Raw genomic sequence first — 57,671 nt, forward strand, 5'->3', positions numbered from 1 at the left:
GAGCAACAGAACATCGAAAACCGTAATAAATACGGCAATCACTAACGGAATGTGGAACAGAAGGTACAGCGCAATCGCCGCACCAATAACTTCGGCAATGTCCGTTGCCATGATGGCCAATTCCGTTAACAGCCATAACACGACCCCCAACGACTTGCTGGTCCGGGCACGAATTGCTTGGGCCAGATCCATCTGACTCACGATGCCAAGTTTAGCTGCCATGTATTGCAACAGCATCGCAATCAAACTTGACATCAAGATGACAGACATCAGCAGATACTGGAAATTTTGACCACCAGTAATTGACGTTGACCAATTGCCGGGATCCATGTACCCCACTGCGACCAATGCACCGGGCCCGGAGTAGGCGAATAAGGTTCGCCAGAACCCGATATTTTTGGGAACCTTGACCGTCCCGTTAATTTCTTCCAACGAACGACCGTTGGCATATTCAATCAATCGATGTTTCTTTTCCATGTTGCTCCCCTCCCTTTAGGATTAGGCCAAGTGTACGGCAAAAATCAGCGTTAGCGGCACATTTTTTAATCGTCCCTAAAAATAAATATGTAAGCGTTAACTTAAATGTAACAAAAAAGCCGGTAGTGTCGCATTAACGACATTACCGGCTTGGGAAAGTTTGTTTAACTATCTGACGACCATCACGGAAATTGGTGCATATTTCGCCATGTAGGCCGCTTGACTCCCGAAGTAGCGACTAACGCCCTTCTTGGCAATCGACCCGATGACTAACAGATCCGGTTGCACATGTGGAATCACATTCTTAACAATGGTCTCCCCTGGTTCGCCTTCTGCAATGACCATCCGCACGTTAGGCACACCAGCATCTTCAGCTTTCTGTTGATAGCCTTGAATATGCTGTTTCAGTTCATCACGTTCCCCGTGGACGTAATCACTATCTAACGCTTGGTAGATATTCATATCATCGTGTTCCAGAACGGAAACAATGATCAGCTCGGCGGCATCCCGCTTAGCTTGGTGAATGGCATAGTCAAATGCCAGTAAAGCATCCGCAGAATCATCGACCCCAACTAGAATTCGTTTGAACGTTTTAGCCATGGTCTACGCCTCCTCAGTTGACTCATCGTTGCCAGCAGCTAACGATGCTGCCAAACGCTTACTCCCACGATGAAGTTCCCAAATCGTCCAAACCAACAAGGCCAAAATTGCTGCATCCAGAATGTATGCAATCACATTAGCGGTTGCCGTTTGACTAGCTGTAATGGCACTGCCGTAGAAGCCTTGAATGGAAGCAGGCATGTTGATTAGGTTCAGATACGTCAAGGCTAAGACCGAGAACCAACCCAGAACTTTGATCCACAACGTGTTCTTAAACCGTTTCCCCATTTCAACTGCACTATCCGTCATCATCAGCAACGGCAGCATGGAGAATGGCAAAGCAAATGCCAGGAAGACTTGCGAATTGTTCATTAAGTCGTTCAACGCCTCGTGTTCTGCTAAGGCACTCTTCCCACTGGTTAACATGACACAGATCAACACTGGAATCACGGAAATCAACCGGGTAACCAGTCGCCGTAACCAAAGTGGCATCCGCATGTGCACGAAGCCTTCCATAATGACTTGACCCGTTAACGTCCCAGTAATCGTGGAGTTTTGGCCAGAAGCTAACAGGGCAACCGCAAAGAGTGTGGAAAGTACCCCGGTCCGAGCTACACCGGCCAACACCCCATTACTCATGGTGCTGGTATCGGATAAAGCTTGGAATAAGCCAAAGAATGATGGATCTTTAACAGAACCACTCTTGAAGACGGCAACCCCCATGATTAACAGTAAAGCGTTAACGAAGAACGCTAAGGTTAATTGGATGTTGGAGTCCCAACTGGTGAACTTCACCGTCCGGGCGACATCTTCCTCATCGTTGTGGTCAATTTCACGTGTTTGTGAAATTGCTGAATGCAGGTACAGGTTATGGGGCATGACCGTCGCCCCAATGATTCCTAAGGCTCCACTAATTGGTGTTTGACCACCGATCTTTGGCGTGGAAGCCACCGTCTTCATGCTTGGAATCAAGCCGCCAAAGACGCCGCCCCAATCAGGATTGGATAAGGCAACTTCATAGGCGAAGACGACCAAGATGACCAGAATCAGACAAACCACAATGGCTTCGATCTTCCGGAAACCAATCTTGGTCAGCAATAACAGTAACAGAACATCTAGCACCGTAATAAATACGGCAATGACCAATGGAATATGGAACAATAAGTATAACGCAATGGCTGCTCCAATAACTTCAGCAATATCCGTTGCCATAATAGCAAATTCCGTTAAAATCCATAACACGATGCCTAGTGACTTACTGGTCCGGGCACGAATTGCCTGGGCTAAGTCCATTTGGCTCACGATCCCAAGTTTAGCTGCCATGTATTGCAACAACATCGCAATCAAACTTGAAATCAAGATAATCGACATCAATAAGTATTGGAAGTTTTGACCACCGGTAATTGACGTTGACCAGTTACCAGGATCCATGTATCCCACTGCGACTAACGCACCAGGCCCGGAGTACATAAATAGTGTTTTCCAGAACCCTTTCCCCTTTGGCACTTTAACAGTACCGTTAATCTCTTCGAGCGACCGCCCATTGGCATATTCAATGAGCTTGTGCTTCTTTGGTGTATCACTCAAAATCAAGACCCCCTTCTGTTTCCTACAAGCCCAATTGTACCCTAAAATTTGATTAGTTCAATATCTTTTTTAGGGTCACTTAACTTTAGAATCTAAATTAGTTAATTAATTATTACTAGTTGTATGCGGTTACATCGGCGAAAATTCGGGATATGTTTTTATTGTTTTCCCACTCAGTTCCCGGTGAAAAATTTATTTTATTATTTTTAAAAATGCCTATAATTGGGCATTTTGGTCGTCATTTACCACCTGTTTTCCAATAACATTTGATAAAAATTTGCAAGATTCCTCGTTGTCAGTTAGAATTTTAGTCGTTGAATATTATTTTTAGGGGAACATAAATTTAAGTATCTTTTCTGGCTGATTGTTCACCAACAGCCAGATTTCACCCGGGGAGTGAGTCATGTGTTAAATCATCAGAATTCTTATCTTAAAATCATCGCGGAGTGCAGCTTTGCTCGCCCACGTGTCAGCAATAAACAAATCATTCATTTTGCCAACGTCTCACCAGCAACAGTCACCGAAACAACCCGCATCCTGCAGCAGAAAGGCCTCGTAGATCGTCACCGTTATACCGGCGTGACCCTCACCGCACTGGGAGAAAAACTGGCCTGTCAGTTACTCTACAACTACCGGCTCTGTGAGGTCTTCTTGGCTGAACACTTGCGGCTGCCCTTAAATGAGGTGCCCACCCAGGCCTGGGGCGTTGCTGCTAACTTGACGCCGACAACGGCCGCCGCCCTTAACGACTATCTGGATCATCCCCAACAAAGTCCCTTCGGTGGAACGCTCGATACAACTCAGATGCTCGCCGATACCCACGTCACGCGCTTAAGTGACGTCACCGCTCCTGCCACCATCACACTGAACAGCTACTTGGAAACGACTGGCCTCATTGATTACCTCCAGCACCTCCAACTGCCCCTCGGCGTCACCCTGAGCGTGCGCAAGCGTGACTCGGCCTTGAACCTTATCTACCTCGAAACCGCCCAGCAGCGCGAGATCACGGTCAATCTGAACGCCGCCGACTACATCTACACCACCCCGGCAGAAATACCAGCGTCCCAATCTCTGGTCGCCAATCAAGTTAGCACGAACTAAACCTCATCTCAGTATGAGTAAGCAGTCGCACCGTTAAATTGGCCTAAATTGGGGACACTCCGGCTGCCAGGGCTTTTTATCAAGACAACGGCTGTAGACCACAGCTACCTGAAATTTTCGAGTTCGATTGATAGCGACCGTTACGGTTATTCTCAGAGTCGTCTGAAAACACAGTGTAAGCCGAGAGGTCGGCAGATATGGGCTCAGGCGCGTCGTTCTACTTAGTCAGTAGGTGATCTGCTTGCTGGCTTAGTAGAAAACCAAGCTTGTAGACTCGGGGTTTGCGAGGCTTCAAGTTGTGTTCGCACCGATCCAGCCCATATCTACTGGCCGGCAAGGTACCCCCACCGCCATGTTGCCTAGTTTTAGTCCCACTGCTGTTGGTAAAACAGGCATGAGCCGTACTTTGGAACTTTCACCCTTTATAGCACGACCAACTAAATGACAGACAAAAAGTGCCAATAAACGTTCAATACCCTCCTAGCCCACACTAGTCAGTTGGTACAACGTTCATTGACACCTTTTGTTTCTATTCATTTTAGAAATTAGGACGCGATTTCATGGCCGGATGTGCGCACAGTGTCAGCCAAATTAGCACGGCAGTTTCACACTGTAAAAGCTGAACGGCGACACCATCGTTGCACGACCGAACGTTTTTTAACGCCCGTTAGCCGCCATCGTTGCGGAAGTAGCGCTATTGTCATTCGTAGATGGCAGGCGCTTCAACCCCACGCCAGTGAACCCACTGAGAATGGAGAAGACTGGTGAGAAGAGACTGAAGAAACAGAATGGCAGGTATGCCAGCGTGGCTACGCCCAACGTGTTGGCAGCGAAGACGGCCGCAACCCCCCAAGGAACCAAGTAGTTAATGACGGTCCCACCATCTTCAAGCACCCGGCTCAAGGCTAAGTTGTCGAGGCCTTTGTCATTAAAGGTTTGCTTGAACGCTTTCCCTGGTAGGATAACGGAGAGGTACTGTTCCCCAACAAAGATGTTGACACCGATTCCGGAAAGAATAGCCGCCGTGACCAAGGACCCGTTTCCCTTAAGCCGTTTAGCCAATGGCACCATGGCCGTTTGAATAATGTTAAATTTCATCAAGAGACCACCCAGCGTCAACGTTAGGATAATCAGGGAGACCGTTGACATCATGGCACTGATCCCACCACGACTCAGCAAGGCATCAACACTCCCGTTACCCGTCTTGGATACAAAGCCCGTTTCAATCATCGTGGCCACGCTGCTCAAAGACGTTGATGGCTTTTCGATGAAGAGCATCACGATCCCCAAACCGACGTTTAACAGCAACGTTTCAATGGCAGGAATCTTCCGCCAAGCACAGACGAACATCACGATGATGGGTAAGGCCGCCCACCAAGTAATGGAGAAGTTGGCGTTTAACGTCGCCACCGTTGCGTTGATTTTGCCCATGGCGTTGGCATCGGAAGAACCGGTCCCCAGGATGAAGTAAAGCACCAGGGAGACCACGAAGGCGGGAATCGTCGACCACATTAAGTTTTTAATATGCGCAAATAGTTCGGATTCAGCAATGGCAGAAGCCAGGTTCGTCGAGTCGGACAGTGGTGACGTCTTGTCCCCGAAAATAGCCCCGGAGATGATGGCCCCAGCAACTAAGGCGGGGTTGAAGCCCATCGTGGTTCCCATCCCAAACAACGCAATTCCAATCGTGGAGATGATGGTAAAGGCACTCCCGATAGAGGTGCCGACGATGGCACAGACCAGGAAGACGGATGGCACGAACCATTGGGCAGAGATTAAATGGAACCCAAAGACCATCATGGATGGAATGATTCCGGCGGCGATCCAGACACTGATCAGTGCCCCAATCAGCAGGAAGATGAAGATGGGAATGATTCCCGTCTTGATGCCATCGATAATGCCGTCATGAATCGTATCCCAGTCGGCCCCACGGACCTTCGCCCACAGAATAACCAAGGCAATGACTAATAACACGGGGGTAGTTGGGGATAAGCCAAACTTGATGACCCCAGTTCCCATGATGACTAACATCGCCAATAAAACAATAATTGCTTCGCCAAATTTAACTGGCTTGACCGCTTTCTCTTGATTTTTCATTTGAATCGCTCCTCTTTTATGCCAAAATTTATGTAGAAAAAAATCGTCCCCGTTGCATGTTCTGCAACAGGGACGATTTGATTTAAACCGTGGTACCACCCAGCTTGAGCCACTGGTTCTAGACCCAGTAACTCCACTCACTAGAAGGTAACGGCTCTAGTTATTCTCCGCCTGGCGTACCAGGACGTTCCACTGTATTTCGACGTAATCACCCTGATCGGTTCGCAGCAACCACCGACTTTCTGACACACAGATGACACGCTACTTGGTAATGGAATTTAGCGTTCGTTATTCGATTGACATTGATAATAGCACGATGAGAAAATACCGTCAACCTCTAATTTATTTTTTATTATTCCGTGGCTCTGTCAGCATTTTCGACAAATCACCGGTGCGACGGTCTTGCCAGCCGTTGTCCAAGCTACTCAATTAATCGTCAAAAAAATTAATTGGCATGAAAGGCGTTAGGATATTCGATCATCCCGCCAACATTAGCTAAGGCCCCCGCCGTCAAGGGTTTGATCAAGTTACTCCCCATTGGGATCGGCAGACTATTGTGAATGGCAAAATCTTCGGCCATCACGTAACCCCGGGCACCATAGAAGTTCATGTCACCAACGACACTGATGGCCGAGAAGCCAGCTAACCGGGCACGTGTCTCTAACTCACTCAGCAGTTCACTTCCCACCCCTTTGCCTTGCCAGTCCGGCGCAACGGCCAATGGCGCTAAAGCTAAAATCGTGGTGGTATGCCGGTTACCGCGAATCGTGACCGGCGTCAATAACCCGTGCCCCACGACTTCGGCTTCCGTATGCTTGGCAACGACTTCCAAACTGGGTTGGTAATCATAAGTCTTGCGGAGTTCATGAATCAAAGGAACCTCATCGCCACGACTCTCTTCGACAGGCGCAAAAGCTGCCGTTACCAGCGTGTCGACTTGGTAGTAATCTGGTCGCTGAATCGTTTCAAAACTTAAACTCACTTCATTACCTCTCATTTCTCAAACCGTTAACTGTCTTAACCTTCATTGACCGTCGAAACAGCCACTAATTGGCGATGACAACCTATCGAATAGTTACCTGATTGTCGGACAACCTGTTCGTCATTCAATAAATAACTGGTAATAACCATTTAGCCGGCAATCCGTATACCACAAATATGCATCGCCAATTGTCCATACCAATGATGTCCCATAGCTTTGCGTGACTGCCCACCGTGTCATCCATACTGAATACTGTGTAATTATACACGACTGAAATGAGATTGCGAGAAATTGCTAGACCATTTTAAGAAATCGCTTGAATTTACCCCTCGTCACCCCGTACACTAGTAACAACCTTACTACAGAATCGAGGGACTTCATTTGACGCATAAACAGCGTTGGGCTGCCATTTCAGTTGCAATTTACGTGGTCTTCGTCATTGCGGCCGTGGTCATCGGCTTCTTAAACCCGAGTCAAATTGGGCTAGAGTGGACGATCTTCTGGTACTTCGCCGTGGCCGGCCTGTGTTACTACTTTTACTTTAAGAACGTCAGCTACCGTGAAGTGGTCTATTACGCAAAACAACTAGGTCTTCATAAAGAAGACCTAGTTGCCTTAATCCCACATTTAAAAGAGACCCAGGACGTTCCCGACCCGGATCGACCGATCTTCTTCAGTCCCTTTGCGAAGGTGCCGATCTCCGTGGTCAATCAATTGACCGATCAGTTGGCACCACGCGCCAAGGAACAAGGAATCGAACCCTACCGTTAGTTTACTTTTTACGACTCGTGTAACTTTGGGATTGCTTTAACCAGGCGTCATCGTCTGGATTAGGACCCACACGTTTGCCGGCGTCGAGGGCAGCGATGGCCTTCATTTCGTCTTCATCCAAGCCAAACGCAAAGATGTCGCGGTTCTGTTGCACGCGAGCTTCGTGGATCGACTTTGGAATCACAATTTCTTCACGTTGCACGTGCCAACGTAAAATGATCTGCGCGGCACTCACGTCATGGGCCGCTGCCAATTCGCTGATGACGGGGTCGCTGATGGCATTGTTGTTTCCACCACCCAGTGGACTCCAGGCTTCATGCAAAATCCCCTTGCTTTCCAAGTAAGCGTGCATCTCGTCTTGTTGGAAGTAGGGGTGCGTTTCGATTTGGTCGACGACTGGTTTGACCGTTCCATGCGCCAAGACATCATCCATCTGTTGCTGATTAAAATTGGAAACACCGATGTTCTTGATTTTACCGGCCTTGTACAGGTCTTCCATGGCCCGCCAACTTTCCAGGTAACCAGGTGCTGGCCAGTGGATCAGGTACATGTCGAGGTAGTCAAAGCCGAGCTTGTCCAAAGTGGCTTGGAAGGCTGCCTTGGTTTCGTCATAGCCCCGCACGGCGTTCCAGAGTTTGGAGGTCACGAAGATGTCTTCACGCTTGACGTCGCTTTCGCGGATGGCCTCACCGACCCATTGTTCGTTGCCGTAATATGCGGCAGTGTCAATGTGGCGGTAACCCGCAGCTAACGCCCATTTGATTGAATTCTTGGTGTCTTCAGCGTTGTCGACTTGAAACACACCGAGACCTAACTGGGGAATCCGGTTGCCATTGTTTAATGGTAAATCGGGAATATCATTGTGCACTATAAAAACCACCTTTCAAACTTTGTTTCACCTTCTATCATACAATATCCCAGCGAATTTCGCGGTACGAATGATTGAAAAATGGTCGAAATCAGTGTTAAAATTTTCTTCTACTAGCGTTTTGCGGTACTATGAAGAGTGTGGTAGTTTGTCGTCTTGGCGGCAAACTTGTTTTTTCACACCGTTCTGGACATGGAGGTTTTTCAGTTGAACAACCAAGAACCAAAATCACGCGTACAACGGTATAACTTTAATCAGGGTGATCATCCCACGCGACGCAAGCCAAAGAAGCCCCGTCGCTGGTGGCCATGGATCATGACCTTATTAACGCTGGCCATCGCTATCTTGCTGGTCTTAGCCATTACGCATCACAACGATTCCGCTTCAAATACTGCCGCCTCATCGAGTACCAGCGCTTCCGTCGTCGCTAAATCATCATCGGCCTCGGAACAGGCTGCCTACGATAGTTTCAAGCAAAAAGTCAGTCAGTACAATGCTAACGGTATTACCGTCACGCAAAAACAAAAGCTCCAAAATATCATCAATGATGAATCCAACGACGCTGTACAGGACCGTGAGCAAAAACTGCTGGACAAGACGCAAGTGAAGAAGAGCGCCACCACTAGCAGTAGCTCATCCGCCGACAACACCCATGACGCGGCCAACAGCACGTTTGCCAGCACCCACACCTTCTCGTCGGTCAACGACGCGCAGAACTGGGCCCAGGCTTCTAAACAACAGTGGCTGGCTGCAGGATACACGACTTACACGATTACTTCGGACGGTCAGGGCAACTACACCCTGCAGTTCGTCCGGTAACACTTAGACGCTAACGTATGGCCCTCCGGCTGTACGTTGGCGTTTTTTGTTAGTTGTTAAGTAGTATTGGTAAGCAGTCGTGCCATTAAATTAGTCTAAATTGGGCGCACTCCGGCTGCCAGGGATTCCGCCTGCTGTGGGGACGCTTCAGACTGGCAGAACACCAGTCTTCTCGCTCGATTTGAAGCCACGAAAACCACGTGTCTCCAAAGTCGCCCGTGATGTAAGCTGGCTGAAAAAAAGCGCCAGCTAACACCACTTTCACGGCCGGCTCCATCCCTGGTCTCCTCCGGCGCTGATGGTGTTTTATCACACCAATATCTGTAGACCACGGTTACCTAAAATTTTTCGATCCCCTTAATAACGATAATTATGGTTAGTCTCAGTATCGTCCGAGAACACCACGTAAGCCGAGGTCACAGTTATTATTGTTAGAACCGACATGACCGAATCATTACCATAGCTCACGTTTAATAACCGAAGTTTCTGATGTTATTCATCGGAACTCTAACTTCAAGTTGTGCTATTTCTTATCCAATCGTTCGACCTGTTTCTGTAGCTGGTCGACCTTCCCCGTTAGCGTGTCGATTTTTGCTAACAGTTCGCGGATGTTGGCTTGTTCTGCTGTATCTTGCGTGGTGACTGCCTTTTCTGTGCGGTTGGTAATAAATCCGGTAATCGTACTGGTCAGTAACCCAATAAATCCAATGCCACCGAACATGAGGACACTGGCAATGATTTTTCCAAAAGCCGTCCGGGGCGTTTCATCCCCGTACCCGACGGTCGTTGCCGTCGTGACCGCCCACCACAGGGCGTTAGCGAGGCTTTGCTTCTCGGTTAGCGAAAATAGAAAGGCGCTGACTACAATAATCGCGACACTGATTGAGAACAGGTAGATGAACCCCGTTTGGTAAATGAAACGATGATAGGCCTGGGTCCATTTGCCATCCAATCCCAACCGCCAAAAGAGGTGGTGAAACCGTATCAAGCGGGCTAATCGCGCCAACCGGAAGAAGGCAAAGACTGGATGTAAGGGAATAATTCCCAGTAAGTCAAACGCCGACTGAATTAGAAAGGTTTTGCGATTCTTGGTGATCACCAAGCGTACGAAATAATCTAGCGCAAATACGGCGAGCAACCCGTTTGAAATCGCCACTTCAAGTGGGTGACTCCCCCAATGTAAGAACATAAAAATCACGTTTAAGACCGACCCTAGCGTCAGTAGCGTGACACCCCAATGATAGCCGATCAGCGTGCGTGGTACCCGGTCGTTACGCATGTTGCTGTCCCCCAATACTTAGCTTTTAAGTGGTTCCCGTAAATCAATTACTTCTTAATATAATCAAATTCGCCGATAATACCAGAACTATCGGCGAATTTTAGGCTTTAGTAAGATTTAGCAGCTAAATCTTTGTTTATGCCAAAAAGGTCATGAATGCTCTCACCGGTTCATGGCCTTTCCGATTGTTTAAATTTTCAAAACGAGCACGTCATCCTGATGAACATCAAACCAGTCCACACAGCCTGACGACCAGTGCAATCAGTTTGCGCCTAAGCTTTCACCAACTGCGCAAAGAACGCTGGGACCAAGGCTTCATAAAAATCGATGGCCTGCAAATATTCCTGAATAGAGATGTATTCGTCGACCTGATGCGATGTGTTGCTGCCGGGACCAATTTCAATACTAGTGAAATCAGCCTTGGCCCGCAGAAACTCGGCGCCATCATTCGCGCCGCCGGACCCCACGATTTTGGTGTCATGGCCACAGATTTTATCGCTGATCTGCTTGGCCAGTTGAACCAACGGTGCGTTCGGATCGCCCGGAATGGCTTCTTCTGGATAGCTGTAGGACAGCTCTAAGTCGACGGTCGGTTGCTGATTCAGCTTGGCAATCAGGGCTTCGAGTTCATCGTAAATGACCTGATTCGGGTAAGCCGGAATCGTCCGCATATTGGCCATCAGTTCAGCGTGGGCGGGAATCGAGTTGATCTGCTCACCCCCGGAAATCAGGTCGACGTTATGTAACAGGCCACCCAACACGGGATCGGTCTCAGTGTGTTGCGCCATCAGTGGTCCAACCGCGTTATAAAATTTCATCAAATTCGTAATCGCGTTGATACCCTTTTCGGGACTAGCACTGTGACTGCCCTTCCCGGTGGACACGACCTTGTAATCGATGACGCCTCGCGCCGTGTAGACCACGTTGTCGAGGCCACTGGGTTCAGCGATGACCAGACCCGCTAATTGATCAGCGTAGCCGGCATCGGTCAACATAGCCGCGCCATATTCCCCAGTCTCTTCACCGACCGTGGCTAGTAGCCGCACGCTTCCCTTCAATGGCGTCCCCTGTTCGAGAAATTCCAGCATCGTAATGACGATTGCCGCCAGACCGCTCTTCATGTCCGACGCCCCCCGACCAAAGAGGTGGTCACCGACGATTTCACCGCCAAATGGGTCGTGACTCCACGCGCTGTGATCCCCGGGATCGACAACGTCCATGTGACCGGACAAGCCAATCTGGGGGCCTTCGCCAATGGTGACGACTAGATTGTCGCGGTTCTCAGCAAACGGTACTTTTTCCACCTTGGCTTGAGGATAAGGGGCAAACAAGCTCGCAATATAATTGGCAACGGCGGTCTCATTTTCATTGACCGATGGAATCTGAATGAGATGCTGTAAAATTTCAACTTTAGTTTGGGGCGTCATGGGCGTCATCCTTTCTCTAATCACTTTCTAATGTTATTAGCATACGCCCTTTTAGATAAAAAGCAACCAGTATTTGCAAATATATAAACGATAATCAAATATATCGTATTTTTATACATTAATAATGAATATTCGCGAGAAGATCATCTCCTGCGGTATAATAAGAAGTGAACCAACTCGCACTGCGGCCAAACTGGAATTTATCGGTGAGCGACCTGCCAGTGCAGTTAATTTGAGGAGGGGTTTCTATGCGTATCTTCGTGCCATCCGAAAACGGCTATCTAGCCGATGAATTCAGCAAACACGCCACGGGTGACGACGTTTATGGCGGTCAACCCGTTAAGTCATTTCCGATTAGTTTATCCAAGATTCCCAAGAAGACCCAGACGATTGCGCTTAACTTGATTGACTTCGACGCTGTCCCTGTCAGCGGTTTCCCTTGGATTCACTGGGTTGCCGCTAACTTTCCGGGGACCACTAGAGAGATTACCGCGGACGTTTCCCGGACGAATGCCATTCCTCACGTCCACGGCCGTAACAGTAACGCCGGTTCTCTCGTGGGGAACACGGACCCTGCTATTTTCCAAAACTACACCGGCCCGTTTCCACCCGATCAAGATCACGACTATAGCCTGACCGTTTATGCCCTAAATACCAAGCTCGATTTGGCCGATGGGTTCTGGCTCAATGACCTGCTGCACCAAATCAACGGTCACGTCTTAGATACGGCCACCATCACCTTACGCGGCCGCGTTTAAATCAATAATTAGAGGCTGGCGTCCGCATCGCAGTCCCATTAAGAAGGGGTATTATGGAACAGAATTATGAACAGATTCTGGTACCCGTCGATGGCTCCGTCCAAGCAGAACTGGCGTTGAAAAAGGCTGTCACGGTTGCCCAACAGAACCACGCGCACATCGACTTGCTAAATGTGTTGCGCATTAACCATTATGGGTTTTATGCAAGTGGGTCGATGCCCGGTAGCGTTATTCACGACCTTGCCCAAGATGCCACGGCCTACCTCACCTCCCTGGTTGAAACGACCAAGGCGGCTACTGGTTTTGCTGACATGGACATTCACGTCCGCTTTGGCAATCCGAAAACGGTCATTGCCCACGAATTTGTCCGCGATCATAAAAACGACCTGATCATGCTGGGAGCCACTGGTCTCAGTGCAGTTGCGCGGATGGTCGAAGGTTCGGTCACGTCTTACGTGAGTCGCATGTCCGCCGTCGATGTCTTTGTGGTGCGGACCAATGAGGACGGCGAGCCGCTCGATACCACACAAACTGCCGAACAGAATCAGGAACAACCGAAACTTTCTAAGTAGAGCTAAAATGACTGCCGTGGCGCAATGCCATGGTAGTTTTTTTATGTCCGTTATTCCTATAATTGGCGTATACTGAGAAAAAAACTGGAGGCGATTGGGATGGCAGATTTTCCAACTAAATTACGCCAATTAGTCGCTGTGCCCGACCTAAGTTTTACAGACGACCAAGTCAACTTGTTGCTGGCTCACGTGGGTGATTTGGACCCCACGATTCGTGACGCCACGGTCTTCACCCTTTTTGCGCGCGGATTAGCTGAGGACGCGTTCACCCCCGACCAATGCCAAACCATCGCCAATAACCTTCTGAATAAACGAGGGCTCTTCACCGCCATCGACCAGCTGAACAACGACACCGTCTTTCAACGCACATTCACCGCGCTACTGACTGCGGCAGTTCTGGACAATGACGCCCACCATGCCTGGTTAGCAGCCGCTACCCGGACCCAATTTTTCAATGACGCCCTGACCTATCTCGTTCGCGAACACGATCAGCGCGGCTGGGTGCCAGCTAAGGGCCGGGCCCACGGGGTCGCCCACGGCAGCGACCTGCTGGCTTCTGCTTGGCAACATTCCCAGTTTCCCTTGGCGCAAACGCCGATGGCACTGGCAGCTATTGCAACGGTATTTACACGTCAAACGATGCCATTTCAATTTGACGAGGAACCCCGACTGGCCATGCCATTGATTCAAGCGTTACGCGTTGACCACTTAACCATACCTCAACTCAACGATTGGCTAACCGCTACCGATCACCGTTTGTGGATTGGTTTTTCATTTGACCGTGGTCCCGCAGCGCGATTACACAACTGGCTAAGTTTTTGCCATCACTTATACTTCTTGTTGCCGGAAGAAACCACCACCCAAGAAGTAATTGCCACATTAAGTCATCACTATTATCAAGTAAATGGCTACGTGAGCTAAAAAGGTGCCGACATCGTCTGATCGACCAGACTGTGTCAGCACCCTTAATTTACTCTTATTTTCGCCAGAACGTCGTCGTTTCAGCCTTATCCGCAATATTAAACGAAATAATTCGCTTCAGCAGGTCATAGTCCACATCCTGCGTCCACTTGATACGGCCAAACCTCTTCCCGGGATTATATTTGGCAGCCTGAATAGCATCGATGAATTGGTCCATCGCCTGACCTTCAGGGGCAAACGCCATGTGCGCCTTGGCCACGCTGAAACCAATAATGAACGTCCCATGGTCGGTAAACATCGGCTGATTCCAAGCATACCGTTGTTCGAGCTGGGGAAAGGTTGTCTGGACCCAATTTAATACGGTCCGAACGCGCGCTTGATGTTCTGGATCGTCAATCTTCGCTAAGTAATCTTCAAACTCTGCAATCGTCAATTACCTCCGAATAAATTCGGAGGCTTGTCGCTCACGTGTCTGGCGACACAGTAGTCCAACATCTCAATTGAGACTCCTACTCGTAGTGGCAACATCATCGGGTAATTGACAGCTACCCGTTTAACTACCAGGTTTACCCGGTAGCCGTTATTTTTTTTATTTGGGGATGCTTGACCCCACACAACCATTCTTCACCTAATAGCTTAATGTTCATGGCCCCTAGCCGATCATCGTTGGAGCGATATTGGCAGCGGCAACAGTGATATTCATGCGTCTCGTGATGCCGATTGTTTTTCTCAATCAGGCCACATTGCGGACAACGCTGAGAGGTGAAGGCTGGACTGACCTTCAAAACCTTACTTTGAACCGTTACCGCTTTATAGGTTAGGAATAATTCTAACTGGAAGAAAGCCCAGGAACGGTGGCTGCTACGCAAAGCTTTAGGTAAATCATCTGTGTTGAACGTCACATTAGTTAAATCTTCTAAAACAAAGAGCGCCCATGAGCCATAGATACTAACGAGTGTCTTAGCTAACCGATGATTCAAATCAGTCATCCAGCGGTTCTCTCGTTGTGCCAATTGCTGCAGTTTTTTCTTAGCAGATTTGGTCCCTTTGCTTTGTAACTGTCTTCGCGTCTCTAAGAACTTCTTGCGTTTACGTAAAGCTTTCTTGCCATCAAAGAATCGTGTTTTCCCCAGGTGATCATGAACCGTTGCTAAGAAACGCAACCCACGGTCAATGCCGACAATCTTGGACTGGCTTGTTGGCTCAAAATCAGCAACTTCTTTCGTAATCCCAATGTGTAAGTACCACTTGCCTTGAGAATGGACTAGCTTGGCCGTCCCAAACTTCCAGCCACTCTGAAAGTATTGTCCAAAGCCTTTGCTGTTAAAGCTCATCTTGGTTCTTTTACCCAAGGTCGTGAGTGAAATTTCAGTCATTCCATTGACAAAGGAATAATTACTTTGTCGAACTAAGTCTGCTTGGGGCTTCGAGAAATGGATAGGCTTGAACAACCATGTTAAGTCTATCGGAGTCTGAACCCACTTTTTATCAACATCTTGGTAACGGAAAGGATGTTGTCTCATCTGCTCTAAGACAGTCTTGTAACGCGCGACAACGGTCCGGAAGACTGACTGGATCATTTGACTGTTCAAAGGAGATTCTTGCCGGAGCTTTTTATACAGGGCATGATTGATTTTCAAATAGTTCATTGGGAAGTCGTGGTTAAAGACCCATTCACTAACAATGTTGGATAACCGCTGATACTCTCGACTTTCATCTGAGAGTTGAATCGCTTGAATTTCACTAGGGTAGAGTCTGACCTTTGCTGTTCGGCCTAATATCGTCATCATGCACCTCCCCTGAAGATTGGATTCAGTATAGCATATTTTAATCATCAATAGGGGAACGTATGTTTTAGAAATGATTAAGCTTTCGCATTCATCCTTTGATTGAAATCAAAGGTTTTCTGCTGAAGTTATATAAAGTCACCCCTAAATGGTTTAGTTACGGTCAAGCTTCCCGTCAAATTGGTTTTATTGTACCATGACTTTTCAGCTGCAGGTCGACAGACGACAGACGGGTCCCAGTCCAACAGCCGCCAGTCGGTGAGGCGCCCAAACCAGCAATTAGTTTTGGCTTCCCCGTTGTTAAAACGGGCATGACCACTACTTTGGAAATCCCACCCTTAGCTTCCACAAAAAACGCGGTCAACGAGTGAGTTATCCCCCTCATTAACCGCGCTAATTTTACTTTTGATTGATAAGATTACCAGGTATTAACAACGTGATCTTCCTGCCAGTAGAATTCAACTCCGAGTGCCAGATAAAAGTTCTTAGAATAAGGATCGTTAGACGCATTCTCTTGCAAACTTGCTCCCGGATCAGAGACGACACCAATCCCCAAGTTACGAACGTTATGATTCTGGGTAACGTATTGTAAGGAATGCGCGATCTTATCTGCCAGGCCATCCACCAGATAATTGCCGCCCTGCGTGTTAGCCGGTAGCGACCGCATCCAGCCCAAGTCCATATCTTCAATGGCTGTCAAACCGCCATCACCAATAAAGTGCTTATTGCCCTTAATGCCAAACTTCGCGGGTTGCCAAACCTTAGAACGGTCCTTCGTTTGGCCACTAACCCCGTCATCGGCATCCGTCATGTACTGCGCAAAGGCCATCATCTTCGGGTTAAAGGTGTATTGACTCGCCAGCTTCTTGGACACGGCTGCTTGAATCTGTTGATTCGTCATTTTTTGAAACGCGATATTTTGTTGTGTCTTGAGCGCCTGATTCTTGGCGATCTTAGCGCCCACAACTGCTGGCGTCTGCGTGGTCGTGGTTGGCTTCAAATAGCCGCGCCAGATCCAGCCTTTATGCATGCCCGCAGCGTTCTGGACGTGATAATAGATGGCCGATGTGCCCTTCGCCTTCCGGTACAACTTTTCGTGAGCATCAGTGAACCAGATTTCGTTCGGTTCTTCGTACCCCATCGCATACAGCAGGCCCAGATGCTTGGAGTAACGCCCACCTTGAGAACGCGTGAAAGCGTGCTGGCCCATGCTCTTGCGCCACACTAATTTTACTGATTGCGAACGACTCACTGAAGAATACATTTCGCTAGCGGCCTTCGCCGACGTTCCGGATAGTAAAAATAGTCCACCCGCAACGCCCAAAACGCTGGCCAGTTGAATTAATCTTTTCATGAAAACCCCTCCTCTATGTTAGCGTAGCACTCCCGCTTAATCAGTTCTAGCTAAAACTGATAACGAAGGGATTAATTAAGAAAGTCATCTTTAAACGTTGAAACTCATTTCGACAACTACATCATTCAACTTAACTAAGGAATGGCTGCCGTTAAACTCATGCCAATTTAAAAGGGACGCCGTGACCACTACGACGTCCCCGATGTTTCGCTTCAAATCAATCTGTCGCTAGTGGAACTGCATCCCACCATCGACTTCCAGCGTCTGTCCGGTAATGTAGTTGGAGTCTGGACCTGCCAAGAAGGCAACCCCCGCCGCAACGTCCTCTGGTTCGGACAGTCGACCCAGAGTAATGTCCTTCGCAAATGTCTGCATGCCCCATTCGTCGTCTTTGCCGGCATTTTGACCCACCTTGTGGGCGATGTCAAACATCATTGGCGTCTTCACGATGCCTGGTGCGTAAGCGTTAGCCGTGATACCTTCAGCAGCTAAGTCTCGTGCAACGACTTGGGTAATCCCCCGAATGGCAAACTTGGTGCCACTGTACAGGGCTAAGTTCGGGTTCCCGACAACGCCGGCTTGAGAAGTTGCGTTAATAATCTTTCCGCCGTGGCCGAGTTCCTTTAATTTCGCATGCGCTGCTTGGATGCCCCACAGGGTTCCGGCAACGTTGACGTGGTACACTAAATCAAACTGTTCTGGGGTAATCGTGTCGATAGGCGTCGTGGGGCCAAGACCGGCATTGTTGACGATAACGTCAAACCCGCCGAGCTCATCCGCAGTCGTATCAACGGCAGCAAACACACTGTCACGGTCGGCAACATCGACTTTAACCGCAACGGCTTTGCCACCATCAGCTTCGATAGCAGCAACGACTTTGTTGGCATTGTCCAAGTTCAAATCAGCAACTGAAACCGCAAAACCATCGTGCGCTAGGCGTTTGGAAATGGCTTCACCAATTCCTTGGCCGCCACCAGTAACCATTGCTACTTTACCATTTGATGCCATGGGCCATTCACTCCTTCAGAATAAGTAGATTTCCAGGTACACTCACATTCTACCGGAAACTATGCGGCATTGAAAGCGATTACGTAAAGAACCTTTTAAGCGTTTTAGTTGTTCAATTGAACTAATTAGTAGAAACGTTGTTACCCCAGCAATCATTTCATCGTAACCCGTTGAAGTGTCGTCCATGAAACTATTGGCAGAGTAGTGTATCATGGATATAAGTATTCGGCTTCAAAATATTTTAAAGTGAGGTAATGACATGGAAACGACTCAATTAAGCAACGGCGTTACCATCCCCATGCTTGGATTTGGAACTTATCTAATCGACAGCAAGGACGTTCCCGCAGCTATCAAGACGGCGTTAGATGCTGGCTATCGGCATCTCGATTGCGCCCACATTTACGGCAACGAACCCGCTGTTGGTACGGCTATCAAGAACTCCGGCATTGATCGTGCCGATCTGTTTATCACGTCTAAGGTTTGGAATGCTGACCAAGGGTACGACAAGACCTTAGCTGCTTTCGACCAAACGCTGGCTGACTTACAGTTGGATTACCTGGACCTCTACTTGATTCACTGGCCCAACGAAAAGAACTTCGACCTGACCTTGGATACTTGGCGCGCCTTAGAAACCCTGTACCAACAAAAGAAGGTCCGTGCTATCGGGGTATCTAACTTCTCTAAAGAACAACTCGAACAGGTCTTTGCGATGGCCACGGTTAAACCCATGGTCAACCAAATCGAACGGCACCCCTACAAGGTTCAAGCCGATTTAGGCCAATTCGATACGGAAAATGGTCTGGTCAACGAAGGGTACTCCCCAATTGGTCACGGCCACTTAATCCTTGAAGATCCGGTCATCACCAAGTTGGCCCAAAAGTATGGCAAGTCACCAGCCCAAATCGTTTTGCGGTGGCAAATCGACACGGGCTTCGTGGTCTTCCCGAAGTCCTCAAAACCAGCTCGGGTGAAGGAAAACTTTGAAATTTCTGGGTTTAACCTGACCGCTGCTGAAATTGAAGAAATCAACAGCTTAGACCAAGATAAGCATTTAAACTACGACTAAATTTGCGATAATAAAAAGGGAGATTGGGACATTTGTCCTGACCTCTCTTTTTTAACAACTTAAGTTTACTTTTGAACGGTACTCAGACCAGAAACTTCATCTTCACCGGCCTTTTCACGTAAGGTTGCTTCGATATCTTCCAGTGAACGGTTCCGCGTTTCGAAGACCATCTTGTGAACGAACCAGATGGAGAGGAAGCACAGGACACCGTAACCGATGAACAAGCTCCCCGTACCGAAGAAGTCCAGTAACGATGGGAACGTCAGGGAAACGATCATGTTTGCCGTCCAGTTGATGACACTGGCAAAGGAATTTCCTAAGCCCCGAATGTTCAACGGGAAGACTTCACCGATCATGACCCACATCACGGGACCCCAGGTTGCGGAGAAGAACGCAATGTAGACGGTCAAAGCAATGACGGAAATGATGGCTGCGACATGTGACCCACCGGAGAACTTCATCCCCATGCTCATCACGAACAAGGAAATACCCATCCCAATGGACCCAATGATCAGCATCTTTTTCCGATCAATTTTATCCATGATAGCCACGGCAACCGCGGTCACAATCACGTTGAATACCCCAATACCAATGTGGGCTAACAATGCGGCTGAGACTCCAAAACCAACATCCGTAAAGATGGTTGGCGCGTAATACAACACGGTGTTGCATCCCATAACCTGCTGGAAGATGGCCAACCCGACCCCAATGATCAGTGAGGGCCGAACCATCTTGCTGAAAAGTTCTGGCCAGCCGCCGCTAACAACGCCGGCTTGTTCCTTAATCTGACGAATTTCCCGGTTAACGACAGTGCTGTCGTGGCCGTTCATCGTATCAAGAACCTCACGCGCTTCATCAACGCGACCGGACTTGACCAAGAACCGGGGACTTTCTGGTAAGATCAACCCACCAAAGAAGAGTAAGGCAGCCGGAATCGCTGCGAAGCCTAACATCCAACGCCAACCGGTATATAACCCAGAGAAACTGTAATTGGTGATGTAGGCCAACAGAATCCCAGACATGACCATCAGTTGAAAGAGGCTGGCAACGGTTCCCCGTTTGTCAGCGGGCGCCAATTCAGCGAGGTACGTTGGGATCAATGCTGAAGCCGCCCCAACGGCCATCCCTAAGATGACCCGGAAGATGATCAGTGACCAGAATTCTGGTGAAAAGGCAGAGCCTAACGCCCCCACCAAGAAAATAATAGCTGAGAGTAAAAGCAACTTACGCCGCCCATACCGGTCAGATGATGGTCCAATGATAGCAGCCCCTAGAATCGCCCCTAACAGGACGGAACTGACGACCCAGCCTTGTTGCCAAGTGCCTAAATGCATCTGTTTTTGAATAAAAAGAATGGCACCGGAGATGACCCCGGTATCGTAACCAAAGAGCAACCCGCCGAGGGCGCCAAAAAAGTAAATGAATCCGGTCGAAACTTTATGCATCGTTACTGACTTCCTTTGACGGTAAATCACCGTAGAATTTTTTGTAAGTTGGTATTCTACATGCGGTTAGTTGATTGCTTCAACCAACCATGTGATTACTATAGCACAATTTTCGTTTTTCTGAAAGCGTTTTCGATGCTTTTATACTGGATTGTAATATTCCGCTTGATTCTCATGGTTCTTAATTTTGTGTGAAAGTGCACATGAATAATCATGAATATTAATTGTTATTTAGTGTAAATAAAAGGCCTTTCGTTAGGATACGATGATCTTTATATGACTGTTTTAATCGCTGATAGTGCGTGCGCCCAATTTAATGACGACTACTTATCAACACTGGCCGCGCCAGATAGTTCATCTTTCTTAGTTCTTTAACTGACCATAGCAAAAAGGCTTCCGCCGCAACGCGAAAGCCTTTCTTTACGTCTATAGTTCTTCCCTACGGTAGTCCAGCAGTTGTTCACTGATGGCCTTAGTCTGTTGGTAGACCTGCTTGTAGATGGCATGCATCTTCTCGTACTTCTTCACGTTCTCTGGGTTGGGCTCGTAAGCCTTGCCAAAGTGAACGAAAGTCTGTGCGCAGTCCTGTAAGGAATCGAACCAACCTAGGCCGGTCGCCGCAATCATTGCGGCCCCCATACCAGGCCCCTGTTCGTTCTTCAGGCTGACAACTTTACGGTTAAAGATATCGGCTTGAATCTGCAACCAGAGTGGACTCTTGGCGCCCCCACCGATAGAAACGACCGTGTCAAAGTCGCCACCGTTTTCTTCATAGATATCAAAGAGATCTCTAAATGAGAAGACGATGCCTTCCAGAACAGCACGGACGAAGTCATAACGTTGATGGGTTCCGTCGACCCCAGTAAAGCTCCCCCGGATATCGGCATCCGCGTAAGGTGCCCGTTCACCGACAATGTACGGCGTGTACAGGAGGCCATTAGCCCCAACCGTTGACTTGGCCGCACTCGCAACGAAATCGGTGAAATCTTCTGCAGGAGCGAAGGTCTTCTTGAACCAGCTGAGGGAGTACCCAGCGGCCAAAGTGACCCCCATGGAGTAAAATTTATCGGGAATCGCGTGGTCTTCAAATTGAAGGACCCCGTGATAGTTGACGTCGGCGTTGTCTTCGTATTTCAAAACAACCCCAGATGTCCCGATACTAGACAGAACCATGTTCGGGTGGAGAATCCCCGCCCCAACTGCACCAGCCGCGTTATCGGCGGCGCCACCAAAGACCTTGGTGGCGGTGGTCAATCCAGAAAATTCGGCGTAGGCCGGCGTTACCGTCCCAGCAAAATCAATGGATTTGATCAATGGTGGGCACATGCTCATTGGAATATCAAACGTGTCACAGATCTTCTTGCTCCATTCGCCCTTGGCAACGTCGAGTAAGACGGTCCCAGTCGCATCGGAGTAGTCCATGGCGAGGTTACCAGTCATCCGGTAACGCACGTAGTCCTTAGGTAAGACAAAGTACTTGGCCTTGGCCCAGATGTCAGGTTCGTTTTCCTTGACCCACAGCAACTTGGTCAGCGTAAAGCCTTCCAGTGGTTGGTTACGGGTAATGTCAACGAACTCATCACCGAGCTTCGCTTCAATTTCTTCACGTTGTGGCGTGCTCCGCGTATCGTTCCAGAGAATAGATGGCCGTAAGACCTTCTTATTCTCATCCAACAGAACTAACCCGTGCATTTGTCCAGAAAAGCTCAAGCCTTCGATTTCTTCGGCTGCTAAATGGTCAGTCAAAATCAAGCGGACAATCGCAACCGTTGTCCCGGACACCCAGTCTTCAGGATTTTGCTCGTTATAACCGGGCTTCTTTTGGATTAAATCATAGTCAAAACTTTCTTGGGCGACGATCTGGCCGCTGTGATCTAGCGCTGAAACTTTAACGGCACTAGTCCCCAGGTCAACGCCGAGTACATACTTCCCCATCGGTCATTCCTCCTAGTTTATCTCGCGTCATAAAAATGGCGGGCGGACACACGGTCCGTCCGCCATTCTATTGTCAGTTGTTTTTCGTAATATAAAGGATTACTTGCTCAACGTTTCAACGATGTAGTGGTTGATGGTATCCTTAACTTCTTCCAAGTGGTCGGAGTGGGTAGCAGCAATCAATTCGGATTGTGGCTTGTCGATAGCGTAGTTTTCAAGGGACTTCAAGTCAGCCTTGCCGCTTTCGATGTCAGCACCAATACCGGATTCGTATGAGCTGTAACGGTCAGCCTTTAAGGTGTCTAAGAAGCCGTCTTCCTTCATAGCAGCGGCAACACGCAGGCCGGCAGCAAAGCTGTCCATCCCAACAATGTGGCCTAAGAAGAGGTCTTCTGGGGCAAATGATGAACGACGAGGCTTAGCATCGAAGTTCAACCCACCGCGAGGTCCGATGCTGCCGTTTTCGACAACTTCGTACATTGCAGCAGTGGTTTCGTACAAGTTAGATGGGTATTCATCAATATCCCAGCCGATTAACTTGTCACCTTGGTTAGCATCCAATGAACCTAACAGACCTGCTTCACGAGCAACACGGATTTCGTGTTGGTAAGTGTGGCCAGCCAAGTTAGCATGGTTACCTTCCAAGTTCAACTTGAAGTCTTTGTCCAAGTCGTATTCCTTCATGAACGCAATCGTGGTTGCGGCATCGAAGTCGTATTGGTGCGTCGTTGGTTCCTTTGGCTTTGGTTCGAGCAACATTTGTGCATCGAAGCCAATTTCATTAGCGTAGTCCTTAGCCATGTGGAATAACTTAGCAGCATGTTCTTGTTCTTGCTTCATGTTGGTGTTCCAGAGTGATTCGTAACCTTCACGGCCGCCCCAGAAGACATAGTTTTCAGAACCGACACGCTTACCAATTTCCAAACTGTGCTTCAATTGTGCAGCACTGTAAGCAAAGATATCAGCGTATGGAGAAGTCCCAGCACCTTCGACGAAGCGAGGGTTGGTGAACATGTTTGACGTGTTCCACAAAACCTTCATGCCAGAAGTCTTTTGGTATTCAACGATCTTGTCGACAACCTTGTCCAAGTTCTTGTTGGTTTCACGTAAAGTGTCGCCTTCTGGAGCTAAGTCACGGTCATGGAAGCAAAGGTAATCTACACCTAATTTGTTGTAGAATTCGAATGCAGCGTCAACCTTAGCTAAAGCTAAGTCCATAGGATCAGTGTACTTGTCGTATGGACGTTGGGCAGTCCCATCACCGAATGGGTCAACCAAGCGTTGGTCGAATGTGTGCCAGTAAGCTACGGCAAACCGTAACCAATCTTTCATTTTCTTTCCGGCAATAACTTCTTCCGGATTGTAGTATTGGAATCCTAAACCAGATTTCTTATCTTGATGGCCGACATATTGAATCTTGTCGATGCCTTTCCAGTATTCTTCAGTCATAATTTTATAATACCCTCCTAGTTAGTTCGTTGCGACAACCAACTTACAAATACTAGTATACAATCTTTTAATGTGAATGCAAGCGTTTTCGCCAAAAAAGATTCAAAAAATTCAGGGCAAGAACTGTTCCCGGTCAACTCGACTAAAACCTGGTTCTTTCCTGAACTGTTTCTACTATATTAATGACCTATGATTGCTGACCACCAAAAAAATTGAGACATAACTCAAAAATCAGCTTTTTCAGAAAGCTACGCGGCTCTTCTGAAAAAACTGATTTATTTTTTACCATTATCGTGTCGAAACGTGCGCCACCAGGCATTTTGTTGCGCTTAACGTGAGAACAGAAATTATGCCAAGACCAGGCACCCCCCCTGTTCTCACGTTAATGCTCGCAAACTAACCGCCTGATGGCCCACTCTCTTCAGCAGTTGATCTAGTTTTCTGCGTCGAGTGGCCGGTCAAAATTCAATTCGTAGCCTTCGAGACCTAGCACGCGGTGTGTAATCAGGGAACACCCACCCAGGACCGTTGCCAACCGGGCATTCGTGGTCAACTCAATTCCCAAATTGGAATCGGACAATTGTTGATAGACCCGCCGAATGTCCGCCAATAGATCTGGTAACTCTTCTACTAGTGGTGAGTTAATAAAGAACGCATCGGGGTCCAACGTCCGCATGGTGTTGTAAATCAAGCCGGCAATGGCGGTGGTAAAGGTCTGGAGGGCCTTTACGGTTTCCGGATCATTCGCCTTCGCCAGCCGCACAATTTCCTCACGATCCAGGGTATCAACGCCCTTCGCCTGTTCGACCTGGCGAATGACGGCGTCTTCGGAACTGATATCTTCAGCGTGAATGGCGTGGGACTTACCGTTGCCATCGATTTCGATACTGGCAATGGTCCGGCCAATTTCGCCGGCGTCCCCGTGTTCTCCCCGGAAGAGGTCCCGGTGCAAAATGACCCCGGCACCGATTCCTCGGTGAATACTGATAGTGACGGTACTGTTGAGTTGCCGCGCACCATTGAAATCACGTTCGTAAATCGCAGACAAATTAGCTTCGTTTTCCAAGACGACGGGAACGTTGTAGGTCGATGTGAAGAGGTCTTCGAGGTCGACACCGTCCATGTCGATAAACGGCGACGTTTGTACCTTGTTATGCAAAACGATGCCGTGAATGGAGAAACAGATACCTAACAAGCCATTGCTGGTCTGATCTTCAGCTTGAATTTGCGCGATATATTGCTTGATTCGGTCGACCATATCATGGATCGACCGGCCCTTCGTTTCAATGCGATCATACTTCCACACATGCCCGTTTAACAGCGTGACCAGCGCATGCAGATGCCGGTACCCCAGGTCAAACGTTAAGGTGTAGCCGTAGTTGCGGTTGATCTCAACCAGCGTCGGTTTGCGCCCACCCGCTGTCGAAGCCTCCCCCAGGCCTAATTCCGTTAAGTAACCAGCGGCCATCAACGTATTGTAGAGCGATGAGACCGTGGACTTATTCAGGTGAAGCTGGTGAGAAATTTCAATTCGCGAGGTGGGATGGTTGTTAAAAATCTGTTGCAGCACAAACTTCAGGTTCTGATCGTGTAACTGATTTCGATTCATACTTTGACGAACCATCCAATCTCCTCCTTATAGGTGACTAACTTTAGTTGCTCAACACGTCTTGAAAAGTCCCAACTAACTCGTGGTCGATAATTCCTTGACTTAATCAAGCTTTGTAACCGGTAACAAAATTAGTCCCATGGTTTAGTGAACCAACTAACCTAAGTATTACTCACGCCTTGTGAAAATACAACCGTTTTTCGATAATTATTTCAATTAAACGTCTATTTAACCCTGCTATTTAGTTAGCGATTAAAAGAAACCACCCTGCAAAGATAGCAGCGTGGCCTCCCCTAACGATTCATTTTTGATTCAGCTACGCCTCGGTCAAAGACTGAATATCCGCAATCAATGAGGTCACCCGACTCCTGATCTCATCTCGTGATTGACGGAAGGTCGTCATGACCTGCTCCGGTGTCCCCGTGGCTTGCGCCGGATCGGTCAACGGCCAATGCAGCCGGGTGACGCTTGGCGGTGTGACCGGACACTTATCACGCGCATCGCCACAGAGGGTGACCACGATATCACTGGCATTGAGGTAAGCGACATCAATCAGCTTAGATATCTGCTGGGAAATATCGATACCGACTTCTTCCATGACCTGAACGGCTAATGGATTTAGCCCATGCCGCTCAACACCGGCACTAGCAATCGTCCAGTCTTGTGGGGCTAATTCACGAGCAAACCCTTCTGCCATCTGGCTGCGGCACGAGTTACCGGTACATAGGAAATAAAGTTGCGTCATTTGTCTAACCTCCAAAGTAAAGTGACCGTGAAGCATTAACTTCTAGGGTAACGATTGGGTGGTGCTGGCTTTCATTCATTATAACGATATTCATTACAAAATACCGCTGCTAATGCCCGTTTTCTCGAAAAAATTGCATCAACAACAAATTCATAAGTGATATTCCAATATTAACCATACAATAGCGGATTTACCGTTTGAACAAAATAAGTCTCGCGATTCCTCTTCGACAAGGATATCATGAGACTACTAGCTTAACAACTACGATATTTAACAGCCGTTGCTAAAACTATCCGGGGAGTGAATCATATGGAAAACTATCGATCGACCTGTATCAAATGTGGCAAGCCAATTCCATTAGGCGCCAATTTTTGCCAGCATTGTAGCGCTGCTCAGAGCTTCGAGGGCCGTTCAACCGTAACGATGCCCCTAGAACCTCTAGATTGTCCCTACAATGAAACCATCCGACCGAATCTCATCTCATCGACTGGCCTCTTTTTTAAGAACCTGACAAACACTTCCAAACGCCTCGGTCGTGCAGATTACTGGTGGAGTATGGTTGGCATCGGTCTAATCAGCCTGTTTATCGGCATCTTTGGCCTCTTCACGCTGGGGCAACGCGCCACCTGGATTCAGCTCACCCACGACTCGGTGGCAACCTGGCTCGTCTTAATCCCCCCGATTCTGCTAACGATTACGCTAGTCTGGGGCCTGATTACGGCTGAAATTCGCCGCCTGCATGATTCAGGTCATAGTGGCAAGATTTGGCTACTCAATCTACTAGTACCATTTGGCGTGATCTTACTGACGATTATCTTGTGTGAGCCATCCAAGCAACGGGAAAATCCGTATGCGTCCTAAAAACGATCATTGTCCACCGTTGTCGTTGACTGACTGGCTAACCGAAGTTTTCCGAGCACTACCCCCAAGGTAAACCCTACCAGCGTTGGAACCAACCAGCCAAGACCTAGACTGGCAAAGGGAATGACCTGATGATAAAACGTGAGAACCGTATGCACTGGTCCCAATTGTGTCACAACCTGTGGCGCACTATTTAGCATATCCAAGACCGCTGGGACTGCGGTAAAGGCAATCGTCATTTTATACACGATGCCAGCATATGGTCGTTTGGCAACGGTCAAGGCGGCTAAAATCAGGGCCAGAGAAAGTGGATAAAGGAGCATCAAGACGGGTAAGGACCAGGCAATGATGGTGTCCAGACCAGCATTGGCGACTAGGAAGGAAACGAACGTGGTCACCCGCAACCAAGCCAGATAGCTGACCTTCGGAAATAATTTGTGGAAATCCTGGGCAAATGAGGTCACCAATCCGAGCGCCGTGGTAAAGACGCCCAGCGTTACCAGAACACCTAAGAAGAGGGTCCCAAAGTTGCTGAAGTAGTGCCCCACGATGGCTGATAGGGCCACGGCCCCGTTGTCCGACAACTTCATCTGACTCAGGCTAAAGGCACCAAGTAAAACTAAACCAAAATAGATCAGAATCTCTAACCCAATACTAAGGGTCCCCGCCTGCGCCGTCAGTTTAGTCAACTCTCGGTCATGATAGCCAAGTCCCCGGACGGCATGCACGAAAGTTACGCTCAAGGCGAGCAAGGCAACCGCGTCAACGGTGTTGTACCCTTCGAGGAACCCACTGATAGTCGCATTCGTTTGATAAGCCGTGGTCGCCGCATGGTTCAGACTCCCCATCGGGTTGAAGAACGCCACCACGAAGATGATTGCTAGCATGACGAGAAAAGCGGCGTTGAGGTACTTGCCAACAATCTTGACCAAATTGTTTTGATGTGTGGCCAGCACGTAGGCCGCACCGAAAAATAGCCCCGTAAAAAGTAACATCCCCACGGTCGAAAAACGTTGGGGCAAGAACGGTTGTACGGCCATCTCGTAGGCCGTAGTGGCGGTCCGTGGCGTGCCAAAGAACGGTCCGATCGTCAGGTGAACGAGAATCAGGAAGAGGGCCGCATAGCGCCGGCCAACTGGCTTAGCCAGATCAAACAGGCCATCACTCTTGGTGGTCACCACTGCTAAGATCGCCAATAATGGAAATAGCGACCCCGAAATTGCAAACCCCAGCGCCGCTAAAAACCAGTGACTGCCAGCTAGTTGCCCCAGATGAACAGGGAAAATCAAATTGCCAGAACCAAAGAACATCCCAAAAATCAACGAACTTACCACAAGTAATTGTCCCAAATTCCGGTGCGACTTACCGGTTACTGTTTTGTTCATTTTGATTCCTCCACAACTTTTTTTGATACTCCCATAACGTCAAAAAGAGCCCCTTCCCACTACGGGAAAAGGGCTCTACAAGTAGAACGGTACCACCTTTTTGTGGCGTCAACACGTCACACTCATCACGGACTAACATCCGTTAGCCGAATAACGGTGGCCACCGCGATAACCTACATATCAGTCTCGAACTCGGAAATGATTTTCACACCCGCTAGATGGTCACTTTCCACTAACCGTGACTCACTAAGCATCGCGACGGGTGCTACTTTTTTCCTCAACGTTTTAAAAGTATTGTCATGATTATAGACACTGATTGGTGAAAAATCAATGGGCAATTTAATTATTTTCTCATTATCGATACTCGGTGATTTTTGCCCTTAACCGATAGCTGCCTTGATCTGTAATTGGAAATATCGGCGATTTTTCGATCAACGGCTGATCCAGTCGTAATAATAATTCAAAAATAGCCGTTTTTCGAATAAATAGCTGTCTAAACACCATCAATAATGCAAAAATAGCCGAATTTTGGATTAAGCGGGCACAAAGACCATCCATTTATCCAAAATTCGACTATTTTTCAATAAACAAGTTAGCAATATCGCCACTAATCCAAAATTAACAGAATTTCGGCTTAGTCTTTCGCTTCATGCGCTTTTCGCCACTTCTTCACGTAATCCAAACGCTTCTTGAATAAGTCCTCGCGCCCTTGGTCCGTGGGCTGATAATATTCGTGACCCACCAGCGAATCCGGCAACGTCTGCATGGTTGTCAGCTTATCCTTGGTGTCGTGCGCATACTGATAGTCTTTGCCATAATCCAAATCCTTCATCAACTTGGTTGGCGCGTTGCGAATCTGTAGTGGCACCGGCTCGTCACGGGTCTCTTTAACGTCCTTCTTCGCGGCTAAGCGCGCCTTGTAAATGGCATTGGATTTCGGCGCCAGTGCCAAGTAGGTCACGGCCTCCGTCAAATGGACGTCACATTCCGGCATCCCCAGAAACTGGCAGGCCTGAAAGACATTCACAGCCACATTGAGCGCATTGGTATCGGCTAGGCCAATATCTTCGCTGGCAAACCGGACCAGTCGCCGCGCGATGTACAACGGGTCTTCGCCACCTTCTAACATGCGCGACAACCAATAAATGGCGGCGTCCGGATCGCTGTTTCGCATCGACTTGTGGAGCGCGGAAATAATGTTGTAGTGTTCCTCACCCGACTTGTCGTAGAGCACGAATTTCTCCGTGATCAGCTGTTTCAAATCGTTCATGTCGACCGTCACTTGGTCGCCCTGTTTATCACCATTGAGCACCGCCATTTCCAGCGTGTTCAAAGCGGTGCGCGCATCCCCATTGGCAAATTCAGCGATGGCACGCAGTTCGTCGGCACCAATTTTAACATTGCCCTTGAATCCCTCTGAACTGGCCAACGCATTGGTCAACAGCTGTTCGATGTCGGTCGTCGCCAACGCCTTTAACACGAAGACCTTACACCGGGAGAGTAGCGCTGAATTAATTTCAAACGACGGGTTTTCAGTGGTCGCCCCGATCAAGACGATACTGCCCCGTTCAACATAGGGTAGAAACGCATCCTGCTGGGCCTTATTAAAACGGTGAATTTCATCAACGAATACAATCGTCTTCTCGCCAACCGCTAAGTCGTTACCCGCCTGCTTCATAATTTTTTTGATCTGACTGATACTACTGTCGACCGCACTGAACCGGAGAAACTTGGCCTGCGTTTGCCGCGCAATAATCTCAGCCAACGTCGTCTTGCCCACGCCAGGTGGTCCCCAGAAAATCATCGATGAGACCTGGTCATTTTCAATCAGCTCACGGAGAATCTTACCGGACCCCAGCAGGTGCGTCTGCCCGACGAATTCCGCTAACGTTCGTGGCCGCACGCGACTGGCTAGCGGCGTATTTTGTTGGTTTGCAAATAATGATTCTTGCTCCACGAGAGTCACCGTCCTTTTATCTTTAATGATAGGCTTGCGCAACGAAAAAGGCCAACGCTGGTAATCACGTTGACCACTTTTGCCTAGCGACTAGCCCGCTGTAACGCCGCCCGTAACTCATCATCGACAGCGTAAATGTAGAGACCATTCACCCCCCGCGTCAATAAAACATTTAATTCATTTGGTAGGAGTTCATCATCAACGTGCTGTTTAGTCCCATCTGGCATGGTTCGATTCCGTGTGGCGTTGGTGTTCTCACTCGCCGTCGGATCAAAAATGACTTTGCCCTCGCGATACTTGACTGAAGGTCCAATAATCACGCCGCTATAATTCAGGTCAAAACCTTGGATTGTATACGTCGATCCAACTTCACCCAACGTTTGATGTTGCTCGGCCCAAGCCAAATGCTTGGCTTGTCCCTTCTGGTCATCCGCTAGTGGCAACTGCAGATTCCACGGCAATGAGAAATCGCCGACCGTCACCATATCTGTGTGGCCGTCCTTCAGTTTAAACGGCCAATCAAATGTGGCCAGCACTCGTGACAACCCGTGCGATTCATCCTGCGCACGAGCGACGATTGCTTGATACATGAGCTGCGGGTCATCAAAGATTCGCAGATCATATTGTTCATCTTGAGGAATTCTATCCACCACACGCCGGTCAATTAAGCTATGTAGCCAGGTGGTCGTTGCTTCGCTGGCATTCATCCGCAACTGCTGTTTGAATTTGATTAGATTGCCACGCTGAGCGGCTTTGGTCTCCAATTTCTGAATCTCACTGGCCGTTAAGTAGCCTTCCGTCTTCAGCATCTGTTTCGCGTCAAATACCGCTACCGTCAATTTGGCCCGAGTCATGATGTCCTGTAACTGATTCTGGCCGCGGTAAGACTGCTTCCCTTGCGTCCACAACAGATGAGCCTCATCGACTAACACGACGTCGACCGGATCATCCGGGTCATGATGATTGATAAACGTCGTAGGCTTGCTGACGTTAGCGACTTTCATCCCCAATTTCTCGGCAATATTCTGATACACCTTGACCTGTTCATCATGATTGACCAATAAGTAAATGTTTGCCGTCTTAAAATCGGTATAGTTTAAGTCTTCCCCCAGTTGCCACAACTGATAGAATAACGTACTCAATAAGACCGTTTTCCCGGAGCCAGCTTCGCCTTCAACTAGCATCAGTTGCTGCATCTCGTGGGCACGAAAGACCGCTTTGATTCGCCGCAGAATCAGCTCACGGGCATTGTCCTGTTCGCGAGTCAACTCATGAAAGGGTGAGGCTTTGAATAGCGCCGAATCCCGGACTACGGATTCAATTGGAAATAGATCTGCATTAAACTGGTGTAATTTACGCCAAATCGCAGAAAAAATTGTCCCCTTTTCATCAGCGGTGTAGTATTTATTCTGCTGATTTTCGCGCCGGTTATTCAGCCTCTTGACACTCTCTACACCGGACATATAAAGCATCATGCTATTCTCGATGTCTAGTGTCAGCGATTTATTAAAGTGCGGATGGCCAATTACCAATAACTGTGAATCCTGACTATCTGCCAAGTATTGCCAATCCTGACGGTCATGAATATCATCGTCTAAATGTTGGCGAGTTCGTTGCTCAATATCGTTGGTCTCACCAACATAAACCTGATAGGACTGCGGTTTCTCCTGATCATAAACAATATAGACCGTTGGATACTCTAATAGGAGCTCAACGTGCTGCCCGCTGACCTTTTCCTTGATGTCAGCCAGTCCTTGGCGACTAAAACCGACCTCCGTAATCACTGGCTTCGGTAATTTCGGCATCTAGTTTCCCTCCTCATTCTGGTCAAATTTCCAATGGCGTTGCAAGTTGATCTCATGCTTCGCCTGAACCAACTCGTTAGGGGTCACTCCTAGCTGATCACACATATAGTAGAGGTACGTTAACGCATCCGCCATCTCAAGTTTTAAATCGGCGGTCTGCTGGTCAGAAATAGTCGTTTGACCATCCTGCCAAAGAAAGATTTCATTAACTTCTGCCACTTCAACCGATAACGCCCGTGCTAAGGCCGGCAACGTGTGGTATTTACGCCACCCCCGTTGATCACGAGAATCACGTAGTTCCTGTATCACTTGTGCATAGTCCAAATCAGCCATCTGTCGACCCCTCCTGACGTTCTGTTGGGATAAATTATACCATTTTGCAAGATCTGGCGGCTGGTAAAGTTTAGCGGTATATTCTCCCAATTATCGCTAAACTTCCAATCACAGCGGGGACTAGCGAACACGTCTAACTGGCTGAGTCACTATGAGGGCAACCAGATTATCCAGTCAGTCGGTCTGTTTTTCCCTATGATTTTGATGATAAGTCCCGTACTATGAAGGTACCCGCACCATCATGCTAACTAATACCGCTACTTGCCGCTTCTGAATGCAAGCCAACCTGTTTTGGAGGAACCCACCTTGCAAAAGAAAATTCATCTCTTACTGACTAACATTATTGCCATTTTGAGCTGTCTGTTCATCTTACAGATACCATCAGCCGTCCATGCTACCGTCCAGCCCTCACAATTGAATCATCGTCAAGGTCTGCTGCTAGATCTCGGTCGGCATCCCCTGTCTGAACCCAGTCTCGAACGACTCATCGATGCTGCCGCAACCGCTAAGTTGGACTATGTCGTTTTGCACCTCAGCGACAATGAACATCTTAGCTTTCAATCCACCTACCTTGGTAATCAGGCCTCGGCTACCGTTCTCTCACAACGACATTTGAAAAAGTTGGTCACCTTTGCTAATAACAAGGGTGTTCAAGTGATACCAGACGTGGATTTCCCCTCACATGCTGGTGCCATTTTAAGGCAGTTAAAACACAAGCATCCTAAGACTTATCGCACCGTTAAGCTCGACAAGCAGACACTCGACTATACTAAGAAGAAATCCATCACGGTCGTCAAGAAAATTTACCGGGAGTTAGATGCGACCTTCAACCACCAGCCATACCACGATTTCATCTTAGGCGCAGATGAAGTCCCTGGTGACGGGGCCGCTCATAAATCGCTGACAACTTTCATCAACCAGATTAATCGTGATCAAAACAAGCACGGGTTTACCACGACCATTTGGAATGACTCCCTTTACAAACGGGAACTGCCCAAACTGGCTGCCAATATTGTCATCAACTACTGGTCACAATCCGGCAATCACTCGGAAAGTCGGCAGCTCACATCGCGCAAAGCCCAACGTGTCTCAGTACCTGACCTACTAGCTGCTAACCGTAAAATCGTGAACGCCAACAGCTATGCGACTTACTACCAACTCAAGTACATTGACAACGCCAACGATGACCGCTACTTTTTAGACTATCTGCGTGACCAATACCGACCAAACTTGTTCAATGAAATCGACACGACCGGTCAAAACCAAAATCGAACGTTGGAACCTGACATCACCACTACCGGTACGCTGGTTAGTTTATGGGGGCACGACTCAAAAGACGTAACAACCCAGACAATCGTAGACTTTGTTCGGCAACTCGATGTTCCTAAGTAACCTAGATGGGGACCAGTTAAAATAAAAACGCTGTTTCCTTTAATTTTCTCCTTGTACTATAATACTGATATCTGACACATCTATTAGGGGAGGAAACAACTTTGTCAAAAATTCACATTAAAGGTATCGTCAGTTTACTGGCAGTCGCTGCAATTGGCATGGCCGCATTACCAGTAACTGCTAATGCTTCGAGCTCATATTATAATATGGGGCGAGCGCAATATGTTCGTACCAAGAAGGCAATGTACGTTGGCATTTACCAAAAGAAGGGGAATACCTACAAGCCGCTCCTGAAGAAAAAGGGGTCCCTCTTACGCGTGTCGAGCACCACTCAGAAATCCAGCAATAGTCCCGTTCTGGCCGCATTTACATCCGGTGCCGTCCACTATAACCGGCTCAATCAGTTGAAGTTTAACGACACCCCCACCGTTCCCCTAACGAAAGCCAATTTTCAGAAGGTTGCGTTAAAAGCACCCATCCGGGGAACCGTCCTCCGTGCCGGATCAGGCTTCAAGGAAGACAGCAACGGTAATTTCGGTAACGCCTCTGCCTTCTACCTGACCCTCGACAACTACCTGCAATATTACAGCAAGTCCGCCATGGTTAAGTACGACGCTGCTGGTACCATGATCATTGACGGCGGTCACCGCATGGATAACTACAAGCCTACCGCTTCAGCTAAGATGACGAAGACTACCGTTAAAGGCAACACGACCACGGTTCAATACCGGACACCGATTAAAGGCGTTCCCGGCAAAAAGCTTGGTGCTCATAAGTACCAAATCAAGATCACTTATCTCAACACGATAGGCCATAAGTCATTTGGTGAAAGTTATGGTAGCAATTGGGGAAATTATACGATCAATGGTCGGCCCTACTTCTCAGGCATCGTCAACGATTATTAGCAACAAGAAAGGAGCCACGGCAATCGCTGTAGCTCCTTTCTTATCCCAATTATAATTTTCTACCCGCAGCTACCGGGTAATGGTCTTACTGTAAATCAACGATTCCCGATCTGGAAACGCGTAGCTGACGGGGAGTTGTTGCCGGTCGATTCGCTGAAAGCCATTCTTTTCGTAAAAGTAATGGGATCGCGTCTCAGCTTCGGGGGTATCCAAGACCAGTTGGGTCAATTGCGTTTCCGTTTGCACGTACGCCGCTAACGTCTGCCACAGATGTTGGCCCAGCCGTTGCGGTCGGCCGCGATACGTCGGATAGGTGAAGAACTTTTTCAGGACCCCCACCTTCTCATTACATTTCAGTAGGCCGATCGACCCAACCACCTGGCCTTGGTCCCGCGCCACCCAAAAATCGCCGCCGTTTTTCTGGTAATATTGGCTAATTTCAAACACATCTGCTTGTTCACGCATCTTAATCCCCAGATGCGCCTCTGTGTTCTGGCAATACATAATCAAATCCACCAATTCAGCCACCGTTTGCGGCGAATATGAATAACGTTCAATCTGCAATCTTTACAGCTCCTTTTCGTTGGTCTAAGCTTAGCATGACTAAATACATTTGAAAAATTAATGTTTCTGCTCATATCCATCAAAATAATTAATGGAGGCTTTGCCATGGACATTCGCCAGCTAACCACCTTTCGCACCATTGCTGATACCCTGAGTTTTACCCAAGCTGCCCAACTGCTGGGCTACACCCAATCTGCTGTTTCCAGTCAAATCAAACATCTTGAGGCCGAACTCAAAGCGCCCGTCTTCGCCTATGAGCATCGCCAACTTTCGCTAACGACCACCGGTAAGCGACTCTTACCGCTGACAGAGCATCTACTCAGCGACTATCACGCGATTCAAGCCTTGTCGACCAACGATACCATGACCGGCACGCTACGAATCGCCGCACCAGAATCCCTGACCATTTATCGGTTACCCCCGATTTTGGCCGCGTTTCGACAGGCCTACCCCGCTGTTCAACTGCAAATTACCAACGCGACCTGCCAGTACAATCGGCAGCAATTGCTGGCGGGTGAGGCCGACATTGCATTCATGTTGTGGCCCGCGCTCACGGCAACTGACTTCATCGACCATGACCTGGGCAGCGTTCCCATGACCTGTGTCGTTAGCCCCCGATCCGCTACTAGTCTCACTGGTCAAACTGTCGCCAACACATTGCCCTTTATCATCAATGAGCCCGACTGCAGCTACCGCAATCAGTTTGAGCGTGCCCTCTGGCATACCCATCACCAACGGCCGCAACTGATGGAGCTGTGGAGCATTGCAGCCATCAAGCAAATGGTCACCAGCGGCGTCGGCTTCTCCTATCTCCCAACGATGACCGTCGCTGCCGAGTTGAACCAGCACCGCCTTAAAGCCATTGCGACTACTATCCCTAACGAAATTCACACGCACGTTTTGACTCGCAAAAGTTCGGCGACCCAGCCACTGATTCAGGCTTTTTTAGAGTTGGTTCACCAGCACTTTGGAGAAGTATCATCTGTGACGAATTCTTCCCAAGCAAAATGATACTTAATTTCTGGTGAATCTATAAATTTCAATTCACGCAATCACCCTGTTCAAATTCAACCGTATACTAAAGAGAATCTAGTCGCTACCTAAAAGGATAGTGTCTAGATTCTCTTTCATTTCTAATTCAAATAGTCACTTTGGCATAAACTTATCAACCACGCTATGTGTCCAAAACTAACTACATAAATACCAATATTGCTCTCCCATGAAACTTATTTATCTGGGATTTCCATTTCTAATAGTGCACTACTATAAGATTTTCCGTGACGGTCAATGTTTAGTGAATGTGTCACACCACCACCAAGCGCATTCTCAATCACAAAGTTCAATGCTGGCACTTTAAAGAACTCATAACGCGTTACCTTAATTGGTCCCAAGGGTGCAAACCACTTTGCAACAGCCTCGTCAGTCACGTACTTCTTGATTAAGGAAAAGTCTGCTTCTTTATACGGAATAAGAGAAATAGTTGATGTATTTCCTTTATCTCCAGTCCGTGAGTGTGCAATATCATATAGTTTCATGATTACTTAACCTCCTCAGAGTCAACGTGTGTCCTAATATCATTTTCTGGAACCGTAATTGAAGCAATTGCAACAATCTTTTGCGTAATGGTTCGAACGCCACCCCCAGCAGATGGGCCATTAGTATACAGTGACTTCACTTCACGAACTACTTCCTTGGCCGCTTCTAAACTACTTGTTCTAGTTGCGATTCGTGCACGAATTTCACTGACATGTTCTGGTACTGGTAAAACACCATGGTAAAGACTATCAGCACCGATATAGTCTTCTTTAAATGCATCTACCGGAACTTTTAATAATTGTAGTCGCTTGCGAACAATTTCAGTAGCCAACTTTGCCTTATTGAAGGCATTGTGACCACCATAGTTAATCCCGCCTTCGGTAATATAACCATCCTCATAGCCAACGCTAACCTTTAGCTCGCCTGTTTTGGCTCTCCCAGTTGCACCTATCACATGAATGCCTTCACCATCCTTGGCCGGTTCAACCTGAACGTTTGAAAAGTCGGCGATAACATCTGGTGTGTAATACTTCGTTGGATCTTGAATCTCGTAGATTAACTGTTCCTTAACCGTATCTGTGCTAAGTAGACCGCCCGTATCGGGTAGTTTATGTAACGTAATATCTCCCGTATCAGTAACATCGGCAAACGGAAAACCTAGTTCCCAGAGTTTATCGACATCCTTATAACCAGGATCGGCAAAGTAACCACCAGAAACTTGCCCAGCACATTCCAACAAGTGCCCCAGTAACGTTCCCTTACCTAACTTATCATAATCTGTGAAGTTCCAACCGAACTCATGAATTAAGGGGGCCATGAACAGTGAAGGGTCGGCCACACGTCCCGTAACAACAATGTCAGCGCCTTGGTCCAAAGCGGTAACAATCGCTTTAGCACCTAAATAAGCATTCGCAGAGATAATCTTACGGTTAAGTGATGACAGCGGTTGATGATCTTCCATCATTTCATTAGCACCATAATTACTTGTAAGAGTTGTAATATCATCGCCTGAAACAGTGGCAATCTTCAAGTTATGAACACCGTACTCAGCAGCCATCTCTACGATTTTCTTAGTAGCTGCTTTAGGATTAGCTGCCCCCATATTGGTAATCACCTTAGTGGGATGTGCCTTAATAGCCGGCAGAATCTTCTTAAACCGATATTCCAACAAGTCATTGTAGCCAGCATTGGGATCAGCTAATTTTTGATTTTGAGCAATAGCAATCGTTCTTTCAGCCAAACATTCAAAACAAATATAATCTAAATTTCCACGATTGATTAAGTCAATAGCAGGTTCAATTCTGTCATCAGCATAACCAGCACCTGAACCAATACGAATCTTCTTCATTGTTGTGGCCTCCTATTCAGTTTCTGGCGTAAGTATAAGACCTGAATTAAGCTGATATCAAGACAGTCCATTCTCCCAAAAATGAAAATTAAATTGAAAATGAACGAATTTACTTGTGAATATTATCTCAATCAGGTATGCACGCGTTTTACTTATTACTTAAATTCATATATTATTAGAATTATAGATATATGTGGAGGTGGTTTGATGAACATCACACAGCTCACTTATTTTGTCGAGGTCGTTGCATCTGACTTTAATATTAGTGTGGCCGCAGAAAAAATTCATGTCTCCCAGTCAACCATGAGCAAGTCGATTCTCACTTTCGAAGAGGAGGAAAATGTTAATCTATTCGTTCGGCATGGAAAAAAATTAGTTAGTTTAACTGAACCTGGTCGCAAATTTTATCGGGATGCTAAACGAGTTATCCGTGACTACGATAATATGCTAACTAACGTTCACCACCAAACAAATTGGGTGGGGAAAGTAAAGGTCGGTATTGCGCCAGCTGTGTTAGTCGCCTACTTTTCAAATATTTTACCGCAGTTTAGATTGGCCCACCCTGACATCAAAATTATTGTCTCAGACGTTGGTGGCGAGAAATTACAGCAAGACTTGCTCCTAGAAAAAATTGATTTAGCTTATCCCGTCGCACCAATCAAATATGATTCTTTAGATCAAAAAAGTCTAATTCTTGATTGTGGCGCCGTTGTTTTTAATCCCAAATTAGTTAATGTTCCTGACTCCTTAACCATTTCAGAACTGCTCAAGTTCAAGCTCGTGCTTCTCAATCAGTCTTTCACTATTCGTGATCAACTTGATTTGCTACTAAGCTATGAGAAGACAACGCCTGATATTTTAATGGAATCCTCTTCCGAAAGTTTTCTTCTCAATGCTTGCCGTACCTCTCCACTAGTCACCGTTCTCCCTCGAAGTATCCTGCGTGGCTATCAAACGGATGATTTAAGGGTGATTCCTCTCAACCAACTAAGCTGGGAGTTACTATCAACGACCTTAAAGAAAAATGAAGACCCATTAATCGCTAAAGTCCGCGACTACTTTGATACAGCAATTGCTAAAATGGGGTGATATACTTTTTAGCAATAACGCTTATGAACAAACGTAATATGTAACCGCTTTATAAATGGCTCTATGCTGGTATCTATCTCCATAATGTAATTTTTTCTGATTTGTTTTACAGATTGACCATATTTTCACATGTTGTCTACAGCCGTTTCACCAGTTATTATGCAGTCAGAAGAACGTCACTGCATTTACTGTTAATAATTGGGAGATGACAAATTATGCGTAAAATACACTATGGTTGGTGGATTTTCATCAGTACCTGTGTGATTTCGTTGGTCGGATTCGGGATGGTTGTCGATACGATTGGTTTATTTTTTGAACCGGTTAGTGCTTCATTTCACATTAGTCGAGCCGGAGTGTCACTCATGGTCACATTTCAAAATATTGCCTGCGCGATCACCCTGCTGTTCGCCGGGAAAATCATGGAGAAGATAAATATTCGGTTACTACTGACGACCTGTTTTACCATTATCGGCTTAGGCTTTATTAGTTTAGCTTTCGCAAAAAGTGTCGTTCAATTCTACATTGTCTGGACCATCATTGGCATCATGCAACCTTTCGCTCTGACTCTCTCCATCCCCGTGCTCTTGGGAAATTGGTTTCACAAATACCTTGGAACCGTTATGGGGATTGCACTAGGTCTGTCTGCTATAGGTGGTACGCTGTTTAATCCTATCGTAAGTGCCACGATTACCAACTTAGGTTGGCGCTCCGGCTGGATTCTTGAAGGCCTGATTACATTGATTGCTATTTTGCCATTCACTATCTTCGTCGTTCGCTACAAGCCAACGGGAACAACCAAGCCCGTCGGCTACGAGAGTACCGATAAAGAAAGTAATGAAACAAGTTCTTGGCAAGGACTGTCCTTCAAGCAAGCTCTACATACGCCCATGTTTTACCTTATCACGTTCGCTATGATTGCTTTACAATGGGTCGCTGGCCTGGTTCAGCACGTTTCTCCATACGTTGTCAGTATCAACATGCCACTAAACATTGGTGCCACCGTTGTTTCCGGAATCATGCTGGGGGCTGCGGCCGGTAAAGTTAGTATCGGATGGTTCCTAGACCACTTTAACAATCAAATGGTCATCATTCTCTACTCTATTTTCGGAATTGCAGGTTGGCTAAGCTTAATGATCTTCCGTGCACCCGGTATGCTAATTGGAGCAGGATTTATTCTTGGTTTAGGCCAAGGCATCATGTTGGTTTCCTTGCCCTACTTTATTCGCAAACAATTCGGACCAAAAGACTACAACAATATTCTTTCAATCATTTCAATGTTTGGTAATTTTGCTACCGCCATTGCCGTTTCCGTTGATGGTAAGATTTTCGACATAACAGGTTCCTACAATTTACCACTCATGACTAACGGTGTGCTCTACGTCTTAGGTGGTGGTGCCGTTGTTCTTTCAATCGTTCTCTCTTATAGGGCGATTGCCGCAAGAAACAAGCTTAAAGAAGCATAATCTTTTAGGAGGTAAGTCTCTATGAAACTCAATCAAATCAAAATCATTGGTAATATTGGTTCAGGTACGATGGGTCATGCGACTGCTTTACAGTTTGCCATTCATGGCTATCGCGTCAATCTATTAGATACTGATGATGCCGTCTTAGCTAAGGGTATGGCCGCCATCAAACATGATTTAGAAACGTTTAAAGCCGCTGAAATGCTCAATGAAGACCCCGCTACTATCCTTGGCCGAATTCATCCAACAACTGACTATCAAATCGCTTTAGGTGATGCCCAATTTGTCATTGAATCCATCGTTGAAAAGCTAGCCGTCAAGCAGCAGGTGTGGCAGAAAGCAGAAAGCGTCGTTGCTCCCGATACTATTCTAGCTACAAATACTTCTGGATTGAGTCCAACGGCCATTCAAAGTGTTCTCAAGCATCCTGAACGCTTCGTCGTTGCTCACTTCTGGAATCCAGCACAACTGATGCCGTTGGTCGAAGTTGTCCCTGGTAAGGATACGTTAAGTGATATCGTCGACTTAACCGTCCAATTAATGAATCACGTAGGTAAACACGCTGTTGGGTTGAAGAAAGAGTCCTTAGGATTTGTGGGCAATCGTATTCAGCTAGCTGTTCTACGAGAAGCCCTTCACATCGTAGACGAAGGTATCGCTAGTCCTGAAGCAGTTGATGACATTGTCAAATACAGTCTTGGTCGCCGCTGGAATTTAGTTGGTCCCATCGCAAGCGCTGACCTCGGTGGACTTGATGTCTTCAAAAATATTAGTTCCTACCTCTACGCAGACCTTGGCAATGATACTGGTACTGATTCTGCTCTAGCCAAAAAAGTAGCAGCTAATGAACTTGGTTACAAAACTGGAAAAGGTTTCTACGATTGGCAGGGAACAGTTGGGGCCGATATGGTCGCTCAACGAGACAAAGACTTGCTTAAACAATTAAAAGACGATCAAAACTAATCAATTACACATCTTTAACCGCATTAAAAAAACTGGTAAACCGGCCTTCCGCCTGCTTGCCAGTTTTTTATCATAAAGAACATCATATCCATTACGCATACCAAGAAAGGACCGGCGACAAAAGTCACAGGTCCTACTTGTGCACCACCAATCAGCCATGGTCAACACCATGCGCCAAAAGCAACGCTTCAATTCCACTAAACTTCAATGCGCCCCCCGAGGGCTCTTTATTCAAATTCATAAGATACCAATAGTGACTGTATCCCTTGCTGTATAAGGGATTATCACACCATCAACTAACTTCATTATAGTTACGTGTCACCAAATTGTCACCACGGTGTCACCAGTAAACACGGCAAGGGCGATGGAACTGTTAGCTTAATGGCTAGCAGTTTTTATTTTGCTCTCACATCCGTTATGGTTCCAAGCCATGACGAACCGTGTACCGTAGAATAGCACCGAACTCAATCACTCCGACTGACCGAATAAGTACCGTTATCGTTCAAAACGATAGCGAAACAGGTTACTTGAAATCACCTGTTCACCGACACTGAACGTAATTTTCCGCTAAGTTGCTTCCTAGTCAATCTAGTTGACCTCGAATGCTCTAAGTTCTTCGGATGTACTTAGCCAAGTGAACATAATTCACCACCCTATTGTTCTAGCAAACAAATTAGAAAACGCCGACCTTGTACCCATCTCAACCACACCGCAATAAGCAGGCTAGTTGAGCATCCCCTGACTGAGGACTACGTGAACTGTCTTAACCTACTAACCAATCTCGTATTTCGGGTTCACTTCTAGCTATCAATTACCCGTTAACCACACACATTAGAACTTCTTACACAATACGGTGTAAAGTACGCTATCACCTTTTAGTCCAATCTGGCTCCCCAAAATTGGGGAATGAGGTCTTAGCAGCATGTTTAATCCATCCACAGAGGGAGTATGCAATTATTCTGCACGAGTGTGGAAAGGATACTCATTTTTTGAGCCCCCTTCCAAAAGAGGCCCTATCCGGTACCGTTAAGGATGCACATTGCCACTTATGACAAACAAAAAAGGGCGGCAAGTCACCCCCCACATTCATACCTTCAAATAAATATACCCCACATTCACGCTAGACTTCCCTTGTGGGAGTGGTGATTAGTCATTTACCGAAGACAAGTCAGAAACATGATCTATCCCGTACAATACCGTCGTGAATCGCTACTCTATTGGTGGTAGTCCCCACTATTCCCTTATTATCCCATGTCCGTAACTGTAGTTACGCTTGTGTCTCGTAGTTGGAACTACACACCGCTATTCAATCCCGAATAAATGTCAGCATTTGCAAGCATTCAGACTAACATTTACTATGCATGAACAACCATAAATCTATTTACACTTGCCGACTAGCAACGGATCACAATTACCCCATCGTCAGACACCTCGAAGCTGTCTTCTGTAATGGTCTCGTTGGTTCCCATATCATTAGTTGAATCGCTCCTAACCTTAACTACAGCGTCATTATCGAACCGTGAGAGGTACGCTATCATCTCACCAACTGTAAAGGATTCGTCCATGCTATCCCGCCTTTCTAACTAGCGTTTTATGTCTCAATTAAACAACTAGTCCACGTCCACTGCATCCCCTGAATAGGTGCAACTTTGGGTGCATCCCTAAATTAGAAGGTTGCACCCTTTTTCGTGTACTCTGAATGACTTCTTCAAGCCCTCACTTGTCAGCAATTGTCAGCATTATACAGCATGCTTAGGCTAGTAATTGCTGGTCTCTTATCCTTACTAGAATCCCATGCAGGTTGCACCTTTTTACCCGGATTCACCTTAACAATTCCTAGGGTGCAACTCATATCATAAGGCCAATATTTACCACCAAATGATCCCAACATCTCCCAACAATCCAGTTAAGGTTTGCAAGGGGGTAACGACTGGGTTTTGCAAGGGTGTGTGGCCCCGTCTCTGTCTGTTTGACCGTATCGGGGATGATTGCTTAGTCCAATAGAAAAGGCCCTGACAACTAACGTCAAGACCACTAATCAAGCTACTATCGAATGCAACACCGATGTCGTATTCCAAATGGGAGGACGCCCTCTCATTTAAGATCATGCTATCAAAACGGACGACGTCGTCCGATTCCAAATTGCCTACCATCATCAAATTCTGATACGTATCACGTTTTCACTAGACCACTTAAAACGTGGTACGTGCCATCATTCATATATGTTGCGACGTTGTAACATTTGGGAAAAGGTGCGATGTCGCACTATTTGGGGACGTACCCAATTATGAACTCAGCCCTATTCTTCAAATTTCGCGACGTTACGAATTATCACAGAGAATACTATCCCTAAATCGTCGACGTCGACGAATTTACACTCCCGAACAGTCATCTCATCAGGCTTCTTAGTTTCACCCGAATCAAGTTGTTGGGGGTTGTCGCGCTCTTCAGGCGGCATTGTCGCAATTTCATACAAAACATTCATGCCTAAATACGACGACGTCGTCGTATTTGAAAATTCATTAGCGATTTTAATAAATCTCTGTGCTTGTCTAGGCTTTATATCAATAGACTCCAACCACTTACCAAACTCTCCATGAACCAAATCATTCTCTTTCACCCACTTCAAACGCCGACCAATTTCAAAAATTGCCTGGCCGCCATATTTGCGCTCAAGCGCAATTGCTACCAAATTTCGTCCCGGGACAAAATTCAATTTATATATAAATCCATTTTCGAGGTCGAATTTAAAGGTTTAGTTGAAGCCTCATTCAACCACAAATATCAGAACAATCTATTGCTTTTCTGTATCTCCACTAACCTACTTATCTTGTTTAGAAAGCTCTAACTTCCGTTCAATCTCTTTTGAGTCTTCATCTGCCTTATAAAGTTTTTTGCTTAGATTATCATAGGATTTAACCATATCAGCGTTGAAATATGTTTGATATTGATTCCAAATATTTATCAAACTACCCTTATTTTCTCTATTATGGCCATCAAACATTTGTACCGCCTCATCAAATAACCTATGTGGTTCTTTACCATAATTTCGAGCCGGTAATGAAATTATACTCTCATCATGCATAACACTTTTTATAGATCCGTATTCATCACGTGAAGTACGAAAGAAAATATCAATTTTGCTCACTACCTGATTTTTTTCAAGACTAGGTGCAATCAGTATAGATTCGTCTTCTATCCCCTGTATAGAAAGAATATTTTGGGGTTTATCCTCTCCCTTAACGTAAATACAAAACAAAATGTCCAAAGCGGGATTCTGTGAAATATTTCTCAGTTTATAAAAGAACCCCCTATAGTCGTCAATCATAATGGTATTAGAAGAGTGATATACATAGTTACCGGCCTCTATATTATACTGAATCGAAAAATCCAAATGAGGCCTAGCTTGTACAACCGCTTCCTCTTTTGTAAGTTCTCTTTCTTTTATTGATTGCCAATAAACACCACCAATAGCAATTGGAATGCCTAAATAACTACCCCAAAATCCCAACCAGCCATCGTTACTTCCCCCTGGCGTGTTGGATAACCATCCCCACGTCATTAAACGCTGCAAACCAATTGGTAAAAGAATTACGATTATTCCCATTACAACCCAAAATCCCCAGTTAGGGCCACTCGCAGGCCTACTTTCTTTATCTTTTTGTTTTTCACAGTTGTTTACTTTTTTAGCCATTGTGTCTCCTCCAAACCAATTACAAGCATAACAAAGCCCTAACGTCTCCGCTAGGGCCAATCTTCTATTCTGCTTGGTAAATGTGTAAGTCGTCCAGAAAGTAACAGTCAGCGAACTCTAACAACGCCTGTGGCTTGTATAAGTGGGAGTAGCTAGACCCGGACCGACCTAGGGCCATATAGCATTGGGTATCTGAATACCCCTTGAAATACAGCATATCCAATATGTCCTGACTTTCCTGATCGCATTGGCTAATGGCCTGTTTAACCTGCTCAACGACCTGTTCCGCATAGAGATGTTGGACTATTCGACGATCACCGTCATTGTTGCTACCAGACCCCTTAGGCATTCCGTCTAAGCGCTGTGAGCGTAATTCAGTCAATGACTTTGAAGTTATCCGAATCATACGCGGCAACGTCCGAGAGAGAAAACTAGCCACCTTCTGCCGGGTCTTCTGTTCGTTTACTTCTGGAAAGATGTCACTCATACTTACGTTCTTAAAATCAATATCTGTCACCGTTCACAGCCCCCATTAGTCCACCGCATTCGTGGTAAAATAAGTTGTTGAGTTATTTTGGTGAGGGCCGTTGATACGGCCTTTTTTCTTTGGCTTCGACGTCGAAAATTCGTCAGTCACAATTGGGCTGAATTCTCAGCCGAACTATCTGACTCGCTAAAATGGTACCTAAGTTAAATTTAGGGCATTGGCTGCCGAAAATCAGGCTACCAGAACTGAGCCTAATATTCGGACTAGCTGGGGATGAATGAGTATTTCACTTTTATGTTAGAGACCTGAACTTGCAGTTTGACAGTTCAGCCTAATTTGACTGCTCAATTTTGAGCCATCAAACTCAGTCAACTTGATTGACCCACTTTCTCTTTGAACATTCGCGCAAAATCGCGCACATCTTTCTCTTTCGCGCGGAACCCTTTCTCTTTTCTTAGACCCAGTGGTTCAGAGGTCAGTACATCCCTGCCTAGCAGAGAATTACATTAAGGCGATTCTTTGCCTGCTTCATACTGTTTTTCCAATCCTGCCATATAAGCATCATTAGCAGCGGAACCTTCTTCAACACTTAAACCCCGTGGTTCAACAGAACCACCATTGGACTTAGCCTGATTCAAATACTTATCCATCTTGTCTCCAAACAGTGTACTAGGCTGTAAAAATGGATTCATTTCAGTAACGTCTTTCCATTCTCCAGACTTGTACTTGATTACATCCATAAATTCCTGTTCAGTAAATCCTTCACTGAATCTGGTTTCAATTAATTCTTTAGTTTTATCTGTTACATGATAGCTATGACCTGATTGCTTATTTAAGTAATCAATAATGGATTTAATGGTTGTCTCTTCTGCTTGGTGTGAACGAAGTGAACTGGGTTCCTGACTATTATGTGTAGTCTCTGTATAGTCTCTGGTATTGGTTTGCCCATTTTGGGTACCATTCCCTACCCATTCTGGGTATGAACCCTGCCCATTTTGGGTAGTGTCTAATTGAAGTGCATCCAACTTTGAATAATCAATTCGATACCAAACGGTTTTGTCGTACCCAGCTTTATTGAATCGATCAGTAATTAAATAACCGTCGTCTTTCAACTTCTTTATTGTACGAATGATTGTATTCCTACCCCAAAACGGAAACTCATTTTGCCATTCTCGATACTTATGGTAAGTCCAATAATACCCATTGCGGTAGTTCGTTGATCGTTGCAACCAGTAGTGAACTTGGCTTAATATTATTGCCTCGTTCAATCCCAATTTCTTAGCTAGGGATGGATACACAAGCAATGGCGATCCGTCCTCAACCAGCTTCCGTTTACTAGGATTCATCCCCATTGAATCACCCCCTATCTGCTACGGTGAGTGTCCGCATCGAGTATCTGGCCTATTTGGTCATCGACCTGCTGTAGGTTGTCCCTGGTCATGATGCTAAGCCAATTCATGCTGTCGAATAGCCGTTCAGCTTCATAGCCAACGCCCTTCATATCGATTTTCCCTTGTCGGTAGTCACCTACCACATCAGAGAGAACATCCAGCATTTCAACCACTGCAAACTCCATACTTTCTGCTTCAATCACCGTTGCTTTTACATCGTCTAAATCTAAATTCATTGTCTTAGGTCTCCATTTCGTGATAAAATGAAGCCACAAAAGGCCTTATCAGGTCTGCATATTCTGCATTCGTCCACGCTAACTCGCCAAAGTAATAGCGTGGATTTTTTGTGCCTTCATTCATATTTTCTAACCCCAACTGTATTTGTAACAAATTATGAAATGTAGGAAATTTCAACAATTCGTTGACCATCTCGCCATTCAACATCTTCAAACGCGTCACCCTTTTGCAAATAGCCCTCAATGACGTGTATTCCATCGCAAGCCACCATTTTTATAGGTAGGTCAGAATCCATAGTTTGAAGTTCCTGTATTAAGTCTTTCACCGTAGCACTCATACTCGTATGCTCTCGCCTCACTTAATTCCTAGATTAGAAAACAACAACGCCAATCACTGCACCGTCCACTGTTCTAATCTTGGCTGTTTTCTATCTTCTGTAACATTGACTTAGCTTCTAGACGTTGCTCTGGTGTGCTTTTAGGGTTCGCTAGCTTACGAGTAGCCAGTTCCTTTATTACATAAGTATCAGCCATCCACTCACCATCAATCAGCATGAAATGGCTATCCTTGAACTCTGCATATACAGGCCACTGACGCTTAAAGTCGGCCAACGATACAACTAGGCTAGGTTCACTGGAAACTGGTGCTGAACGTTCAATTAGCCCCATTTTCAAGGCCAGACGGGTAGGCTCGCCCAACTCATTCAATACCCCCTTTTCAACCATGATCTGATAAATCTGGGACTTAACGTTGTTCACCTTTTCTGGTGCAATCTGACCACGCTGACTTGCTATGACGAACGCGTCTTCTACTAATTTTGGATAAATGATCTTCATGTCTAAACACCCTTCTTAACTATTCAGCGGAAAACTCCGCTCAATTCAATAACAAATCGTTATGCAATATCTACCGACTAAATCCATCACCCTGCCGTGGTTTTAGATTTGATGTTCCATCATAAATTTGTCGGCTGACACCTTACTGATACGGCTGATATTGCCAACTGTAGTTACTTGTAAGCCCTGATTAATGAACTCTGTAAGCGTCTGTGGTGCTATGTGGAGATACTTAGCCGCTTCTTGCTTAGTCATGTAAGGGCCATACTTCTGACGCTCCCCAGCTTCCTTGAAAGCCACGATAGCCATCTTCTGCATGACGGATCCAATCTGGTTCATTGACTTATCTGACAGCTCAAATGGAATCTCCATTCTGTACACCTCCTAATTAGCCTGTAATGGCTTGCTGTGGCTTTTCTAGCTTAATCTGATAAATAATACCTTGGTTAGCTAACGTGGCCTTAATCTGCTTGTAATCCATGCCTAACTCAATCAATACGCTTGTTTGTGACTTAACCTTACTTAAAGCAGCAGTTTCATCTGCCGTTAGATATTCGGTAATTGAATGATGTTCGGGGATGCCCCGTAGTTTCTTAATCTGGGCGGTGTTCATCCCCAGCGCCTGCTTGTACATGAGACGGTTCAAGTTACTGTACGCGTGACTGTCGTCCTCGAATGCATCACTGTTAGCAATGACATCGTTCAGCCCTTTAGACGACTGTTTACCGAACTTGAAAGCCACACGTCGTGCTATTAATTCTTCCTTCATGGCATAAAACTGCTTAACTAACGCCTTTTTTAGAAAGACAATCGGCCGACTGTTACCAAGCAACGCTATAAGGGTCGTAGCCTGTAGCATATTTAGATGCCATATCTTACGTGGTCGTCCGCCCTTACTTCCCTTAAGAGGTTTCGACGTCTCAGACGTTAAAACCCCAAAGTCCTGTAAGTCCTTTTTATAGGTCTCGATATTGTCATTAATTGCCCGATGGGTCATTCCTGCATATTGGGCGATTACGTCCCCTGTCGTATACAGCTTGGCATTCACACTACCATCGGTGAGAAACACTAGTTCATTCATTTGCAACCTCCTAACTGGCTCTCTTCTGATTGGTCTGTAGCACCTCGCTAAGCACCTTAGACAGCGTCTCACGGTCAGCCGACAAGGTGGACTGTTCTAGCAGCCAACTCTCCAACTGGCGGACGTGATCGTCTAGCTTAGTCAAGGTGGATAACTCGTTCTTAGGAACTTCATTCATGCCAACACCTCCTATTGCTTGTGGTCAGCCATAAACTTATCGGCATCCATCTTATCAATTCGCTTAGTACCGCCAATTATAGACACCTTCAGACCATCATCAATAAATTTCTTAAGTGTATTGTGCGAACCAACATTTAAGTATTCGCGTGCCTGAATCAAATTCATATATCTTGGATATACTTTTTCCATAATGCACCTCCGTAACCTATTCATAACTTTTTAAATTAATACTTTACGGAATTGAGTGTAAAGTATTCATAACTGGTTGTCAAGTATGGTCATTTACCGTACAATGGAGTCAAATTAAGGGAGGGGACCGTAAATGCTAGTATTCCGTCTAAAAGATATTCTGGATAAAAAGCACATTACCATTACTCAAATGGCAAATGATATCGGGATCAGTCGACAAGCCATTTCGTCAATTGCAAATAACTCCAGTACCATGATTCAACTTAACACAATGCAAAAAATCTCGACCTACCTCAATGTTCCAATAGGCCAATTAATCGTCGATGAATCAGAAGTCTATCGCTTCTTAATTAGTCTTCCCAAAAAATCTACGATTACATCCAACAACGAACTTCACTTGTCAGGGAGTATAAAAATAAACAGTGATTCCTTCTCTATAGAATCAGGGTTCGACTTTAGCATTAAACCGATGCTTGAAGGATTTGCACTTTTTGATATTGAACCGATGGAACTGGAACATGAAGACGAATCCCGAATAGTCAGAGAAATTATGCCTCGCCTAGACGAAGACTCCCCTGAAAAGCATCAGGACTTTGTTAACAATCTAATTTCTAAATGCATCCAGATAGTAAAAAACAGCAAACAGGCTGAATCATTAGACTTAATTCAATACATTCTTGTTTCCCCATATCTTTTTCCACAGTGGTCTTTTAATTTCATTAATACTAGTTGCACCATGATTGGTGATGCTAACAACGTAGATGCATCGGGGATTATACCTGTCAATCCAATTTCAATTCCCGAAAATTACTACACTGATACTGTTATCTACTCAATTAATTAACCCGGCCATCCCCACATTTCTTACATAACATCGCCCTGCCGTGGTACGTTATGGAGGAATTAACAATGGCAAATTTTAAGCAATATACTAAGACAAACGGAACCAAGGCATGGGAATACACGTTGTCTCTAGGATTTGACCCGGCTTCTGGTAAGCGAGTACGTTCACACAAGCGCGGTTTCCAGTCCAAGAAGGAAGCCCAAATAGCAGCAGGTCGTGAGGAATCATCGGTATACGATCATGGCATTAAAGCAGGTCGTAAACAGTCCTTTCAGGAAGTCTACGACCTGTTTATGGTTCAGTATCAAAAGACGGTTAAGAGTAGCACTCTGCGTAAGGCGTTGGGCTTCTACCGCAACCACATCATCCCCGCGTTCGGCAAAAAGGATATTAAGAAGGTCACGCCGCTTCAATGCCAGCACGTCATTAACGACTGGTCTAAGTCTATTCAAGACCCTAAGAAGGTCATGAACTACGCTAGCAAAGTGTTTCAGTACGCTATGCGTATGGAGCTGATACAACGTGACCCGACTAAGCTCATCACCATACCCGAACGGAAAGACAAGCCAACCGGAGATATTGACGGGAACTTCTACGACAAAGACGAACTCAATCTCTTTTTCCAATGCCTGAACAAAGAACGTAACGAAAAAGCCAAAACCCTATTTAGGATTCTGGCTTATACGGGGATGCGTAAAGGTGAGTGTCTGGCTCTGAAATACTCTGACATAGATTTCACCGCTGGCACCATCTCAATTACACGCACGCTGTCCAATGGCGTTGATGGTCTCATGCTGGAAACACCTAAGACACGTGCCTCTATTCGGACTATTGATATTGACCCGGAGACGCAGAATGTGATTACTCGTTGGCGGTTCACCCAAAAGAAGGCCATGCTCATGCTAGGCTTTAATATTGGCAACGACCCCGACCAATTCGTTTTTACCAACAATAAAAACAATCTGCTGACGCCTTCTCGTACAACTATCTGGCTCGATCAGATTATCAACAAGTACGGATTGAAGCGTATCACCACGCACGGCTTCCGACACACACACGCTAGTATGCTTTTTGAAGCCGGTGCATCCATCAAACAGGTACAACAACGACTAGGCCATGCAGACGCTCAAACAACTCTGAACGTCTATACGCACGTCTCTAAACATGCCAAGAAAGACACCATTAACAAGTTCGTTAAGTATATGGAATCCTAGCAATTGTCACCAAAAGTGTCACCAACAAAAAAAACGCTAGCCACAACTAGCGTCCCATCAACGTTTCCAGCGTCTCATCTCAAATTAAATGCGCCCCCCGAGAGTCGAACTCGGATCATGAGGACCGAAATCTCATGTGCTATCCATTACACTAAGGGCGCACAACACCTTTATTTTAGTCCTAAATTAGTCCAAGTGCCAAATATTTTATCGGCCCCCGGCAGCGCGAATGGCTTCTTGTTCCAAATATTCCTCAGTTGCGTCCGCACTCTTGCGGAAATCGGCAATAAACGTCGCTTCCTTTGGCTTGACCGTGGCCATCTGGTCACCATTGATGTCCGTGACCGTTAACGTTTCGCCCTGCCACGCGGCGGTATCGTAATGGCCGTCTTCAATCTGGTCTAACAAGTTCTGGAAAATGTCGAGGACGGCTTGGCGAATAATCACATCCTCCGTGACCATTTCTCCCTGTTGCTTCAATTGTAGCTGACGCATCTGCACTTCATCCATATCAGTCGGTACTTGAATAAACACGGCGGTGCCTCCCATAATTAGTTTTACTGCTATTCTATCACTTCCTACTAAAGAAACGAGTCAAAGCATTATCGTTCCCCGCAATCTGGTGTAAACTAGGGGTAAGTTAAGCAATTACGATTAAGGAGGCGGCTCATGGAAGACTCGATACTCGACTTTACCACGAATCTGGCCATCCTCCATCGCCAATTTCAGCGGGCAATGAACCAGATTCTGGAAGCCGACAAAATGCCAGTCAATATCACCGAATTTTATTTATTAGTTCTGGTCTCAGAAACTAGTCAACTCAATCAACGGAAGGCGGCCTGGACCATGGCTGTCGATGAAGGTCTCATGGCGCGGATGGTTCAACATCTGGTCAAACTCTCGCTCCTGCAAAAGGAGACCGACCCCACTGACCGCCGCAACCGCCGGCTCAAATTAACCGCAGACGGTAAAGAACTGGTGAAACAAGCCATTGCCGTCCTCCACGATTGGTGGCAACAGGCCACGCCAACCGACAGTAACTTCGATTACGCAACCATTACTGCGCAGCTCCAGTTGCTCTCCAGTCGCGTCTTACAAGTCGACGACCGTCAATCAGAGAACCACTAACCACGTTTTTTCCTGAAGGAGGAATTTTTGATGAGTAAAGCCATTACTATTGCTGAAGCCCAACGCTACGATGCCCACACGATTAACGAAATCGGCATTCCCGCACTCGTCCTGATGGAACGCGCGGCCCTGGCCACCTTCAACAACATCTTAAATGACGACTTCGACCTCAGCCGAGTCGTCGTGGTCGCCGCCACTGGCAACAACGGTGGTGACGGGATCGCTGTTGCCCGCCTGCTCAAGATTCGTGGCCTCAACGTTGAGATCTACCTCTTGGGGAATCCCGACAACGCCACGCCACAGACCAAGCAACAGCTCAAGATCGCCGATTACTACAACATTCCGCGAATTACCGACCTCAACCGCATTGTCAACGCCACGCTGATTGTTGACGCCATCTTTGGTGTCGGCCTCTCGCGGCTGGTCACTGGCAAATTTGCCGATGCCATCAATGCAATCAACGCGGCTGATGCCAAGACCGTCGCCATCGACGTCCCATCCGGTATCAATGCCGACACCGGCGATGTTCTCGGTGTCGCCGTTGTTGCCGACAGTACCACCACCATGGCCTACAACAAGATTGGCCTTTTAACGACCAGTGGGAAACGGCACAGCGGAACCATCCACGTTGCCGACATTGGGATTTACGCACAGGACCACCTGGAGCATGCCCGCTAACCGCGTTTGCTAGCCCACCGTACCAACCAGACGTTAAATAGCCCAGTCGTTAACCATTTCCTGTAAAATAGACGGTACGGAAGTGGAGTGACTTTCGTGTTTCCCGACTAAAACAAGCGCCCAACCCTTTGATCGGTTGGACGTTTTTTTTGTTGCGCTAGTTTGCGAAATTTCATGCCACCGCGCAATCTCAAGTTGCGTTCTCACCGGCTCAATTCAGCGCTGACGGCCCACCACACGATGTTGCCACATCAATAATGGTAGCGCTTTATCCCACGTACTAAATTTTGTCGTTTATTTTCAGCCAAACTGAGCCACTTCACAAGCTTTTCTTCACAATACCCGGTATACTGGCCCTAACAACTACAGGAGGTGCCCCATGTCATCAATCGAAACTGGCTTTACCAACGTCCAAGCGCTGGACCCCAGCATCCTTGTCGACCTGCGCTACGCCACCCCGGACAACTTTACCCATCACGTGATCTATGACTTTACGACCGCCATTGCGCGGACTGGTACGGCTAAGAAATTGGCAGCGGCCAGCGCGACGTTACGTGAACAGGGTTACCGCTTAAAAATTTGGGACGCCTACCGCCCCGTAACCGCTCAAGAACGCCTCTACGCTGTTTATCCCGATCCTTCGTTTGTGGCAAAGCCCAACCCCAACTTTTCTCATCAAAAAGGGGTGACCTTCGACCTCACGCTCTGTGATGCTGATGGTAACGAACTGGAAATGCAGACCCCATTTGACGACTTCACGACCGCCGCACATCGCGACCACCCGCGGACGCCATTACAGGAAAAGCACTATCAGATTTTGGATCAAGCCATGCGCGATGCCGGTTTCTTCGGCTACGAAAACGAATGGTGGGATTACCGTGACGCGCAAATGGACGACTACGGTCCGGCCGCGGCCAACCCCAACGATTTCTAAGGCTAGTTGTGTTTCGCACCACGTTAGTCACTCCCCCGAGTACGACGAAAAAGTGAGCCTGAGCTGAACGCTCGGACTCACTTTTTGTTTACTCTTATTCATCTAACATAAATGAATGATCCGGAATCCGAATCAATGTAAAGCGATCCGCCAGTCGGCCCGCATGCAGGCCCAGACCATTGACGAACGACTTCTTATAGGTCGTCTCGATGACACCAACCCACGCCTTTTGGTGACGTTGGTCATACTTGGCCACCTTTTTAGCATTCCATTTATAAGCGGAAGCTGGCAAGTTGATTGCCTTTTTCCCATCCGACACGGTAGCATCCGCACTGCTGACCTGGTATTTCTCACCCTCGGTCAAATAAGTATACGTCTGAATTGGCTTGTTGCCCTTGCGATTGTTGACCGTGACGTAATAGGACGACCCACTGCCATCTCCCGTGTTAATGACCAACGGTTCGTAGCGCGTCGTTTGGCTGACCCGGTCGCCTAAATGGTTAACGTTTTGGAAAAAGGTCGTGTAGCTCATACCCCCGAAGACCAGGAGCCACGCCACAAGTTCAATCGTCGAAATGGTAAAGTTGCGCCACGAAAAACTGTGGTGTTCCTTAACGATCAGCCGAATCCGGCGCACACGCATATCGTGTACCATCCAGACCAGCGCGATGAGAACGAGCAGCCAAACGCCCATCCCCACCAAATTCCAAGTTGATTTCATTTTCCCAATTCCCTTCCAATGTTTAAAACCTTAATTCGGGTATTTCACTTCTTTACTAGCTTACGAGATTCGCCCCGGGAATACAAGCCACTGTCTCAGCCAATTTACGTTATACTAAAGCTAATATGAAGAAAAAAGAAGGAATCCCTTGTGTGTACTAGTCTAACCTATACCTCCGCTGCGAACCACCATTTTTTTGCGCGCACCATGGATTTTCCCACGACCACGCCCTGGCGACCAGTCTTTCTACCACGCCATTATCAGTGGCAAACGGCGCTGAACACCACCCGCACCACGCGTTATGCCATTCTCGGTGGTGGCCGCCCTGCCAGTGATTTCTCCGCCTACCTCATGGCCGACGGGATAAATGAAAGCGGTATCACTTGTGCCGAGCTCTATCTCCCCGGTGCCGTCGACTATGCCGATGACCCGGTCACCGGTCAGATCAACCTGACACCGCAGGACTTCATCAACTGGGCCCTGGGTGAACATGCAACACTGGCCGCCATTGTCGCCGACCTGCCACGCGTAACCCTAGTCAGTCGTAAATGGGGGCAGGACCGTTACGTCTACCCCTTCCATTGGATCTTAAGTGATCGCAGTGGCCAAACTTTGGTCATCGAACCCACCGGTGGTCCCCTGACCGCACAACGTGACCCCGCAGACGTGTTGACCAATACGCCGGTGCTGGCGACCCACCTCAAGAATCTCAATGACTTTCTCGGCGTTGCCGGCACAGAATTTATTGGTGAGACGGTCACCGCCGCGCAACATTATCTAGCAAGTGGTGCCCCGCTGCCCACCGGGACCGTCCCCACACGGCGCTTCATGAGTACGGCGATTCGCCGTTGGGGGGCTTTCCCCCTGGCCGCAGTAGATGAAACCGTGACCGGTATTTTCCACTGGTTAGCCGCCGTCGTCCTCCCCTACGATGCCACCAGACGCCACCAAGGCAACCACAACTACACGCATTACCGGGCCGTCATCGACTTAGACACCTTAACTTACAATTTTATTCCACGGACGACCCACCGTTTGCAACAAATCACATTGACCTCTGAAATGGCGGCCCATCGGCGTTTCCCCCACACTTATTCAGCTGATTAACTGTAAATGTTGCAAAGCTTAACTGAACCTTTAATCCGATTGATATTGGTTTGAGACATTTCTGTAACAACTCCCTGATAGTATTAAACACATCGAAAGATATTCAATCTAAAAAACAAATTTGAAATTAAGGGAGTTTATTTACATTTATGAAGACGACGTTTACGAACATTATTTTAACTTTACTGGCTACTGTTGCTTTTGCTGTTGCAGGTTTTGAAATCATGCAACCCACTGATGCTAGCGCGGATACCATGTCCTACAGCAAGATCCACAAGGTCGCTAAGGCCCAACTTGGCAAACCTTACGGCTGGGGTTCAACTGGTCCTTCTAGCTTTGACTGCTCTGGCTTTACCAGCTACGTCTACAAGAAGGGGGCTTCTAAGAGCATTCCACGGACTGCCCAAGCCCAATACAACAAGTACAAGCACGTGAGCTACAAGAACATCAAGAAGGGTGACTTAGTCTTCTTCGGTGGTTCCAAGCATTCTATCTCCCACGTCGGCTTATACGTTGGTAACGGTCGGATGATCGATTCTCAAAACCGTGGTGTCGTCACGGAAGCCGTTCACGCCCCATGGTGGCACGCTGTTGGTTACGCCCGTGTCGGTGCCGTTGAATAATTAGGTTTCACAAACAGTTCCAACCTTCATAAATGAAATAAACTGTGCCCCCGTCGTACGTCGCGACGG

The 57,671-nt window shown here is 47.0% G+C and carries 58 protein-coding genes, 1 tRNA gene and 1 other annotated feature (1 of these 60 only partly in view); of the genes, 21 read left to right on the forward strand and 38 right to left on the reverse strand.

All coding sequences use genetic code 11. The annotated features are described in order from the left end of the window. The 3 genes from FAY32_RS06355 to FAY32_RS06365 form a co-directional block, all read right to left on the reverse strand. Window positions 1-477, reverse strand: partial view of an Nramp family divalent metal transporter gene (locus tag FAY32_RS06355; RefSeq protein WP_143462623.1) — the beginning only. 1,107 nt of this gene lie to the left of the window's left edge; 477 of the gene's 1,584 nt are visible here — the first part of the coding sequence; its start codon is at window positions 475-477; the stop codon falls past the left edge of the window. A gap of 168 nt (window positions 478-645) precedes the next feature. Beyond that, complete coding sequence (locus FAY32_RS06360) at window positions 646-1,077, reverse strand: universal stress protein (protein ID WP_143462624.1); 432 nt, start codon at window positions 1,075-1,077, stop codon at window positions 646-648. Between the two features lie 3 nt (window positions 1,078-1,080). Then, window positions 1,081-2,664, reverse strand: a complete 1,584-nt coding sequence (locus FAY32_RS06365; protein ID WP_143462625.1) for an Nramp family divalent metal transporter — start codon at window positions 2,662-2,664, stop codon at window positions 1,081-1,083. 405 nt (window positions 2,665-3,069) lie between these two features. Between FAY32_RS06365 and FAY32_RS06370 the strand changes: the two genes are divergently transcribed. After that, complete coding sequence (locus FAY32_RS06370) at window positions 3,070-3,765, forward strand: metal-dependent transcriptional regulator (protein ID WP_143462626.1); 696 nt, start codon at window positions 3,070-3,072, stop codon at window positions 3,763-3,765. A 657-nt stretch (window positions 3,766-4,422) separates the two neighbouring features. On the opposite strand, the gene nhaC is transcribed toward FAY32_RS06370, so the two are convergent. Both nhaC and FAY32_RS06380 read right to left on the reverse strand, forming a co-directional pair. Beyond that, window positions 4,423-5,862, reverse strand: coding sequence for a Na+/H+ antiporter NhaC (gene nhaC, locus FAY32_RS06375; RefSeq protein WP_143462627.1), 1,440 nt, complete (start codon window positions 5,860-5,862; stop codon window positions 4,423-4,425). Window positions 5,863-6,307: 445 nt separating this feature from the next. Continuing rightward, window positions 6,308-6,844: a GNAT family N-acetyltransferase gene (locus FAY32_RS06380; RefSeq protein ID WP_143462628.1), complete on the reverse strand. Its 537-nt coding sequence runs from the start codon at window positions 6,842-6,844 to the stop codon at window positions 6,308-6,310. Window positions 6,845-7,225: 381 nt separating this feature from the next. On the opposite strand from FAY32_RS06380, the gene FAY32_RS06385 reads away from it, so the two are divergent. Next, entirely contained in the window at window positions 7,226-7,615 is a 390-nt protein-coding gene (locus FAY32_RS06385; RefSeq protein WP_143462629.1) for a hypothetical protein, read from the forward strand. A gap of 1 nt (window position 7,616) precedes the next feature. Here FAY32_RS06385 and FAY32_RS06390 read toward each other — a convergent pair whose 3' ends face one another. Beyond that, on the reverse strand, window positions 7,617-8,483 hold the full coding sequence (locus FAY32_RS06390; RefSeq protein WP_143462630.1) for an aldo/keto reductase: 867 nt from the start codon (window positions 8,481-8,483) through the stop codon (window positions 7,617-7,619). A gap of 207 nt (window positions 8,484-8,690) precedes the next feature. Between FAY32_RS06390 and FAY32_RS06395 the strand changes: the two genes are divergently transcribed. After that, window positions 8,691-9,302: a hypothetical protein gene (locus tag FAY32_RS06395; protein ID WP_143462631.1), complete on the forward strand. Its 612-nt coding sequence runs from the start codon at window positions 8,691-8,693 to the stop codon at window positions 9,300-9,302. A 523-nt stretch (window positions 9,303-9,825) separates the two neighbouring features. On the opposite strand, the gene FAY32_RS06400 is transcribed toward FAY32_RS06395, so the two are convergent. Both FAY32_RS06400 and FAY32_RS06405 read right to left on the reverse strand, forming a co-directional pair. After that, window positions 9,826-10,581, reverse strand: a complete 756-nt coding sequence (locus tag FAY32_RS06400; RefSeq protein ID WP_143462632.1) for a potassium channel family protein — start codon at window positions 10,579-10,581, stop codon at window positions 9,826-9,828. A 272-nt stretch (window positions 10,582-10,853) separates the two neighbouring features. After that, complete coding sequence (locus tag FAY32_RS06405) at window positions 10,854-12,008, reverse strand: ArgE/DapE family deacylase (RefSeq protein ID WP_143462633.1); 1,155 nt, start codon at window positions 12,006-12,008, stop codon at window positions 10,854-10,856. A gap of 248 nt (window positions 12,009-12,256) precedes the next feature. Between FAY32_RS06405 and FAY32_RS06410 the strand changes: the two genes are divergently transcribed. The 3 genes from FAY32_RS06410 (at window position 12,257) to FAY32_RS06420 (ending at window position 14,259) form a co-directional block, all read left to right on the forward strand. After that, window positions 12,257-12,766, forward strand: a complete 510-nt coding sequence (locus FAY32_RS06410) for a YbhB/YbcL family Raf kinase inhibitor-like protein (protein WP_143462634.1) — start codon at window positions 12,257-12,259, stop codon at window positions 12,764-12,766. 53 nt (window positions 12,767-12,819) lie between these two features. Continuing rightward, a complete protein-coding gene (locus FAY32_RS06415; protein ID WP_191988153.1) occupies window positions 12,820-13,338 on the forward strand; it encodes a universal stress protein in 519 nt (172 codons plus the stop codon). Between the two features lie 99 nt (window positions 13,339-13,437). After that, complete coding sequence (locus FAY32_RS06420) at window positions 13,438-14,259, forward strand: DUF2785 domain-containing protein (RefSeq protein ID WP_143462636.1); 822 nt, start codon at window positions 13,438-13,440, stop codon at window positions 14,257-14,259. Between the two features lie 55 nt (window positions 14,260-14,314). Here FAY32_RS06420 and FAY32_RS06425 read toward each other — a convergent pair whose 3' ends face one another. The 4 genes from FAY32_RS06425 to FAY32_RS06440 all read right to left on the reverse strand — a co-directional run bounded on the left by FAY32_RS06425 (window position 14,315) and on the right by FAY32_RS06440 (window position 18,408). Then, window positions 14,315-14,686, reverse strand: coding sequence for an iron chaperone (locus FAY32_RS06425; protein WP_143462775.1), 372 nt, complete (start codon window positions 14,684-14,686; stop codon window positions 14,315-14,317). Window positions 14,687-14,825: 139 nt separating this feature from the next. After that, window positions 14,826-16,046, reverse strand: a complete 1,221-nt coding sequence (locus tag FAY32_RS06430) for an RNA-guided endonuclease TnpB family protein (protein WP_143462776.1) — start codon at window positions 16,044-16,046, stop codon at window positions 14,826-14,828. Window positions 16,047-16,464: 418 nt separating this feature from the next. Then, entirely contained in the window at window positions 16,465-17,400 is a 936-nt protein-coding gene (locus FAY32_RS06435) for a hypothetical protein (RefSeq protein ID WP_143462637.1), read from the reverse strand. Window positions 17,401-17,628: 228 nt separating this feature from the next. Then, complete coding sequence (locus tag FAY32_RS06440) at window positions 17,629-18,408, reverse strand: (S)-acetoin forming diacetyl reductase (RefSeq protein ID WP_143462638.1); 780 nt, start codon at window positions 18,406-18,408, stop codon at window positions 17,629-17,631. A 259-nt stretch (window positions 18,409-18,667) separates the two neighbouring features. Between FAY32_RS06440 and FAY32_RS06445 the strand changes: the two genes are divergently transcribed. Next, window positions 18,668-19,474 (forward strand): aldo/keto reductase, encoded by an 807-nt coding sequence (locus FAY32_RS06445; RefSeq protein WP_143462639.1) that lies wholly within the window; start codon window positions 18,668-18,670, stop codon window positions 19,472-19,474. Window positions 19,475-19,539: 65 nt separating this feature from the next. On the opposite strand, the gene FAY32_RS06450 is transcribed toward FAY32_RS06445, so the two are convergent. The 5 genes from FAY32_RS06450 to arsC form a co-directional block, all read right to left on the reverse strand. Further along, window positions 19,540-20,919 (reverse strand): sugar porter family MFS transporter, encoded by a 1,380-nt coding sequence (locus tag FAY32_RS06450; RefSeq protein ID WP_143462640.1) that lies wholly within the window; start codon window positions 20,917-20,919, stop codon window positions 19,540-19,542. Between the two features lie 426 nt (window positions 20,920-21,345). Further along, entirely contained in the window at window positions 21,346-22,854 is a 1,509-nt protein-coding gene (gene xylB, locus FAY32_RS06455; protein WP_143462641.1) for a xylulokinase, read from the reverse strand. Window positions 22,855-22,953: 99 nt separating this feature from the next. Next, on the reverse strand, window positions 22,954-24,303 hold the full coding sequence (xylA, locus tag FAY32_RS06460; protein ID WP_143462642.1) for a xylose isomerase: 1,350 nt from the start codon (window positions 24,301-24,303) through the stop codon (window positions 22,954-22,956). 433 nt (window positions 24,304-24,736) lie between these two features. Continuing rightward, the gene (locus tag FAY32_RS06465) at window positions 24,737-25,927 is read right to left on the reverse strand and encodes an ROK family protein (protein ID WP_143462643.1); all 1,191 of its coding nucleotides are present in this window, start codon (window positions 25,925-25,927) and stop codon (window positions 24,737-24,739) included. 301 nt (window positions 25,928-26,228) lie between these two features. After that, window positions 26,229-26,657 carry an arsenate reductase (thioredoxin) gene (arsC, locus tag FAY32_RS06470; protein WP_143462644.1) on the reverse strand — a complete coding sequence of 143 codons (429 nt, stop codon included), beginning with the start codon at window positions 26,655-26,657 and terminating at the stop codon, window positions 26,229-26,231. Between the two features lie 309 nt (window positions 26,658-26,966). On the opposite strand from arsC, the gene FAY32_RS06475 reads away from it, so the two are divergent. Continuing rightward, window positions 26,967-27,518, forward strand: coding sequence for a DUF805 domain-containing protein (locus tag FAY32_RS06475; RefSeq protein WP_143462645.1), 552 nt, complete (start codon window positions 26,967-26,969; stop codon window positions 27,516-27,518). On the opposite strand, the gene brnQ is transcribed toward FAY32_RS06475, so the two are convergent. The 4 genes from brnQ to FAY32_RS06495 form a co-directional block, all read right to left on the reverse strand. Next, entirely contained in the window at window positions 27,515-28,903 is a 1,389-nt protein-coding gene (gene brnQ, locus FAY32_RS06480; protein ID WP_143462646.1) for a branched-chain amino acid transport system II carrier protein, read from the reverse strand. The two genes, FAY32_RS06475 and brnQ, sit on opposite strands and share 4 nt — an antisense overlap. 65 nt (window positions 28,904-28,968) lie before the next feature. Then, window positions 28,969-29,193 (reverse strand) — a binding site (T-box leader). A gap of 344 nt (window positions 29,194-29,537) precedes the next feature. Then, the gene (locus FAY32_RS06485) at window positions 29,538-30,860 is read right to left on the reverse strand and encodes a replication-associated recombination protein A (RefSeq protein WP_143462647.1); all 1,323 of its coding nucleotides are present in this window, start codon (window positions 30,858-30,860) and stop codon (window positions 29,538-29,540) included. Between the two features lie 83 nt (window positions 30,861-30,943). Next, window positions 30,944-32,665 (reverse strand): DUF2075 domain-containing protein, encoded by a 1,722-nt coding sequence (locus FAY32_RS06490; protein WP_143462648.1) that lies wholly within the window; start codon window positions 32,663-32,665, stop codon window positions 30,944-30,946. After that, on the reverse strand, window positions 32,666-32,998 hold the full coding sequence (locus tag FAY32_RS06495) for a MazG-like family protein (protein ID WP_225428301.1): 333 nt from the start codon (window positions 32,996-32,998) through the stop codon (window positions 32,666-32,668). A gap of 306 nt (window positions 32,999-33,304) precedes the next feature. Here FAY32_RS06495 and FAY32_RS06500 point away from each other — a divergent pair, with 306 nt between their 5' ends. Together FAY32_RS06500 and FAY32_RS06505 are read left to right on the forward strand one after the other, a co-directional pair. Continuing rightward, complete coding sequence (locus FAY32_RS06500; protein ID WP_225428302.1) at window positions 33,305-34,390, forward strand: family 20 glycosylhydrolase; 1,086 nt, start codon at window positions 33,305-33,307, stop codon at window positions 34,388-34,390. A 101-nt stretch (window positions 34,391-34,491) separates the two neighbouring features. Next, the gene (locus FAY32_RS06505; RefSeq protein ID WP_143462649.1) at window positions 34,492-35,295 is read left to right on the forward strand and encodes a hypothetical protein; all 804 of its coding nucleotides are present in this window, start codon (window positions 34,492-34,494) and stop codon (window positions 35,293-35,295) included. Window positions 35,296-35,364: 69 nt separating this feature from the next. Here the strand turns inward: FAY32_RS06505 and FAY32_RS06510 are convergent, their stop codons facing one another. After that, the gene (locus FAY32_RS06510; protein ID WP_143462650.1) at window positions 35,365-35,859 is read right to left on the reverse strand and encodes a GNAT family N-acetyltransferase; all 495 of its coding nucleotides are present in this window, start codon (window positions 35,857-35,859) and stop codon (window positions 35,365-35,367) included. A 105-nt stretch (window positions 35,860-35,964) separates the two neighbouring features. On the opposite strand from FAY32_RS06510, the gene FAY32_RS06515 reads away from it, so the two are divergent. Further along, window positions 35,965-36,870 carry a LysR family transcriptional regulator gene (locus tag FAY32_RS06515; RefSeq protein WP_158727548.1) on the forward strand — a complete coding sequence of 302 codons (906 nt, stop codon included), beginning with the start codon at window positions 35,965-35,967 and terminating at the stop codon, window positions 36,868-36,870. Between the two features lie 215 nt (window positions 36,871-37,085). On the opposite strand, the gene FAY32_RS06520 is transcribed toward FAY32_RS06515, so the two are convergent. Together FAY32_RS06520 and FAY32_RS06525 are read right to left on the reverse strand one after the other, a co-directional pair. Further along, window positions 37,086-37,394, reverse strand: a complete 309-nt coding sequence (locus tag FAY32_RS06520; protein ID WP_143462652.1) for an AtuA-related protein — start codon at window positions 37,392-37,394, stop codon at window positions 37,086-37,088. Window positions 37,395-37,396: 2 nt separating this feature from the next. Next, on the reverse strand, window positions 37,397-38,743 hold the full coding sequence (locus tag FAY32_RS06525; RefSeq protein WP_143462653.1) for an acyclic terpene utilization AtuA family protein: 1,347 nt from the start codon (window positions 38,741-38,743) through the stop codon (window positions 37,397-37,399). A gap of 207 nt (window positions 38,744-38,950) precedes the next feature. Between FAY32_RS06525 and FAY32_RS06530 the strand changes: the two genes are divergently transcribed. From FAY32_RS06530 to FAY32_RS06540, 3 genes are all read left to right on the forward strand, one after another. Continuing rightward, entirely contained in the window at window positions 38,951-39,832 is an 882-nt protein-coding gene (locus tag FAY32_RS06530; protein WP_158727549.1) for a LysR family transcriptional regulator, read from the forward strand. A 215-nt stretch (window positions 39,833-40,047) separates the two neighbouring features. After that, window positions 40,048-41,295, forward strand: coding sequence for an MFS transporter (locus FAY32_RS06535; RefSeq protein ID WP_143462655.1), 1,248 nt, complete (start codon window positions 40,048-40,050; stop codon window positions 41,293-41,295). Window positions 41,296-41,316: 21 nt separating this feature from the next. Next, window positions 41,317-42,258: a 3-hydroxyacyl-CoA dehydrogenase family protein gene (locus tag FAY32_RS06540; RefSeq protein ID WP_143462656.1), complete on the forward strand. Its 942-nt coding sequence runs from the start codon at window positions 41,317-41,319 to the stop codon at window positions 42,256-42,258. A 2,299-nt stretch (window positions 42,259-44,557) separates the two neighbouring features. Here FAY32_RS06540 and FAY32_RS06545 read toward each other — a convergent pair. From FAY32_RS06545 to FAY32_RS06590, 11 genes are all read right to left on the reverse strand, one after another. Further along, complete coding sequence (locus FAY32_RS06545) at window positions 44,558-44,950, reverse strand: DUF3102 domain-containing protein (protein WP_069359937.1); 393 nt, start codon at window positions 44,948-44,950, stop codon at window positions 44,558-44,560. A gap of 129 nt (window positions 44,951-45,079) precedes the next feature. Continuing rightward, entirely contained in the window at window positions 45,080-45,952 is an 873-nt protein-coding gene (locus FAY32_RS06550; protein ID WP_143462657.1) for a hypothetical protein, read from the reverse strand. Window positions 45,953-46,016: 64 nt separating this feature from the next. Then, window positions 46,017-46,469 (reverse strand): ArpU family phage packaging/lysis transcriptional regulator, encoded by a 453-nt coding sequence (locus FAY32_RS06555; protein WP_015474393.1) that lies wholly within the window; start codon window positions 46,467-46,469, stop codon window positions 46,017-46,019. Window positions 46,470-46,945: 476 nt separating this feature from the next. Further along, window positions 46,946-47,791, reverse strand: a complete 846-nt coding sequence (locus tag FAY32_RS06560) for a conserved phage C-terminal domain-containing protein (RefSeq protein ID WP_143462658.1) — start codon at window positions 47,789-47,791, stop codon at window positions 46,946-46,948. Window positions 47,792-47,802: 11 nt separating this feature from the next. After that, window positions 47,803-48,066, reverse strand: coding sequence for a hypothetical protein (locus FAY32_RS06565; RefSeq protein ID WP_069359940.1), 264 nt, complete (start codon window positions 48,064-48,066; stop codon window positions 47,803-47,805). A gap of 155 nt (window positions 48,067-48,221) precedes the next feature. Next, complete coding sequence (locus tag FAY32_RS06570) at window positions 48,222-48,404, reverse strand: hypothetical protein (RefSeq protein WP_143462659.1); 183 nt, start codon at window positions 48,402-48,404, stop codon at window positions 48,222-48,224. Window positions 48,405-48,477: 73 nt separating this feature from the next. Further along, complete coding sequence (locus FAY32_RS06575) at window positions 48,478-48,903, reverse strand: hypothetical protein (RefSeq protein WP_143462660.1); 426 nt, start codon at window positions 48,901-48,903, stop codon at window positions 48,478-48,480. Window positions 48,904-49,005: 102 nt separating this feature from the next. After that, window positions 49,006-49,275: a helix-turn-helix domain-containing protein gene (locus FAY32_RS06580; RefSeq protein ID WP_024526214.1), complete on the reverse strand. Its 270-nt coding sequence runs from the start codon at window positions 49,273-49,275 to the stop codon at window positions 49,006-49,008. A 16-nt stretch (window positions 49,276-49,291) separates the two neighbouring features. After that, window positions 49,292-49,984: a Rha family transcriptional regulator gene (locus tag FAY32_RS06585; RefSeq protein WP_143462661.1), complete on the reverse strand. Its 693-nt coding sequence runs from the start codon at window positions 49,982-49,984 to the stop codon at window positions 49,292-49,294. A 10-nt stretch (window positions 49,985-49,994) separates the two neighbouring features. After that, the gene (locus tag FAY32_RS14600) at window positions 49,995-50,162 is read right to left on the reverse strand and encodes a hypothetical protein (RefSeq protein WP_158727550.1); all 168 of its coding nucleotides are present in this window, start codon (window positions 50,160-50,162) and stop codon (window positions 49,995-49,997) included. 11 nt (window positions 50,163-50,173) lie between these two features. After that, complete coding sequence (locus tag FAY32_RS06590) at window positions 50,174-50,353, reverse strand: helix-turn-helix domain-containing protein (protein ID WP_143462662.1); 180 nt, start codon at window positions 50,351-50,353, stop codon at window positions 50,174-50,176. A gap of 133 nt (window positions 50,354-50,486) precedes the next feature. Between FAY32_RS06590 and FAY32_RS06595 the strand changes: the two genes are divergently transcribed. Continuing rightward, window positions 50,487-51,197: a helix-turn-helix domain-containing protein gene (locus tag FAY32_RS06595; RefSeq protein WP_143462663.1), complete on the forward strand. Its 711-nt coding sequence runs from the start codon at window positions 50,487-50,489 to the stop codon at window positions 51,195-51,197. Between the two features lie 65 nt (window positions 51,198-51,262). Beyond that, window positions 51,263-52,411 carry a tyrosine-type recombinase/integrase gene (locus tag FAY32_RS06600; protein WP_158727551.1) on the forward strand — a complete coding sequence of 383 codons (1,149 nt, stop codon included), beginning with the start codon at window positions 51,263-51,265 and terminating at the stop codon, window positions 52,409-52,411. A gap of 89 nt (window positions 52,412-52,500) precedes the next feature. Here the strand turns inward: FAY32_RS06600 and FAY32_RS06605 are convergent. Further along, window positions 52,501-52,572: transfer RNA gene (locus FAY32_RS06605), tRNA-Arg, on the reverse strand. Between the two features lie 46 nt (window positions 52,573-52,618). Next, complete coding sequence (locus tag FAY32_RS06610) at window positions 52,619-52,945, reverse strand: peptidase dimerization domain-containing protein (protein WP_143462665.1); 327 nt, start codon at window positions 52,943-52,945, stop codon at window positions 52,619-52,621. A gap of 135 nt (window positions 52,946-53,080) precedes the next feature. On the opposite strand from FAY32_RS06610, the gene FAY32_RS06615 reads away from it, so the two are divergent. From FAY32_RS06615 to FAY32_RS06625, 3 genes are all read left to right on the forward strand, one after another. Then, a complete protein-coding gene (locus FAY32_RS06615; protein ID WP_143462666.1) occupies window positions 53,081-53,539 on the forward strand; it encodes a MarR family winged helix-turn-helix transcriptional regulator in 459 nt (152 codons plus the stop codon). 27 nt (window positions 53,540-53,566) lie between these two features. Continuing rightward, the gene (locus FAY32_RS06620; protein ID WP_191988154.1) at window positions 53,567-54,217 is read left to right on the forward strand and encodes an NAD(P)H-hydrate epimerase; all 651 of its coding nucleotides are present in this window, start codon (window positions 53,567-53,569) and stop codon (window positions 54,215-54,217) included. Between the two features lie 379 nt (window positions 54,218-54,596). After that, a complete protein-coding gene (locus tag FAY32_RS06625; protein ID WP_143462668.1) occupies window positions 54,597-55,151 on the forward strand; it encodes a M15 family metallopeptidase in 555 nt (184 codons plus the stop codon). Window positions 55,152-55,245: 94 nt separating this feature from the next. Here the strand turns inward: FAY32_RS06625 and FAY32_RS06630 are convergent, their stop codons facing one another. Next, on the reverse strand, window positions 55,246-55,872 hold the full coding sequence (locus FAY32_RS06630; protein WP_143462669.1) for an LVIS_2131 family protein: 627 nt from the start codon (window positions 55,870-55,872) through the stop codon (window positions 55,246-55,248). A gap of 150 nt (window positions 55,873-56,022) precedes the next feature. Here FAY32_RS06630 and FAY32_RS06635 point away from each other — a divergent pair, with 150 nt between their 5' ends. Together FAY32_RS06635 and FAY32_RS06640 are read left to right on the forward strand one after the other, a co-directional pair. Continuing rightward, window positions 56,023-56,979, forward strand: a complete 957-nt coding sequence (locus FAY32_RS06635) for a linear amide C-N hydrolase (protein ID WP_143462670.1) — start codon at window positions 56,023-56,025, stop codon at window positions 56,977-56,979. A gap of 149 nt (window positions 56,980-57,128) precedes the next feature. After that, a complete protein-coding gene (locus FAY32_RS06640) occupies window positions 57,129-57,602 on the forward strand; it encodes a C40 family peptidase (RefSeq protein ID WP_143462671.1) in 474 nt (157 codons plus the stop codon). The last annotated feature ends 69 nt before the right edge of the window (window positions 57,603-57,671 follow it).

Origin of the sequence: Levilactobacillus enshiensis (genome assembly GCF_007115095.1) — a bacterium.
GTDB classification, from domain to species: Bacteria; Bacillota; Bacilli; order Lactobacillales; family Lactobacillaceae; genus Levilactobacillus; species Levilactobacillus enshiensis.

Excerpts from the sequence above, each read along its gene's own strand:
- FAY32_RS06515 (WP_158727548.1), top strand. The coding sequence starts at position 35,965 with ATGGACATTCGCCAGCTAACCACCTTTCGCACCATTGCTGATACCCTG.
- nhaC (WP_143462627.1), bottom strand. The coding sequence starts at position 5,862 with ATGAAAAATCAAGAGAAAGCGGTCAAGCCAGTTAAATTTGGCGAAGCA.
- FAY32_RS06525 (WP_143462653.1), bottom strand. The coding sequence starts at position 38,743 with ATGAAGAAGATTCGTATTGGTTCAGGTGCTGGTTATGCTGATGACAGA.
- arsC (WP_143462644.1), bottom strand. The coding sequence starts at position 26,657 with ATGACGCAACTTTATTTCCTATGTACCGGTAACTCGTGCCGCAGCCAG.
- FAY32_RS06580 (WP_024526214.1), bottom strand. The coding sequence starts at position 49,275 with ATGGAGATTCCATTTGAGCTGTCAGATAAGTCAATGAACCAGATTGGA.
- FAY32_RS06535 (WP_143462655.1), top strand. The coding sequence starts at position 40,048 with ATGCGTAAAATACACTATGGTTGGTGGATTTTCATCAGTACCTGTGTG.
- FAY32_RS06430 (WP_143462776.1), bottom strand. The coding sequence starts at position 16,046 with ATGACGATATTAGGCCGAACAGCAAAGGTCAGACTCTACCCTAGTGAA.
- FAY32_RS06550 (WP_143462657.1), bottom strand. The coding sequence starts at position 45,952 with ATGGCTAAAAAAGTAAACAACTGTGAAAAACAAAAAGATAAAGAAAGT.
- FAY32_RS06435 (WP_143462637.1), bottom strand. The coding sequence starts at position 17,400 with ATGAAAAGATTAATTCAACTGGCCAGCGTTTTGGGCGTTGCGGGTGGA.
- FAY32_RS06625 (WP_143462668.1), top strand. The coding sequence starts at position 54,597 with ATGTCATCAATCGAAACTGGCTTTACCAACGTCCAAGCGCTGGACCCC.
- FAY32_RS06415 (WP_191988153.1), top strand. The coding sequence starts at position 12,820 with ATGGAACAGAATTATGAACAGATTCTGGTACCCGTCGATGGCTCCGTC.
- FAY32_RS06445 (WP_143462639.1), top strand. The coding sequence starts at position 18,668 with ATGGAAACGACTCAATTAAGCAACGGCGTTACCATCCCCATGCTTGGA.
- xylA (WP_143462642.1), bottom strand. The coding sequence starts at position 24,303 with ATGACTGAAGAATACTGGAAAGGCATCGACAAGATTCAATATGTCGGC.
- FAY32_RS06570 (WP_143462659.1), bottom strand. The coding sequence starts at position 48,404 with ATGAGTGCTACGGTGAAAGACTTAATACAGGAACTTCAAACTATGGAT.
- FAY32_RS06595 (WP_143462663.1), top strand. The coding sequence starts at position 50,487 with ATGCTAGTATTCCGTCTAAAAGATATTCTGGATAAAAAGCACATTACC.
- FAY32_RS06495 (WP_225428301.1), bottom strand. The coding sequence starts at position 32,998 with ATGGCTGATTTGGACTATGCACAAGTGATACAGGAACTACGTGATTCT.
- FAY32_RS14600 (WP_158727550.1), bottom strand. The coding sequence starts at position 50,162 with ATGAATGAAGTTCCTAAGAACGAGTTATCCACCTTGACTAAGCTAGAC.
- FAY32_RS06575 (WP_143462660.1), bottom strand. The coding sequence starts at position 48,903 with ATGAAGATCATTTATCCAAAATTAGTAGAAGACGCGTTCGTCATAGCA.
- FAY32_RS06400 (WP_143462632.1), bottom strand. The coding sequence starts at position 10,581 with ATGCGTAACGACCGGGTACCACGCACGCTGATCGGCTATCATTGGGGT.
- FAY32_RS06600 (WP_158727551.1), top strand. The coding sequence starts at position 51,263 with ATGGCAAATTTTAAGCAATATACTAAGACAAACGGAACCAAGGCATGG.
- FAY32_RS06615 (WP_143462666.1), top strand. The coding sequence starts at position 53,081 with ATGGAAGACTCGATACTCGACTTTACCACGAATCTGGCCATCCTCCAT.
- FAY32_RS06585 (WP_143462661.1), bottom strand. The coding sequence starts at position 49,984 with ATGAATGAACTAGTGTTTCTCACCGATGGTAGTGTGAATGCCAAGCTG.
- FAY32_RS06540 (WP_143462656.1), top strand. The coding sequence starts at position 41,317 with ATGAAACTCAATCAAATCAAAATCATTGGTAATATTGGTTCAGGTACG.
- FAY32_RS06565 (WP_069359940.1), bottom strand. The coding sequence starts at position 48,066 with ATGAATTTAGATTTAGACGATGTAAAAGCAACGGTGATTGAAGCAGAA.
- FAY32_RS06405 (WP_143462633.1), bottom strand. The coding sequence starts at position 12,008 with ATGACGCCCCAAACTAAAGTTGAAATTTTACAGCATCTCATTCAGATT.
- FAY32_RS06560 (WP_143462658.1), bottom strand. The coding sequence starts at position 47,791 with ATGGGGATGAATCCTAGTAAACGGAAGCTGGTTGAGGACGGATCGCCA.
- brnQ (WP_143462646.1), bottom strand. The coding sequence starts at position 28,903 with ATGAACAAAACAGTAACCGGTAAGTCGCACCGGAATTTGGGACAATTA.
- FAY32_RS06410 (WP_143462634.1), top strand. The coding sequence starts at position 12,257 with ATGCGTATCTTCGTGCCATCCGAAAACGGCTATCTAGCCGATGAATTC.
- FAY32_RS06420 (WP_143462636.1), top strand. The coding sequence starts at position 13,438 with ATGGCAGATTTTCCAACTAAATTACGCCAATTAGTCGCTGTGCCCGAC.
- FAY32_RS06360 (WP_143462624.1), bottom strand. The coding sequence starts at position 1,077 with ATGGCTAAAACGTTCAAACGAATTCTAGTTGGGGTCGATGATTCTGCG.
- FAY32_RS06465 (WP_143462643.1), bottom strand. The coding sequence starts at position 25,927 with ATGGTTCGTCAAAGTATGAATCGAAATCAGTTACACGATCAGAACCTG.
- FAY32_RS06530 (WP_158727549.1), top strand. The coding sequence starts at position 38,951 with ATGAACATCACACAGCTCACTTATTTTGTCGAGGTCGTTGCATCTGAC.
- FAY32_RS06475 (WP_143462645.1), top strand. The coding sequence starts at position 26,967 with ATGGAAAACTATCGATCGACCTGTATCAAATGTGGCAAGCCAATTCCA.
- FAY32_RS06490 (WP_143462648.1), bottom strand. The coding sequence starts at position 32,665 with ATGCCGAAATTACCGAAGCCAGTGATTACGGAGGTCGGTTTTAGTCGC.
- FAY32_RS06630 (WP_143462669.1), bottom strand. The coding sequence starts at position 55,872 with ATGAAATCAACTTGGAATTTGGTGGGGATGGGCGTTTGGCTGCTCGTT.
- FAY32_RS06450 (WP_143462640.1), bottom strand. The coding sequence starts at position 20,919 with ATGCATAAAGTTTCGACCGGATTCATTTACTTTTTTGGCGCCCTCGGC.
- FAY32_RS06640 (WP_143462671.1), top strand. The coding sequence starts at position 57,129 with ATGAAGACGACGTTTACGAACATTATTTTAACTTTACTGGCTACTGTT.
- FAY32_RS06440 (WP_143462638.1), bottom strand. The coding sequence starts at position 18,408 with ATGGCATCAAATGGTAAAGTAGCAATGGTTACTGGTGGCGGCCAAGGA.
- FAY32_RS06520 (WP_143462652.1), bottom strand. The coding sequence starts at position 37,394 with ATGAAACTATATGATATTGCACACTCACGGACTGGAGATAAAGGAAAT.
- FAY32_RS06590 (WP_143462662.1), bottom strand. The coding sequence starts at position 50,353 with ATGGAAAAAGTATATCCAAGATATATGAATTTGATTCAGGCACGCGAA.
- xylB (WP_143462641.1), bottom strand. The coding sequence starts at position 22,854 with ATGGGGAAGTATGTACTCGGCGTTGACCTGGGGACTAGTGCCGTTAAA.